The sequence below is a fragment of the Pseudanabaena sp. UWO310 genome, assembly GCF_006861605.1.
Classification (GTDB): Bacteria; Cyanobacteriota; Cyanobacteriia; order Pseudanabaenales; family Pseudanabaenaceae; genus Pseudanabaena.
This window is the reverse complement of sequence record NZ_SELU01000010.1, coordinates 1-57671: the sequence shown is the minus strand read 5'-3', so window position 1 is coordinate 57671 and position 57671 is coordinate 1. Positions and strand designations below refer to the sequence as shown.

Annotated in this window: 52 protein-coding genes, 4 pseudogenes and 1 CRISPR repeat array (1 of these 57 running past the window's edge); of the genes and pseudogenes, 37 read left to right on the top strand and 19 right to left on the bottom strand. The window is 42.3% G+C overall.

Translation table 11 applies throughout. The features are described from left to right. The 7 genes and pseudogenes from PseudUWO310_RS05220 to PseudUWO310_RS05190 all read left to right on the top strand — a co-directional run. Positions 1-115, top strand: the 3' end of a protein-coding gene (locus tag PseudUWO310_RS05220; RefSeq protein ID WP_142599672.1) for a hypothetical protein. 1736 nt of this gene lie to the left of the window's left edge; only the last 115 of its 1851 coding nucleotides appear in the window; its start codon lies beyond the left edge, outside the window; its stop codon occupies positions 113-115. Between the two features lie 23 nt (positions 116-138). Next, a complete protein-coding gene (gene csx2 / locus PseudUWO310_RS05215) occupies positions 139-834 on the top strand; it encodes a TIGR02221 family CRISPR-associated protein (protein ID WP_142599670.1) in 696 nt (231 codons plus the stop codon). A gap of 61 nt (positions 835-895) precedes the next feature. Continuing rightward, positions 896-1075 carry a hypothetical protein gene (locus PseudUWO310_RS05210; protein ID WP_142599668.1) on the top strand — a complete coding sequence of 60 codons (180 nt, stop codon included), beginning with the start codon at positions 896-898 and terminating at the stop codon, positions 1073-1075. Between the two features lie 30 nt (positions 1076-1105). Then, positions 1106-1732 carry a hypothetical protein gene (locus tag PseudUWO310_RS05205; protein WP_142599665.1) on the top strand — a complete coding sequence of 209 codons (627 nt, stop codon included), beginning with the start codon at positions 1106-1108 and terminating at the stop codon, positions 1730-1732. Positions 1733-2003: 271 nt separating this feature from the next. Next, a CRISPR array of direct repeats spans positions 2004-3108; the repeat unit is 35 nt; unit sequence GTTTCACGCCTAACACCCCGCAAGGGGACGGAAAC. Positions 3109-3277: 169 nt separating this feature from the next. After that, entirely contained in the window at positions 3278-3517 is a 240-nt protein-coding gene (locus PseudUWO310_RS05200; RefSeq protein WP_142599663.1) for a hypothetical protein, read from the top strand. Next, a pseudogene (locus tag PseudUWO310_RS05195) lies at positions 3504-3638 on the top strand (DNA-binding protein); the annotation flags it as partial. The gene PseudUWO310_RS05200 and the pseudogene PseudUWO310_RS05195, both read left to right, overlap by 14 nt. 77 nt (positions 3639-3715) lie before the next feature. Further along, positions 3716-4414 carry an IS1 family transposase gene (locus tag PseudUWO310_RS05190; protein ID WP_142599661.1) on the top strand — a complete coding sequence of 233 codons (699 nt, stop codon included), beginning with the start codon at positions 3716-3718 and terminating at the stop codon, positions 4412-4414. Between the two features lie 103 nt (positions 4415-4517). Here the strand turns inward: PseudUWO310_RS05190 and PseudUWO310_RS05185 are convergent, their stop codons facing one another. Continuing rightward, complete coding sequence (locus tag PseudUWO310_RS05185) at positions 4518-6470, bottom strand: SMI1/KNR4 family protein (protein WP_142599659.1); 1953 nt, start codon at positions 6468-6470, stop codon at positions 4518-4520. Positions 6471-6518: 48 nt separating this feature from the next. Between PseudUWO310_RS05185 and PseudUWO310_RS05180 the strand changes: the two genes are divergently transcribed. Continuing rightward, positions 6519-6734, top strand: a complete 216-nt coding sequence (locus tag PseudUWO310_RS05180; protein ID WP_142599657.1) for a hypothetical protein — start codon at positions 6519-6521, stop codon at positions 6732-6734. Here PseudUWO310_RS05180 and PseudUWO310_RS05175 read toward each other — a convergent pair. Next, a complete protein-coding gene (locus PseudUWO310_RS05175; RefSeq protein ID WP_142599655.1) occupies positions 6712-7407 on the bottom strand; it encodes a glutathione S-transferase family protein in 696 nt (231 codons plus the stop codon). The two genes, PseudUWO310_RS05180 and PseudUWO310_RS05175, sit on opposite strands and share 23 nt — an antisense overlap. Positions 7408-7501: 94 nt before the next feature. Between PseudUWO310_RS05175 and PseudUWO310_RS05170 the strand changes: the two genes are divergently transcribed. After that, complete coding sequence (locus PseudUWO310_RS05170) at positions 7502-7879, top strand: winged helix-turn-helix transcriptional regulator (RefSeq protein ID WP_142599652.1); 378 nt, start codon at positions 7502-7504, stop codon at positions 7877-7879. Positions 7880-7918: 39 nt separating this feature from the next. Here the strand turns inward: PseudUWO310_RS05170 and PseudUWO310_RS05165 are convergent, their stop codons facing one another. Then, complete coding sequence (locus PseudUWO310_RS05165) at positions 7919-8884, bottom strand: acetyl-CoA carboxylase carboxyltransferase subunit alpha (protein WP_055077455.1); 966 nt, start codon at positions 8882-8884, stop codon at positions 7919-7921. A gap of 36 nt (positions 8885-8920) precedes the next feature. Continuing rightward, positions 8921-9273: pseudogene (locus PseudUWO310_RS23870) on the bottom strand (type II toxin-antitoxin system YhaV family toxin). Between the two features lie 97 nt (positions 9274-9370). Here PseudUWO310_RS23870 and crtH point away from each other — a divergent pair. The 4 genes from crtH to PseudUWO310_RS05140 all read left to right on the top strand — a co-directional run bounded on the left by crtH (position 9371) and on the right by PseudUWO310_RS05140 (position 12424). After that, entirely contained in the window at positions 9371-10885 is a 1515-nt protein-coding gene (crtH, locus tag PseudUWO310_RS05155; RefSeq protein ID WP_142599650.1) for a carotenoid isomerase, read from the top strand. A gap of 59 nt (positions 10886-10944) precedes the next feature. Continuing rightward, the gene (locus PseudUWO310_RS05150) at positions 10945-11175 is read left to right on the top strand and encodes a DUF433 domain-containing protein (protein WP_142599648.1); all 231 of its coding nucleotides are present in this window, start codon (positions 10945-10947) and stop codon (positions 11173-11175) included. Then, complete coding sequence (locus PseudUWO310_RS05145) at positions 11172-11504, top strand: DUF5615 family PIN-like protein (RefSeq protein WP_142599646.1); 333 nt, start codon at positions 11172-11174, stop codon at positions 11502-11504. Before PseudUWO310_RS05150 ends, PseudUWO310_RS05145 begins: the two co-directional genes overlap by 4 nt. A gap of 128 nt (positions 11505-11632) precedes the next feature. Next, positions 11633-12424, top strand: coding sequence for an ATP-grasp domain-containing protein (locus PseudUWO310_RS05140; RefSeq protein WP_142599644.1), 792 nt, complete (start codon positions 11633-11635; stop codon positions 12422-12424). A 149-nt stretch (positions 12425-12573) separates the two neighbouring features. Here the strand turns inward: PseudUWO310_RS05140 and PseudUWO310_RS23865 are convergent. Beyond that, positions 12574-12723: pseudogene (locus tag PseudUWO310_RS23865) on the bottom strand (type II toxin-antitoxin system PemK/MazF family toxin); the annotation flags it as partial. Next, complete coding sequence (locus tag PseudUWO310_RS05130; protein WP_142599642.1) at positions 12716-12907, bottom strand: hypothetical protein; 192 nt, start codon at positions 12905-12907, stop codon at positions 12716-12718. The gene PseudUWO310_RS05130 and the pseudogene PseudUWO310_RS23865, both read right to left, overlap by 8 nt. Before the next feature lie 226 nt (positions 12908-13133). Here PseudUWO310_RS05130 and PseudUWO310_RS05125 point away from each other — a divergent pair, with 226 nt between their 5' ends. Continuing rightward, complete coding sequence (locus tag PseudUWO310_RS05125; RefSeq protein ID WP_142599640.1) at positions 13134-13709, top strand: Uma2 family endonuclease; 576 nt, start codon at positions 13134-13136, stop codon at positions 13707-13709. A 180-nt stretch (positions 13710-13889) separates the two neighbouring features. Here the strand turns inward: PseudUWO310_RS05125 and PseudUWO310_RS05120 are convergent, their stop codons facing one another. Further along, positions 13890-14630 carry a helix-turn-helix domain-containing protein gene (locus tag PseudUWO310_RS05120; protein ID WP_142599638.1) on the bottom strand — a complete coding sequence of 247 codons (741 nt, stop codon included), beginning with the start codon at positions 14628-14630 and terminating at the stop codon, positions 13890-13892. 99 nt (positions 14631-14729) lie between these two features. Here PseudUWO310_RS05120 and PseudUWO310_RS05115 point away from each other — a divergent pair, with 99 nt between their 5' ends. Next, positions 14730-15404: a DJ-1/PfpI family protein gene (locus tag PseudUWO310_RS05115; RefSeq protein WP_142599636.1), complete on the top strand. Its 675-nt coding sequence runs from the start codon at positions 14730-14732 to the stop codon at positions 15402-15404. Between the two features lie 2 nt (positions 15405-15406). Then, positions 15407-15613, top strand: coding sequence for a hypothetical protein (locus PseudUWO310_RS05110; RefSeq protein ID WP_142599634.1), 207 nt, complete (start codon positions 15407-15409; stop codon positions 15611-15613). Between the two features lie 92 nt (positions 15614-15705). Here the strand turns inward: PseudUWO310_RS05110 and PseudUWO310_RS05105 are convergent, their stop codons facing one another. The 3 genes from PseudUWO310_RS05105 to PseudUWO310_RS05095 form a co-directional block, all read right to left on the bottom strand. Beyond that, a complete protein-coding gene (locus tag PseudUWO310_RS05105; RefSeq protein ID WP_142599632.1) occupies positions 15706-17166 on the bottom strand; it encodes an SMI1/KNR4 family protein in 1461 nt (486 codons plus the stop codon). A 216-nt stretch (positions 17167-17382) separates the two neighbouring features. After that, positions 17383-17694 carry a HigA family addiction module antitoxin gene (locus PseudUWO310_RS05100; RefSeq protein ID WP_055076735.1) on the bottom strand — a complete coding sequence of 104 codons (312 nt, stop codon included), beginning with the start codon at positions 17692-17694 and terminating at the stop codon, positions 17383-17385. Between the two features lie 14 nt (positions 17695-17708). After that, positions 17709-17993, bottom strand: coding sequence for a type II toxin-antitoxin system RelE/ParE family toxin (locus PseudUWO310_RS05095; RefSeq protein WP_142599629.1), 285 nt, complete (start codon positions 17991-17993; stop codon positions 17709-17711). A 501-nt stretch (positions 17994-18494) separates the two neighbouring features. On the opposite strand from PseudUWO310_RS05095, the gene PseudUWO310_RS05090 reads away from it, so the two are divergent. The 9 genes and pseudogenes from PseudUWO310_RS05090 (at position 18495) to PseudUWO310_RS05050 (ending at position 26654) form a co-directional block, all read left to right on the top strand. After that, a complete protein-coding gene (locus PseudUWO310_RS05090; RefSeq protein ID WP_142599627.1) occupies positions 18495-20024 on the top strand; it encodes a reverse transcriptase domain-containing protein in 1530 nt (509 codons plus the stop codon). 200 nt (positions 20025-20224) lie between these two features. Beyond that, a complete protein-coding gene (locus PseudUWO310_RS05085; RefSeq protein ID WP_142599625.1) occupies positions 20225-20800 on the top strand; it encodes a TetR/AcrR family transcriptional regulator in 576 nt (191 codons plus the stop codon). 36 nt (positions 20801-20836) lie between these two features. Then, positions 20837-22018, top strand: coding sequence for an HlyD family efflux transporter periplasmic adaptor subunit (locus PseudUWO310_RS05080; protein ID WP_142599623.1), 1182 nt, complete (start codon positions 20837-20839; stop codon positions 22016-22018). A 31-nt stretch (positions 22019-22049) separates the two neighbouring features. Continuing rightward, entirely contained in the window at positions 22050-22733 is a 684-nt protein-coding gene (locus tag PseudUWO310_RS05075) for a GNAT family N-acetyltransferase (RefSeq protein ID WP_142599620.1), read from the top strand. Between the two features lie 281 nt (positions 22734-23014). Then, on the top strand, positions 23015-23374 hold the full coding sequence (locus PseudUWO310_RS05070) for a hypothetical protein (RefSeq protein ID WP_190315909.1): 360 nt from the start codon (positions 23015-23017) through the stop codon (positions 23372-23374). 214 nt (positions 23375-23588) lie between these two features. Then, positions 23589-24761 (top strand): ABC transporter permease DevC, encoded by a 1173-nt coding sequence (gene devC / locus PseudUWO310_RS05065; RefSeq protein WP_142599616.1) that lies wholly within the window; start codon positions 23589-23591, stop codon positions 24759-24761. A gap of 87 nt (positions 24762-24848) precedes the next feature. Further along, a pseudogene (locus PseudUWO310_RS05060) lies at positions 24849-25034 on the top strand (response regulator transcription factor); the annotation flags it as partial. Positions 25035-25066: 32 nt separating this feature from the next. Next, positions 25067-25801: a DevA family ABC transporter ATP-binding protein gene (locus tag PseudUWO310_RS05055; RefSeq protein ID WP_142599611.1), complete on the top strand. Its 735-nt coding sequence runs from the start codon at positions 25067-25069 to the stop codon at positions 25799-25801. A 151-nt stretch (positions 25802-25952) separates the two neighbouring features. Continuing rightward, entirely contained in the window at positions 25953-26654 is a 702-nt protein-coding gene (locus PseudUWO310_RS05050; RefSeq protein WP_142599608.1) for a leucine-rich repeat domain-containing protein, read from the top strand. Positions 26655-26717: 63 nt separating this feature from the next. Here the strand turns inward: PseudUWO310_RS05050 and PseudUWO310_RS05045 are convergent, their stop codons facing one another. The 3 genes from PseudUWO310_RS05045 to PseudUWO310_RS05035 all read right to left on the bottom strand — a co-directional run bounded on the left by PseudUWO310_RS05045 (position 26718) and on the right by PseudUWO310_RS05035 (position 29126). Continuing rightward, a complete protein-coding gene (locus tag PseudUWO310_RS05045) occupies positions 26718-27290 on the bottom strand; it encodes a DUF4276 family protein (protein WP_142599605.1) in 573 nt (190 codons plus the stop codon). Continuing rightward, the gene (locus PseudUWO310_RS05040; protein ID WP_142599602.1) at positions 27283-28509 is read right to left on the bottom strand and encodes an AAA family ATPase; all 1227 of its coding nucleotides are present in this window, start codon (positions 28507-28509) and stop codon (positions 27283-27285) included. Before PseudUWO310_RS05040 ends, PseudUWO310_RS05045 begins: the two co-directional genes overlap by 8 nt. Positions 28510-28898: 389 nt before the next feature. Continuing rightward, positions 28899-29126 (bottom strand): EF-hand domain-containing protein, encoded by a 228-nt coding sequence (locus PseudUWO310_RS05035; RefSeq protein ID WP_142599600.1) that lies wholly within the window; start codon positions 29124-29126, stop codon positions 28899-28901. 432 nt (positions 29127-29558) lie between these two features. Here PseudUWO310_RS05035 and PseudUWO310_RS05030 point away from each other — a divergent pair, with 432 nt between their 5' ends. From PseudUWO310_RS05030 to PseudUWO310_RS05020, 3 genes are all read left to right on the top strand, one after another. Further along, positions 29559-30347 (top strand): ATP-grasp domain-containing protein, encoded by a 789-nt coding sequence (locus PseudUWO310_RS05030; protein ID WP_142599598.1) that lies wholly within the window; start codon positions 29559-29561, stop codon positions 30345-30347. Positions 30348-31168: 821 nt separating this feature from the next. Next, a complete protein-coding gene (locus PseudUWO310_RS05025; RefSeq protein WP_142599596.1) occupies positions 31169-31720 on the top strand; it encodes a heme NO-binding domain-containing protein in 552 nt (183 codons plus the stop codon). A gap of 7 nt (positions 31721-31727) precedes the next feature. Further along, complete coding sequence (locus PseudUWO310_RS05020; protein WP_142599593.1) at positions 31728-33101, top strand: ATP-binding protein; 1374 nt, start codon at positions 31728-31730, stop codon at positions 33099-33101. 173 nt (positions 33102-33274) lie between these two features. Here the strand turns inward: PseudUWO310_RS05020 and PseudUWO310_RS05015 are convergent, their stop codons facing one another. From PseudUWO310_RS05015 to PseudUWO310_RS05005, 3 genes are read right to left on the bottom strand one after another with little or no spacing between them, the layout of a single operon-like run. Continuing rightward, positions 33275-34567 carry a sensor histidine kinase gene (locus tag PseudUWO310_RS05015; RefSeq protein WP_142599590.1) on the bottom strand — a complete coding sequence of 431 codons (1293 nt, stop codon included), beginning with the start codon at positions 34565-34567 and terminating at the stop codon, positions 33275-33277. Between the two features lie 10 nt (positions 34568-34577). Continuing rightward, positions 34578-37304: a hybrid sensor histidine kinase/response regulator gene (locus PseudUWO310_RS05010; protein WP_190315908.1), complete on the bottom strand. Its 2727-nt coding sequence runs from the start codon at positions 37302-37304 to the stop codon at positions 34578-34580. A gap of 29 nt (positions 37305-37333) precedes the next feature. After that, positions 37334-43549 carry an AAA family ATPase gene (locus tag PseudUWO310_RS05005; protein WP_142599588.1) on the bottom strand — a complete coding sequence of 2072 codons (6216 nt, stop codon included), beginning with the start codon at positions 43547-43549 and terminating at the stop codon, positions 37334-37336. A gap of 557 nt (positions 43550-44106) precedes the next feature. On the opposite strand from PseudUWO310_RS05005, the gene PseudUWO310_RS05000 reads away from it, so the two are divergent. The 7 genes from PseudUWO310_RS05000 to PseudUWO310_RS04980 all read left to right on the top strand — a co-directional run bounded on the left by PseudUWO310_RS05000 (position 44107) and on the right by PseudUWO310_RS04980 (position 51274). Next, the gene (locus tag PseudUWO310_RS05000; RefSeq protein ID WP_142599585.1) at positions 44107-45882 is read left to right on the top strand and encodes an ABC transporter ATP-binding protein; all 1776 of its coding nucleotides are present in this window, start codon (positions 44107-44109) and stop codon (positions 45880-45882) included. A 376-nt stretch (positions 45883-46258) separates the two neighbouring features. Next, positions 46259-46411 carry a hypothetical protein gene (locus PseudUWO310_RS22745; protein ID WP_173400655.1) on the top strand — a complete coding sequence of 51 codons (153 nt, stop codon included), beginning with the start codon at positions 46259-46261 and terminating at the stop codon, positions 46409-46411. 17 nt (positions 46412-46428) lie between these two features. After that, positions 46429-47397 carry an aspartate carbamoyltransferase catalytic subunit gene (locus PseudUWO310_RS04995; RefSeq protein ID WP_142599583.1) on the top strand — a complete coding sequence of 323 codons (969 nt, stop codon included), beginning with the start codon at positions 46429-46431 and terminating at the stop codon, positions 47395-47397. A gap of 170 nt (positions 47398-47567) precedes the next feature. Next, a complete protein-coding gene (locus tag PseudUWO310_RS04990) occupies positions 47568-48575 on the top strand; it encodes a DNA cytosine methyltransferase (protein WP_142599580.1) in 1008 nt (335 codons plus the stop codon). Beyond that, the gene (locus tag PseudUWO310_RS22740) at positions 48568-48723 is read left to right on the top strand and encodes a hypothetical protein (protein ID WP_190315907.1); all 156 of its coding nucleotides are present in this window, start codon (positions 48568-48570) and stop codon (positions 48721-48723) included. Before PseudUWO310_RS04990 ends, PseudUWO310_RS22740 begins: the two co-directional genes overlap by 8 nt. Then, entirely contained in the window at positions 48696-49574 is an 879-nt protein-coding gene (locus PseudUWO310_RS04985) for an RNA methyltransferase (RefSeq protein ID WP_223805542.1), read from the top strand. The genes PseudUWO310_RS22740 and PseudUWO310_RS04985 overlap by 28 nt, the downstream gene beginning before the upstream one ends. 50 nt (positions 49575-49624) lie before the next feature. Next, on the top strand, positions 49625-51274 hold the full coding sequence (locus PseudUWO310_RS04980) for a serine hydrolase (protein WP_142599575.1): 1650 nt from the start codon (positions 49625-49627) through the stop codon (positions 51272-51274). Positions 51275-51425: 151 nt separating this feature from the next. Here PseudUWO310_RS04980 and PseudUWO310_RS04975 read toward each other — a convergent pair whose 3' ends face one another. Continuing rightward, a complete protein-coding gene (locus tag PseudUWO310_RS04975; RefSeq protein ID WP_142599573.1) occupies positions 51426-51995 on the bottom strand; it encodes a thioredoxin domain-containing protein in 570 nt (189 codons plus the stop codon). Between the two features lie 330 nt (positions 51996-52325). Here PseudUWO310_RS04975 and PseudUWO310_RS04970 point away from each other — a divergent pair, with 330 nt between their 5' ends. Further along, positions 52326-53807 (top strand): MFS transporter, encoded by a 1482-nt coding sequence (locus PseudUWO310_RS04970; RefSeq protein ID WP_142599571.1) that lies wholly within the window; start codon positions 52326-52328, stop codon positions 53805-53807. A gap of 219 nt (positions 53808-54026) precedes the next feature. Here PseudUWO310_RS04970 and PseudUWO310_RS04965 read toward each other — a convergent pair whose 3' ends face one another. Next, positions 54027-55646: a B12-binding domain-containing radical SAM protein gene (locus tag PseudUWO310_RS04965; RefSeq protein WP_142599569.1), complete on the bottom strand. Its 1620-nt coding sequence runs from the start codon at positions 55644-55646 to the stop codon at positions 54027-54029. A gap of 241 nt (positions 55647-55887) precedes the next feature. Here PseudUWO310_RS04965 and PseudUWO310_RS04960 point away from each other — a divergent pair, with 241 nt between their 5' ends. Then, positions 55888-57309 carry a WGR domain-containing protein gene (locus PseudUWO310_RS04960; RefSeq protein WP_142599566.1) on the top strand — a complete coding sequence of 474 codons (1422 nt, stop codon included), beginning with the start codon at positions 55888-55890 and terminating at the stop codon, positions 57307-57309. A gap of 139 nt (positions 57310-57448) precedes the next feature. On the opposite strand, the gene PseudUWO310_RS23220 is transcribed toward PseudUWO310_RS04960, so the two are convergent. After that, the coding region (locus PseudUWO310_RS23220) for a hypothetical protein (protein ID WP_223805541.1) at positions 57449-57671 on the bottom strand (223 nt) is incomplete at its 5' end.

Below are 57671 nucleotides of genomic sequence, written 5' to 3'. Positions count from 1 at the left end.
CAAGAAGTACTGTCAGCTAGTGGGTAGTCGTGCTTTGGTGGTTTTAGCTATTCATGAAGGGAAATTTCGCAAAGCTCTGCGTCAAATCGGTTATGCTTTACCGCCAGTGAGGTAATCAAATTAGGGAGTGGCTAATTCATGACGACTATTGTTACTTTTTTGGGCGATCGCGGTTTATTAGAAACAAAATATAGTTTTGGCGATCGCACTCAATTCTATACGGGCGGTGTATTTGCCGAGGCACTTGCGCAGTTTTGTGAATTCGATCGCATGATTGTTTGTGTGACGGAAAAGGCAAAACTAAACACATGGTCAAAATTAGTAAAATTCCACAGCGATCCAAGGATTCAGGCTCTAGATATTCCTACGGGAATTGATACGGGGGAGATGTGGCAAACTTTTGAGATTATTGCAGCGGAGATTCCTGAAGGGGAAAGTGTTATTTTTGACATTACTCATGGATTGAGATCGCTCCCTTTTCTGGTGTTTTTATTTGCGGCTTATTTCAAGGCGGCGAAGAATGTATCGATTAAGTCCATTTACTATGGGGCGTTCGAGCTGAAAGCGAATGAGATAGCGCCTGTGATTGATTTGTCGGAATTTATTTCGATGATTGATTGGATTACTGCGACCACAAGGTTTACGGAGATGGGGAATGGACAGGCTTTGGCGGATCTGTTGAGGAATGAGATGCCGACTATTGAAGAATTGCGCGATCGCCCTGATTGGTCAGATTTGAGTGTGTCTTTAGAAAATACGGCTAGTGCTATTGAAACAATTTCTTTAGCGCTGAGTATTACGAGACCGATTGAGGTGATGGCTACATCGGCTTAGGCATAAGTTTCATCCGAAAGGACGAGAATTTGTATCAAAGGGAAATGGCTATTTTGATGAGTTGGCAGATCTTCCTAATGCTAGGGCGATCGCAACTTTGTGGAAGGAGTTGGCTAATTTGCGGAACGATCTTGCTCATTGCGGAATGAATAAAAAACGGATGTTGGCTACAAATATTCAAGAAATGGCGATGGGGATTGGGCGATCGCTGATTGATGTTGAAAAGTCTTTATTAGATTAAACTAGCAGTAACCCAATTCTTGGTATTTGTATGGCTTTCAGTAATTTCAAAAGTATTGGACAGACGGTTAAAGAATTACAACTAATTTATGCTGAAGCTAATTTTGTTTTAGAGTCAGTGTTTCCTGTGTCTGATTACTTTCGGCAAGATCTGGAGTATGTAATGCGGGAGGGTGTGGTGAATAATTCGGAGTTTGCGATTTGCGAGAATTTGATTTACCCTTTGCTGAAGGAGGTTTGGAAGTCCTATGGTAGTAAGTTTACGTTGTGGAGTCATCAGTTATTAACTTGTGATGAGTCTTTGTCTGGCTTTCCTGAGTATATTTTGGCGAGGCGATCGCCGCTTGGTAAGGTGGTTTTTGATCAGCCTTATTTGTTGATTGTGGAGGCGAAGCAGGATAATTTTGATTGGGGATGGGGGCAATGTCTGGCGGAAATGGCGGCGGCTGATCGTTTGCATGGTGAGTCTGCTGTGACTATTTTTGGGGTTGTTTCTAATGGTATAACTTGGGAGTTTGGTAAGTTGGAGGGACGAAATTTTACGCATCATCCTGCAACTTATAGTATTTTTGAGTTGGATCGGTTGTTTGCTGTGGTTAATTACATTTTTCTGCAATGTGAGATCCAGTTGGCTGGTTATTTAGGCATGGTGGCTTGACTGTTGCTAAGTTTTTACATAATTTAATGTTATCGAGCTAGACAAAAACTTGGTTTGGCAGTTATAGTTTTTGCAGTCACCTCCATAGGTGGCATGTACCTTGAAAACCGCATTATTACGTTGACCTCTGGAGGTCGCGCTCTCCATAAGGGTTTCGGCGTTTATATTTGTCTTCTTGTTGCGAATTTAGCAAGCTTATTGACTATGTAAATGACCTATGGAGATCGACCCTATTAAAAGCTTTACTGTGTAAGCCTCAAAAATGTGAGGGGTTTCACGCCTAACACCCCGCAAGGGGACGGAAACGAATTTTGGAGCCGCCCAAATCAATAATTTCACAGCCGTTTCACGCCTAACACCCCGCAAGGGGACGGAAACGTGAAAACACCAAGAAGGTCTTTTCCCGATTGACGAGGTTTCACGCCTAACACCCCGCAAGGGGACGGAAACTCTTTCTGCCACAGTTTTAGCCGCAGCAGCGATTGTTTCTTGAAGCGTTTCACGCCTAACACCCCGCAAGGGGACGGAAACCCTTTTTTGAGGTAAGACTCATAGTTACATCTTTGATTAGCGAGTTTCACGCCTAACACCCCGCAAGGGGACGGAAACGGAATACCAGTTATATCAATTGATTCAACAGTTTCAACTTTGTTTCACGCCTAACACCCCGCAAGGGGACGGAAACTTTCTGTAAGACTACTAGCCTAAACTTTCTTCTTACTTCAAGGGGTTTCACGCCTAACACCCCGCAAGGGGACGGAAACTAACACGATTAGTGCTTGGTGTTCATCTCGGTTCTTCCATCCAGACAAGTTTCACGCCTAACACCCCGCAAGGGGACGGAAACTTAGCTTGAGCTTGCGCTAACATATCTGCAAATGCATTAGTTTCACGCCTAACACCCCGCAAGGGGACGGAAACCAAGATTTCTTGCAAAATCTGCCCTCTTGACTTGATGCCAAGGTTTCACGCCTAACACCCCGCAAGGGGACGGAAACCCAAAAAGCTCCATAGCTTCTTTATAAGAGAAACATTCACTTGCGTTTCACGCCTAACACCCCGCAAGGGGAAGGAAACTTACCACCTCTGTCCAAAACCATAAATTCTCTCAAAGAGTCAAGTTTCACGCCTAACACCCCGCAAGGGGACGGAAACCCACAATAGCCCAAGAATCAAACCACTAAGAATCAAAGTTTCACGCCTAACACCCCGCAAGGGGACGGAAACGGCTGGAGAGACGATAGCAAATACGCCGAGAATTGACAAAGTTTCACGCCTAACACCCCGCAAGGGGACGGAAACTCTTTTCCATCCCAGAAAAAAATGCCTTTCAGTTCGGAGGTTTCACGCCTAACACCCCGCAAGGGGAAGGAAACGTAAGGGTAAGATCGAAGACTGAAGATTGAAGAGGGAAGGGTAAAGAAAAGATGAGGAGTAAAAAAATATAGAAATGCTAAAATTGTCGCGATCGCAAAAAAATTATTCTTCGATCTTCCGCCTTCCGTCTTTAAATTCCCCCTCTTCGATCTTCCGTCTTTAAAATGTATGAACCTAAACACCATTCAGCAAGAAATTGCAACTTTACCACCTGAAGCACAACAAGTGATCTTCGATCTAGTAAGCGTTCTCAAAAATCGCTATCATACGAACCAACCAACCTCCGTAAAAAATAAAAGCCAAAATTGGTCGGACTTTATCGGTTGCATGGAAGCCGAACCAGACCTATCAACAAATTACAAAACCTACTTAAGCAAAGAACTCGATCTAAAATATGGTAATCGTTGATACAGGCTTCTGGCTTGCCCTTGCTAACAGCAAAGATGCCTCTCACCAAGCAGCAACAAAATTATTTCAGAGCTTAGAGAACGAAGAATTTATTACAACATGGTGCGTAGTTACTGAAACTGGCGTTGCACATATTCATAATGATAAATAATAATAGTATGTTAGAAAATAAGAGTTGGAGTTGTTCAATGACAAAAAATGCAATGCCCAAATTGTAAAGGAGAAAAAGTAGTAAAAAATGGACATCGATACGGCAAACAATGCTATCGATGTAAGCAGTGCAATCGTCAGTTTGTCGAATTCTACAGTGAAAGAGGATATTCTGAAGATGCCAGACAAATTTGCTTAAGAATGTACTGTAATGGCATGGGATTTAGAGCAATTGAGCGATGTACAGGAATTAGTCACAATACGGTAATCGACTGGGTGAGAGAATCAGGAGAAAAATTGCCTGAGACAGAGGAAATTGAGGATGTACCAGAGGTAGGTGAACTAGATGAACTTCAGACCTTTGTGGGTAGCAAAGAAAACAAGGTTTGGGTATGGACAGCTGTGAATCACTTTGCTGAAGGAATTTTAGCTTGGACAATAGGAGACAGGAGCAATGAGACTTTTACCGTTTTGTGGGCAATGATTAGAAGTTGGGCTTGCTATTTCTGGGTTAGTGATGGCTACTGTGTTTACCCCAAGTTTATTAATCCTGAAGACCATATTGTTAGTAAGACCTATATGACTAGGGTGGAAGGGGAGAACACCAGATTGAGACATTACTTGGCGAGATTACATCGCAAGACTTTATGCTACTCAAAGTCTATGGAAATGTTGCAAATTTCGATTCGTTTATTGCTTTTTTACCTCAAGCGTAAAAATCAAAAATCATTTCCTGTTTTTCCCTGATCATTATGAATATATGCAACGCCTAATTTTTAAGCGATCGCTTCTAACGATTATTTCTATTTTGTTAATTTTGACTTGTGAATGAAGATGATTAACAATATTTTTAACCCCCTTCCCCATAAATCCTTTTTGCTGTTCCTATATTATATTTGAGTCGAATTTGTCCAGATTTTTCCATGTCTTCCCAACTCACACTGTTATATTCTGGCTCATAAATATAAACTCCAGATTCATAGCTTTCTGCGATCGCCATCATCATAGTGGTTAAGCTATTAAAAATAAGTTTTTCTCCACCTCCATCTGCTCCAATATGACAAACAAAAGATGTCTCCACCTCATTCGCAATTCCCTGAATAGCAAAGTATTCACCATCAAAGTCAAAAAGTGGGAAAAGATAGGGAGAGCAATTATCTTCTATTCTCATACCAATTGATTCAGGATAATTAATATATTCGTTATATTCTAGAGCTTGTTCAATTGGGCAATGATATAGGTAGAGAAAAATCCCTGATTCACGAGAACTACCATTGCGCCACTGATAAAGATGATAAAATTCTCGCGGCAACTTGAATGGCAAATCTTTTACCTTTTCCTCAATTTCTTCGTAGGTTAATCCCTGCTGAAAATCGTCTTCATAATCAGGGACATTTTGATTTTGCCAAGCTAGAATACGCTCCAAAGAATCGATTAAAAGCATTTGTAGAAGCTCTCTGAAAGTTCCTCTAGATATCTTCCATTTTTCAATGACCTTCTGAATTTTTGGCTCCAACTGATTTTTTAATATGGCATAAGCTACCCAAAAGCTTGAGGCAGAATTATCTTGCAGTGATTGAGATAGAATATTTAAATCATCATTGATTTTTATATCGTTTAAAATCCTTTCATGTCCAATTTTATTTGTCAAAAGTTGCCTAAGATTTGTATTCTCTTCTGCCAATAGCCACTCAACCTGTAACTGGTCTGAAGGTAAAACTTCAATTAGAGCCTCTCTCAATCGGCTTTCTTTTTCCTCTATGTACCACTGCGGCTGCCATTGGGAGATCGGGACAGAAATATATTTCTCTGTAAATAAAGTTCCGTGACAGACAAAGATTTTAAATCCATCACGATACTCAATTGCTGGTTCCCCTAACGCATGGGCGAGTCCATTTTCATCAAACAAGATTTTGGAAGGGCGATCGCAAACGTAACAGATATTTTCAAAAGGATATACATATCCACAATTTTGCATGATATCTACTGAAGATTGCCACCATTCTAGATCGCAATCGCAACCAAGAACAGAGATGCTGAAATCAAACCAGTTATAATTATCTGCACAAGAAATATTAGAGATAGCGTTATAAACTAATCTTGGAGCTAAATTTTCACTATAGGGTCGAATAGCCTTATCAATCAGATTGTATAGTATACGTGGTTTGAACGTACTTCTATTACCAAGCAATTCTGAAATATAGCTTCTCTGTTCATGGGTTATCTGCCTAAGAATTTCACTCTGAACTTTATTATGATAATCTAATGCTGTATTCAATCCCTCTCCAAATTCCTCAGGAAGTTCAAACTCTGGGAAACTTTCCTTTAATTCTTGTTGAAACTGTTGCGAGGCTTCTTTTCTTTCTTTTTGCCACTGTTCTACATTCGATTCTAATTCATCAAGGTTAAATACTTCTGGAAAACTTTCTTGTAAGACCTCATCGACTGACATTTGCATCTTTGGATTTAATTCGGAGGATTCTTTAGCAAGATCGGTTGCCTGTTTATGAAAATCTCCCAACTCTTGAAATATTTTGCCAAAATGTAGATTAAGTCTATCTGCAATACGTGAAAAATCTAGTGGCTGAGAATTATTGGCAAAGACAGAGATTTTTTGAAGGTAGTCAAAGGGGCTACCACAAAAGATGATGGGAGGTGCTTTTTTGTCGAGTAGGAAATATGCCCTACTAATTATCTCTGTAACTTTTTCTCGATCAATTGGCTCAGTAGAATAGGCAATATCACGCCATTTTTTAGCATAACTAGGGATTTGCTGTTCTTGTTCGGGAGTTAATTGCGACATAAGACTTTAAATTTTCATATATGCAAGTATAGCGCAATCAATTCTTGCTTGGAAGCAAAAATTAAATTGCACTACGGGCTAAATACTGCCTCACAGTATAGCCTTAAGAGATCTGGCGATTGCCTCAGTCATCTATCTACTAAAGGCGATCGCTATTATTGTGAGTCTTTGATTTTTAGGCGATCGCCGACAACTGATTCGGAACTAGACAATGATGTTAATCAAGATGCCAATCAACAAGTTATCGTTGTGATAGAGCATTGATGCGTTGATGACGACGATGCTGCCAAATCTTAGGAATCACTCGCATACGACGCTTGAAGTTGCTCCATTCCTCTGGACTCAATTCAATCTCTCGCCAAGTAGGTCGAGCCAATAACCGCTCCGACCAATCATTCAGGTTTGGATAATTAGTCAAAGTAATTCCTAAGTCGGGCATCCTGTGAATAAGCGTTCCAGCTACAATTTCAGCCATTGTCAGTTGTTCTCCAGCAAAGTAGCATAAATTTCCTAACAATCCCTCAAGGAAATTGAGGGTGTTAATTGCCCGTAGCTGAGCATATTCAAACTCTAGGGATTTTTGGTTTGAGTTTTCCTGACCAACAAGTAACCCGAAGATTGCAGGCAGTAACTCAGTAAACGTAACCATCTGCACCATCCGAACCCTTGCTAAAGCCTGTGCTTCGGTGGGTAATAAGGATGGAGAAGGATATTTCGCTTCCAAGTAATCTAAAATCGCCAAGGATTCAATCACCCTAAAGTCATCATCAAACAAAACTGGAACATGACTAAAAGGATTTAAGGATAAGAACTCAGGCTCAAACTGTTCACCACCCAAATTAACCGAAATCAGCTCAAAAGGAAGCTGTTTTTCCAATAGTGTCAACCACACGGGACGGGCATAGGCGGAGGGACGAGAGTAGTAAAGTTTAATCATATAGTCCCAATCCTTAGCTTTTAACTTGCAATTTACAATGTACTGTAGCAAGGATAGGTTGTAAAATGCAAGTGATAAGCCTCTATATCTTGCTATGACTCAATCCAAACGCTCACCCTGTCCTATCTCCTGCACATTAGATCTGATTGGCGATCGCTGGACATTACTTGTCATTCGAGACATGATGTTCTTTGGTAAGCAACGTTTTGAAGAGTTTTTAGAATCCCCTGAAGGAATCTCGACTAATATCTTGGCAAACCGCCTCAAGCTGCTTGAAGAATTAGGTTTAGCAGAAAAGCAGCCCTACAGTAATCATTCCCGTCGCATGAACTATCAACTCACCGAGAAGGGACAAAGCTTGCGTTCCGTTTTGAAGGTAATCACTGTTTGGGGATTGAAACATATTGATGACACACAGATCCCTCAGAGTAATACCAATTCACGAAAGTGTGACAACACTTTTGTGAATTGAAAGCTAAACCTATATATACCTACTAAATTTACGAACCCACTACGATTCCAGAAATACGCCCATCTTGCGGAATTTTTGATAGCGTAGCTCTTGCAACTCTTCGGCTGGCAACTTACTTAAGCGATCAAGATTTTCCACCAGCGCCGCCTTCAGATTTTCCGCAGACTTCAGAGGCGATCGATGCGCCCCACCCAAGGGTTCGCTAATCACATAGTCAACGATCCCCAAGCGCAACAGATCGGGGGCGGTAATTTTTAAAGCTTCGGCTGCCTTACCCGCCTTTGCCGAATCGCGCCAAAGGATCGCCGCACAAGCCTCAGGTGTCGCAACCGTATAGACGGAATTCTCAAACATCATAATGTGATCGCCAATGCCGATCCCCAAGGCTCCACCCGAGCCGCCTTCACCGATCACCGTGCAAATAATTGGCACGCTTAGCCCAAACATCTGGCGCAAATTTGCAGCGATCGCTTCACCCTGTCCCTGCTCCTCCGCCGAAACTCCAGGATATGCTCCAGGAGTATCGATCAGGGTGATAATCGGCAAGTTAAACCGATGGGCATGATCCATCAGACGCGCCGCCTTACGGTAACCTCCAGGAGATGCCATCCCAAAATTGCGGGTCATGTTGTCTTTGGTATCGCGCCCCTTTTGATGCCCCAAAATTACCACTGGGCGATCGCTAATGCGGGCTAGTCCACCAACTAAAGCGGGATCGTCATTACCTCGGCGATCACCATGCAACTCCATCCACTCATCGGTAATAGCTTGCACGTAGTCAAGGGTGCTAGGACGACGGGGATGCCTCGCGATCTGCATCCGTTGCATTGCGCCTAAGCCTGAAAATATTTCACGGCGCAAAAGCTCCGCACGTTGCTCTAAAAGGCTAATCTGCTCGACCATATCGACATCGTTTTCATTCGCGAGCTCGCGGATTTGGGCGATACGGTTTTCTAGTTCAACGATGGGCTTTTCAAAGTCAAGCAGGATTTGGCGGTCGGCCATGATGCAATTTTTGTATATTAGATACCATTTCTCAGATTAGCAGACAAAGGGGAGAGGATGACCACTTTCGATCATTTTCTTGAAGACTAGATAGGCATCTGTATTGCTTTCATAGGCTCGCTTAGAACTATCATCATTTACCCAAGCCAAGATAATGATTTTGCTTTCTTGGTGATATCGAAAAAATAATCGGTACTGCTGAAAAAACTTTGCTCTAAACCAATGTTTATACTCATTGCCAAGGGTTGTACCTTGTCGATATTCGCTACGAGTGGGATCTTGAGGGATGACATCAAATGCTATTTGGCGATCGCCGCTAGACGCTTTGTGGCATTTTTCTGTTTGTAGTCATGGGGATATTTCTGCTGTAACCCTTCAACAAATAGCAAGAAGAGAAGTCATTACCACACTTTCAAAATTCTCTCTAAGCTTTATGGCAGTGCAAAGCGCTGTATAGTTGAACATAGGTTTTGATTAAGAAATGTGATGGCGCTAACACTCGATGCGGATGTAATTGTAATTGGCTCAGGGATTGGCGGTTTAGTCACCGCGACGCAATTGGCGGCGAAGGGGGCAAGCGTAATTGTCCTTGAGCGCTATTTAATTGCGGGGGGCAGTGGGGGCTATTTTGAGCGCAATGGCTATCGCTTTGATGTGGGCGCGTCGATGATTTTTGGTTTTGGCGATCGCGGTACGACTAATCTCCTCACCCGTGCGTTGGCAGCGGTGAATATGAAAATGGAGACGATTCCCGACCCTGTGCAGATCCATTACCATTTGCCGAATCATCTGGAAATTGAGGTACATCGCGACTATGAGAAATTTTTACAAGAATTAGGCGATCGCTTTCCCCATGAGCGTGAGGGGATTCGTAAGTTCTACGATGAATGTTGGAAGATTTTTAATTGCTTAAATGCGATCGAGTTGCTTTCTCTAGAAGAATGGCGCTACTTGATGCGCGTATTTTTCCAGAATCCCCTTGCATGTCTAGGTTTAGCTGCCTATCTGCCCCAAAATGCGGGTGATATTGCCAAGAAATATATTCGCGATCCTGAACTATTGCAATTCATCGATATGGAATGCTACTGCTGGTCAGTGGTTCCCGCCGATCGCACTCCTGCAATTAATGCAGGTATGGTCTTTAGCGATCGCCATTATGGTGGCATTAACTATCCCGTCGGTGGTGTAGGGAAGATTGCCGAAAAGTTAGCAGAAGGTTTAGAAAAAGCGGGTAGCGAAATCCGTTATGGGGCAAGGGTTACCCAGATTATTCCCAAAGCCAAATCTGGTAAAGGTGCGATCGGGGTCAAACTGGCGAATGGGGAAGTTCTCTATGCTAAAAAAGTCGTTTCCAATGCCACTCGCTGGGATACCTTTGGGAACTTACTCAAGGATGAGCCTTTACCCAATGGCGAAAAGGGATGGCAATCGCGCTATCAAAAATCCCCTAGTTTCCTGAGCTTACATCTCGGTGTCGAGGCTACCGCAATTCCCAATGATTCTGCCTGTCACCATATTTTGCTCGAAGATTGGCAGGATATGCAGAAAGAACAAGGCACAATTTTTGTCTCGATTCCAACGCTACTCGATCGCTCCCTTGCGCCTGAAGGCTATCATATTGTGCATACCTTCACGCCTAGCTGGATGAGTGAATGGGAAGATTTATCTGCGTCAGAATATGAAGCAAAGAAAAATGAGGCGGCGAGAAAATTATGCGATCGCCTCTTAGCAATTTTCCCGAAACTAGAAGATTGTCTCGACTATCAAGAAGTCGGCACACCCCGCAGCCATCGTCGCTTCCTCGGTCGTGCTGATGGAACCTATGGACCAATTCCTACAGGCAAGCCTTTAGGACTTTTGGGAATGCCTTTTAATCGGACTTCTATTCCTGATTTGTATTGTGTTGGTGATAGTACTTTTCCAGGACAAGGTTTAAATGCTGTTGCCTTTTCAGGCTTTGCCTGTGGACATTTAGTCGCATCATCTTTAGGGCTTGTCTAGAAGTTTGTATTGTGTGAGATGCAAATACCTCAGTATTTTTATGTAAAATTAAGAATATTATGAACTACCGAAATTACATCACGATTGAATCAAATAAACGCAGTGGTAAACCATGTGTGCGCGGCTTGCGGATTACGGTTTATGAGGTGCTTGAGTATCTAGCTTCTGACATGACGGAAGCAGAGATACTCGAAGATTTCCCCGATCTCACGCGAGAAGATTTTAAAGCCTGTATTGCATACGCTGCTGACAGAGAGCGGCGGTTTATGACAGTGCCAATATCCGCATGAAATTACTTTTTGATGAGAACCTATCTCCAAGGTTACCATTTCGTTTGGCTGACCTTTTCCCAAACTCGCTACATGTTCGAGATGTTGACATGAAATCAACTATAGATCCCATAGTTTGGGATTATGCCAAGTCTAATAATTTGATGATTGTCTCGAAAGACTCCGATATGCACGACCTCAGCTTAGTATTTGGGAATCCACCCAAGGTTATTTGGATTCGGCTTGGCAACTGTTCGACTTCACAGGTTGAAAGCCTTTTGAGAAGGGATTTTGAGGCGATCGCCTCTTTTTACCAAGATGAGTATTTATCTCTGCTTGCCTTAGGATAATATTCTGACTTTTGGATAGGTTCGCCTACAGTAAAAACATCAGCAGAAAAATAATTGAGGCGATCGCACTTGACTTTGAGTAGGATTTTAAGCACAGTATTTTGATGGATAATTATAGATGAGGTCTTATGAGATTTCTTTTTCCTAGTGACTATTTCAATGCCAAGAAAGTAGATGAAACATATTCGGAGCAAGTTGATTGTTTTCGAGACATAGGATTTGAGACATCAGTTATCTCTTTGGAAGCTTTGGCTTCAGGCTCTGCCAAGATTTTCCCCCAGCCAGATTCAGGTTCAAAGTTGATTTATCGTGGTTGGATGCTCACTCCTGATGATTATTCGCTATTAGTTAATGTTGTAGTGAATTCTAGTGCTGAAGTTTTAATTTCTCGTGATGAATATTTAGCGACACATTACTTACCTAATTGGTATCCATTAATTCGTGATTTAACTCCAGAGACGCACTTCTTTTCCATTGATGATAATTTAGAGAATGAGTTAAGTAAGATAGGATGGAGCAGTTTCTTTATCAAGGATTACGTTAAGTCTCTTAAAACATCAATTGGCTCAATTATTGAAGAACCTTCTGCGATTAGAACAGTTGTAGCGGAAATGAAAAAATTTAGAGGTTGTATTGAGGGAGGTATTTGTGTTCGCAAGGTTGAAAACTTTATTCCTGATACAGAGAGACGTTATTTCGTATTGGATGGTAAACCATTTGCTCCATTAGAAAATGAGGAAATCCCAGAAATTGTTGAGGATTGTGCTAAACGAATTAATAGTAAGTTCTTTTCAGTAGATGTGGTGGAGCGTAGAGATGGTTGTAAACGAGTTGTAGAAATTGGAGATGGACAGGTGTCAGACCTAGTTGGATGGACATCTGAACGTTTTGCTACATTATGGGCTGATTTCCGCCAATAATTCACTTCTACATATTAATAATGATCTCCAAGAAATCACGACTCGCAGTAATAGCGATCGCCTTTCTCAAAGTTTTCTATTGTTAGTCTTCATCTTCTTCGGACTCAAATCCCAACCATACGAGTAAGACATCTCCTAAGTCTTCCACTGGAATCGCGTAAACTTGTTGTATGTGGAACTAGGGTTACTAATGCTCGATCCCTATCTAGTGCTGGGATACTAACAACTAAACATGGTCTGACTTTGGCGACATAGCCAAGATCGACTAGCCAAACTTCTCCACGATAGGGGCTATTCATAAGCTAATTCTTCTTCCTCTAGTGTTAGGAAGATATCCTCAGCATTCAGTGTTAATTCTTCGTCAGATAATGGTTCAAAGTCTAAATAAACTGTACGCCTCAGAATTTCTGACAATAAATCTAATCTTTCTGAGTACGTTAGGTTGTCAAAGGTGTTTAGAAGCTCTTGTACTACAGCAGTCATAGCTTTATTCCTTAAGTTATATCTTAATAGATTAACACGATCGCCACTTTACAAGAATCAAACAGCGATCGCCATACCGCAAATCCTTTAGGAGATACATTGTTAATGCGATCGCCTAGAAATCATGGCTCGCAGTAATAGCGATCGCCTTTAGAAGATAGATTGCTGGTGCGATCGCTAATCTTGTAGAGTTAATTAAATCAAACCCATTATCCATTACAAAAAAATGATTGCCATTAAAGAAAATTTTCCTCAAATAACCCCAGAAGAATACTTTGCTTGGGAAGAAAAGCAGCTAGAAAAACACGAACTTATCAACGGTCAAGTTTACGCCATGAGCGGCGGTAGCGTTAATCATAGCCGCATCGCAATACGATTTACGACTATGGTGGATACCCACTTAGACGCTAGTAGTTGCATAACAGGTAACTCAGACCTGAGAATTAATATTGTTGGCACAAATAACTACATCTACCCCGATGTCAGCGTTACTTGTGACGATCGTGATAAAACCACAGCTCAATATATTACCTACCCATCCCTCATCGTTGAGGTTCTTTCCCCTAGTACCGAATCCTATGACAGAAGTGGCAAATTTAGACTGTATCGCAAAAACCCAAACTTACAAGATTACTTATTAGTCAGTTCCACCAGCATTGAAATGGATTTATACCATAAAAATGACGCTGGCGAATGGCTAATCATTAACTACCAAGAAGGCGACAACGTAGAACTAAAAAGCATTAACTTAAGCTTTCCCATCGAGCAAGTCTATCGCGGTTTAGAATTAAAACCTGAATAATTACTCAAATCAGCAAATAAATAGAGAGTACTAGCGATCGCCTTTAGAAGATAGATTGTTGATGCGATCGCACTTTAATTATCTATCTGCGGTAATTTACCTTTGATAAAGGAATCAAACCACAATTTCGTTAATCCCTAGTTATGTAGTTAGGTGATCGGTAAAAGCGGAAACGAAAAGTTACTTGCGAGAGTTTGACAACAAGCCAGATGAAGATGGCTGATTACTTGAAAAAGAGAGTTGCGTGGTAGAGATCTGTGCAACCATTTCCGCACGCGATGAGACCTTTAGCTTACGGAACATTCTCTTCAAAGCCTGCTTGACAGAATTCTCGGTAATCCAAAGTTCATTGCCGATCTGTGCATTGGTTCGCCCTAAAGCTACCAAGTTGGCAATCTGTAACTCACGCGGTGTTAATTGATTGCTGCTAAACGATTGAGGTTGAAGTTGCAAGGTTGTGCTTCGTGCGATTCGCACACTTGCAGTCCAAGCAGATAAGTGCAAACAAATGGCACTCATGCCAGCTAAATCTTGAGTATCAAAGGCAGGCATTGATCTTTCACGAGTACATCCCACTGAGCCGACTACTTGACCACGATCAATAATCGGTCCTGCCATCACATGCCAGTGATCTGGACGCGGACATATTAATTTCCAAGCCTTGGGTATTGTCACCAACCCTTCATGAACAGGGGTATGACGTTCCGCAATATAACGCGCCACAGGATTATGTTCAAGAGATAGGACAATGTTTAGAACGGTTTGAAGCTTTGGATCGGCTAAAAGCTGGTCGAAGAAAAATATCCCAGAGCGCTTAGCAGCAAAGTACTCCCCAATTTGCGGAGCAAGGTGCGATCGCAAGCCGTCTTCATCCTTTGCTTGATGAATTCCTTCAAATAGAAGTTTCAAGGAAATGGTCATGATGGTGAAAAGAGTACTCGATCGAGGACTATCCCAGATTAGTTGCTGCTTCTAGTATAGGAGGAGATTCAAGCGTAATCACTCAAAGGAGATAAATTCATGGCTGGCGCACAAAAGTACATTATTGGTTTGGTATTTTATCCTGGCATGACATCGTTGGATATTCTCGCTCCACAACAGGTTTTTAGCGGGTTTCCTGATGTCCAAATTCATCGGCTCTGGAAAACACTCGATCCAGTCAAAACCGATGACGGGATGATGGTTTTGTCCGATACTACTTTTGGGAATTGTCCGCGCTTAGATGTTATTTGTATCGGTGGCGGTCTGGGAATGGCGGCAGTAGAAGACGATCCAGAAATACTGGGCTTTTTACGAACACAAGGCAGTACCGCTAAATTTATCACCTCTGTCTGCGGCGGATCGATACTTCTAGCAAAGGCAGGGTTGCTCGAAGGCTATCGGGCTGCAACTCACTGGGCATTGCGAGAACAACTCGCCCAGTTAGGCGTTGAGGTAAGCACTAAGCGGGTTGAGGTTGATCGCAATCGCATCACGGGTGGAGGCGTGACAGCTGGGATCGATTTTGGCTTAACGATCGCCAACATCCTTTATGGTGAGGAAATCGCCAAGATTATCCAACTGTTGCTAGAGTACAATCCCGCTCCGCCATTTGATACTGGTTCGCCCGAAAAAGCAGGGTCTGAGTTGGTCAACAAGGCACTATTCTTTATGCAGGAACTGTCAAGTTTAGAACTCGCAAAATCAGCAGGCTAACTATGACTACAACTGCGGCAACAGATCGCGCTATTGCTGCCGCAAACTGGTTGAAACTTGGCTTTTACACAACTTCCATCATCTTTAACATTTGCTTGATTGCTCAGGTATTAACGGTTGGTGTTGCCTACTTCACCAATTCTAAATGGTGGAATATTCCTGTATCGCGTGAATTGTTTAACAGGTCAGATGCTATGACTGGATCTTAAGTTGCAGAGTTAGCACATCAGATTCCAAGGGTTTTAATCAATGGTCTGGGGTTGCCGAAAGTTCTTATCACCAAGATTACAATAAAATTTTTTTATTCTTTACTAAAACTTCTTTCATAAACAGCCTGCATCATTTCCCAAAAAGATTGGTAGCGATAGGCTCCTGGATGCTTATTGCCAAAGTCCCAAGCCTCCCATTCGCCTCTTGAATCAATAATCTTGGGATTTAGTAGATAAATATCGCCTTCGCAATCTTCATCACTACTGATTTGTAAAGCAGTTCTCAAGTATACCGTTCTCATTACCACACAATCCTGATATTTGCCATACTGAAAATACTCTTCATCGCTAGTCTCATCTTCGGTTTCGCCTCGATGCCAAGCTTCAATCCAATCTAAATTTCTTTCTTTGAACCAAGCTATCTGTGAAGTATTAAGTAACTCGCCATGACAATAAGAACCGTTTAAAATATTCCAGCCGTTACTATACAAAAGAAAGTTTCGATAGCTAGGGGGAAGCGCTGTACCTAGTCTTTTCTCCAGTTCTAAAATTTCCTGCTCGGTCGCTGGCGGGCGGCTACAATTTTTTTGTTCCACTTCCATGGGGAATCTTTCTGCCCACGATTCGCGTTGCCCTTCAAATGACTCTTGGTAATCTTCGGCAAAAATTCTAGCGTTCCAGTTTTCCATAAACTTTTCCCAATCTTTTACCGTAGGAATTTTGAGTTGTGGAGTATGTGAGTGATGGGTCAGAGCATCAAAGAAAAATGCGATCGCTTCTTGGCTAATATTTACTTTTTCCCTAAAGATTCCTAACAAAATCAGATTTCTGGTGGCAGTAAAGGAGAGAAATTGATTAAGATTAAAAGAATCGCGATTACTTTGATCCCACCAATTGAGTAAAAGCTGCTTCGCTTCCTCTTCCCTGCCCAATTCCAGATAGGTAAGTACAGCTATTACCAAAACTTCTGAAGAGATCCAACCTCTTCTATATGATTCTGATTTTTGAGACACTAATTCATAAATCTTAAGCAATTTAGCCGCTTCATCAATTCGATAGCTTCTTAAATGAGACTGGATAGCTCGATAGACATCTTGCAAAAAACAACTTAACTCAGATAATTCTGACTGCTCTTCATTAATCAATCTTGAAACATATTCCTCACTCCAACTAGTAGCTCTGGGTGGAGGCAGAAAGCGATCCATAAACAAAATAGCTGTGCTTCTTCGTTCATTCTCTTCAATCATTGCTTCCAACTTTGAAATACTTAGTTCTTCCTGTTGTGGAGTTTTTGGATAGGGAACTCTCAGATAATGGCATAGAGATGGGAAAACACCCTCAAGATAGGCGAATAAGGTGCGATTGGATTTGTTGACCGCAAATTCACCATTGAGGAGATGAGAAAAGGCACGATAGGCAGAATGTCCTTCACCCGCCAGCAACATTAAATAACCCGCTTCATACAGGATCTCACTGACGCGACTCGGCATCGCAGCTTGAACCTCTGTAGTTAATTCAGCGAAGACTTGAGCGCAATCTGGCAGGATTTGCATAGTAATTTTTTGATTTACAATCTAATACGAAAAATTATACTAAATCAGAAAGTCCGATCTAAAAATCGGTAAGGATTAAGCTTTGTCTCATAATCAATCAACTCATTTAAGAAATAACATAGCGATCGCCTAGAAATAACGACTCATAGTAATAGCGATCGCCACTTCAAAAAAATCAAACAGTGATCGTATTCCCAATACCCCAAATTTATCTATTTAAACTTGAGCTAGCTGCTGATTGTTTGATGAACGAGGTTGAATCGTTTTTTGGATTTCTTCTCCCGCCAACTCCTCCGCTAGGCGCAACTCATAAGCTTTTTGCAAATTAAGCCATAGTTCTGCACCAGTACCAAACCATCGTCCTAGACGTAATGCGGTATCAGCCGTGATACCTCTTTGCCCTTTGAGAATTTGCGTAATCCGATTTGTCGGAATATGGAGCGATCGCGCAAGTTCTGATGCACTAATTCCCAGTTCTTCTAGTTCATCAGCTAAGATCTCGCCAGCGTGAATTGCGGGTCTTGCCATAGTTGTTTTCTCCTTTAGTGATAATCGACAATTTCGATATTAAATGGATGATTTTCCATTTCTGTCCACTCAAAGCAAATAAGCCATTTGTCATTTATGCGGATGCTGTACTGCCCTTTTCTATCTCCACCTAATGCCTCAAAACGGTTGCTTGGCAAAGCCATTAAGGATTCTTTATTAGGTGCAGCTTCTAGAATTTCTAGACGTTTGTATGCTTGTCTTTCAAAAGCCTGAAATTCTTTGACACGATCGCCAGCAGCAAATTTGGCTGTGCGTTTGTCCTTATATTTTTGAGGCATAGGCAAATTTTACGTGTTACGTCAAGCATAACATTTATATCGCAATTTCCTAAGAAATCAAATAGCGATCGCATAGAAATCAAAACTCACAGTAATTGCGATCGCCTTTAGAAGATAGATTGTTGATACGATCGCCTAGATTACGACTCACAGTAATTGCGATCACCATTTACAATCAATAAATATTCCAAAAATTGGGAAAGAAATGGTATATAGTGTAGGAGGAAACGAAAACTAAGCTTTGACTTTGTTTATTATCTCAAAAAGATAATCCCAAGTGGGTATAGGTTCCAACCATGCTAAAATGCGTGCTGAGTAAATTAGTTCACTATTTTCTCTATAGTTGACAGGGCAAAACGATCTAGAGAAAGACAGTATCGAGGAGTTTAAGTTATCTGTCACACCACAAGCTACTGTGTATTTATCCCTGTTGTTAAGCATTAGTTTTGTGGTTACTCCCTCTAAAAATTCTTCAAATTTAAAATATTTTTATTAACCACAATGCTCTGTGATAAAGATGTTATTGAATTTTTCACAAAAGAGAATCTAAAAGAGATATTTGAAAAGTACAAAAAAGATAAAACAGATTTTTTTAATCAGGATATTATTAAAGTTCCAATGGGAGCGGACGGAATTTCTCTTGAAACTTTTAATAAAGAAATAGATATTCGTTGTCAAATAATCTCAAATCGTATTAAAAAAGGAACTTATCAATTTTATCCTTTACGGGAAGTCGAAATTGAAAAAACAAGCGGCGGGACTCGTATTCTATCAATTGCTGCTATTCGAGATATTGTTGTCCAAAAAGCATTGTATGATGCAATTTATAAAGAAATTGAAAAAGACTTTAGAAAAACAGATAATTTATCTTTTGCCTATAGAAAAAACAAATCCGCTCCTCAAGCTGCTCTAAAAATATATCGTTTTATTCAAGAGGGTTATACATGGGTACTTGATGCAGATATTGTAAAATTTTTTGATACAATTCCCCATCCTTATCTTATTCAATTAATTGAAGAAAAATTTGGGAAAAACACTTTAATAAGTAATCTTCTTCGGCGATATATAAAAACATCAAGAATTCACAGAATTGACTATAATAACCCTAAAGAATTTCATTGTAAAAAAGGAAAGAAAATTCAACAAAATAATAATCAAGGAATTCCTCAAGGTGGTGTATTATCGGGAATTCTTGCTAATTTATACTTACATGGTTTTGATATTTGGATATTAGAAACCCTTTCTAAAAAATATGATTTAAAGTATATTCGTTATGCAGATGATTTTGTAGTTCTTAGTAGAAATCAGGAAAATTCAGAAAATATATATAAAGAAATTAAAGAGAAATTAACTGAAATAAAACTTCAACTTCACGAAATCCAACCTGATAATCAAGCTAAAACAAAAATTTTTAATCTTCAAGAAACAAGCTTACAATTTGTTGGCTTTGAAATTGCTCTCACTAAAATTAGAGTTAAGTCTAGCAATATCCAAAAATTTAAAAATAGAATTTACGAAAAAATAAATGGAACTCCTGATAATCAATCAAAATCAAAAAACAATATTGTTAAATCAGAAAAAGACTATAAATCAGGATTTGATCCTAGAAAAAGGTTTAATTTCTTAATTAACAAGATAATTAAGCAGAAAATTAGGGGGCGTACCGATATTTGTCCATTATGTGATGGAGTTAGAAAAAATGATAATAAAGAGCAATCAATAGAAAGAAACTGGCTGGGATTTTTCTGCATTATTACTGATATTGAACAATTGAGAGATATAGATAAATGGATTCGTTGTGAAATTAGCAAATACTTTTATAAAACATACAATCTTCGGTTAAAAAGAAAGCATTTTAAACAAGCAGGTTTAATTAGCGTGGAAAAAGAATACTATAGAATGCGTAAACAAAAAGAATGCGACTGTATCACTAATCAACCTGACGTTTTATTGTGGAAACTTATCATTTTGATTTTTATTGTTTGTGCGGTAACATTGATATACTTTACTGGCTTTAGTGTGATCGCCTAGAAATTACGACTCATAGTAATAGCGATCGCCTTTAGGAGATTGATTGTTGATGCGATCGCTTAGAAATCACGACTCACAGTAATAGCGATCGCCATAATCAAAAAATTTAATCTACCAGTTGACACTAAACCGTCTGGACGGTATAGTTATTTTCAAGACAAGTTGATTGTCTTAATTTTTTAGTATTCGGGCAAAAGGTTATGGCAGAGGCTTTAGAGGTAGGCAAGCGATCGCGATCGGCGACGCGAGAATCACTGCTTAATGCGGCAGGTGAAGTTGTTTTGCGCTTTGGGGCTGACGCTTTGACCCTTGAGGCAGTGGCAAAGGAAGCTGGCGTAAGCAAAGGCGGATTGCTCTATCATTTCCCTAATAAAGAAGCCCTACTGACGAGCATGGTCGCAAACCTGATCGCCGAGTTCGAGCAATTATTAGAGATAGAACTCACTCGCGAAGGCGATCTCACCGCCAAGGGTGCTTGGTTGCGGGCTTACATCAGGGCTGGAGATATATTCGATTGTCAGAGTGCTGCTATTCAATCTGGATTGCTAGCGGCTGTAGCGAAGGATAGTAAACTCCTGCAACCATACCAAGAAGCTTCAATAAGGTGGCATCAGCAAGTTAGTAATTGTGGTATTGCTCCACTCAAGGCAAGGGTAATTCTCTTAGCTTCGGATGGACTTTCTTGGAATCAGTTACTAGGACTGAACTGCATTTCTGATGAGGAGCGATCGCAGGTAATTGCCGAACTAATTCGCATGACCTATAGCGATGACTGAAGCTTGCTAAATTTCTTTGAAATAGATTAGTAAAACATGACATCTCAATCTTTCTTTAACTCCCGCCATCTTTGGCTTGGGGGAATTTTCCTTGCGACTGTGGCTACAGGAATTTCTATTTATAGCGTCGTCTCTTCGAGCAAGCCTAATATTCCGAATAATACTTCAGCGATCGCCAATGCGACCTTGCCCGTAACGGCACTGGGGCGATTGGAACCAGAGGGAGAAGTCATGCGTTTAGCGGCTCCTGTCGCCCTAGATGGCGATCGCCTAAAGGAATTGCGCGTCCAAGTCGGCGATCGGGTGAAAGCAGGTCAGATTATCGCCGTACTCGATGCTAGCGATCGCTTTGCCGATGAAGTTGTCCAAGCCAAGGCACAGGTGGAGATCGCCCAAGCAGAACTCGCAAGGGTTAGGGCTGGCGCAAAACAATCGGAAATTCAAGCGCAGGAAGCAACCATCGTGCGCTTGCAAGCGGATTTACGCGGTAGCGATGCAGCCCAGTCCGCGACGATTGCTCGATGGCAATCGGAAGTTCGTACTGCGGAGACAGAGTTGGCGCGTTTTCAACAACTCTATGCCCAAGGCGCAGTCTCTTCTTCAGTTTTAGATACCAAACGCCTCACAGCGGAAACTACCCGCGCTCAGTTACAGGAAGCACTGAGCAATCGCGATCGCCTTGCTAATACCCTCCAAGCCCAAGTTCTTGAAGCAACTAGTACTCGCGATCGCATTGCCGAAGTAAGACCCGTCGATATTGCTACCAAAGCTAGAGAAGTAGACAGTGCGATCGCCGCTCTCAATCGTGCGGAAACGAACCTTGCCCAAGCCTATATTCGCGCTCCTAGAGATGGACAAATTCTCAAAATTCGCACGCGATTAGGGGAAAAGGTAGGCAACGACGGCATCGTCGAATTAGGCGCAACTGATCGCATGGTAGCTGTGCTGGAAGTCTATCAAACGGAGATCGATCGCGTCAAAGTTGGACAATCCGCAATAATTACAGGACAAGCATTTCAAGGCGAAGTGAAGGGTATGGTTTCGCAAGTTGGCTTGCAAGTGGAACGTCAACGCCAAGCGACCAATCAAGCAGGAGAAAATCTCGATCGCCGCGTGATTGAGGTCAAGGTGCGTTTAAGCCCAGAGGATAGCCGCCGCGTGGCTGCTTTTACCAACTTACAAGTTCAAGGCAAGATCCAGCTTTCATCCCCAAATTAATATCATCTTAATATCATCAGGAGGTCTATTTATGAATATTCTCAATGACAAAATGAATGTTGAGAATGAAGAGCCGCAAATCCTTGCTCTTCAGCAATCTCAAATTTCTATTGCTGCAAAAATGATGGCGACAACTTTCTTTCCCGATCCTCTATCTTGCTATCTTATTCCCAATGAAAGCGATCGCTTAGGAAGCCTCGAAAAATCTTGGAGCAAGACGATCAAGCAGGATTTTCCTTTAGGGCATGTCTATTGCAGCTATCAGGATCATAGCGATACTTCCGCTTCGCTCAGCAATCCTCAACTGTTAGGGATTGCTAGCTGGTTACCTCCTAACGCCAATTCACCGTCATTATTACAATCACTTCCCCTAATTTTTGAAATATTCCTACAGAATGGTTTTCTTTCCACAAGGCGAATACTTAACACCTTGACTAAAACGGAAGCCTATCGCCTGCGTGACTGCCCGACACCGCACTGGTATCTAGAGGGATTGGCAGTATCACCAAATGCACAAGGCAAAGGGATTGGAGGTTTGCTCTTGCAGCCCGTTCTCCAGCAAGCCGATCGCCAAGGTGAGATTTGCTATCTCTTTACTTCCACCGATCGCGCCGTAAAATTCTATCAACGGCATGGATTTGTGGTGCGCGAAGAATTACGAGTTCTCAACGATGCACCTCCCCTATGGATGATGATGCGATCGCCTCAAGCTTAATATTAAGAGATACTGATATGCGTTCTAAAATCTGTCAATTTATCCGAGAAATTCCACTCTTCTATAAACTCGCATATTTAAGCAATATCCTGCTACTAATCTGGTGCTTTAGAGATCTATTTTCTTACTTCTTTCCAAGCGCATCACTTTTGGCGAGTTTACTAGTTCTTCCATTCCTAATTTTTTATACTACAACTCTGATTTGGTCGGCTTTACACACTATTCTCCGTTTCAAGCAAATTGGAATTAAATCTTTTTTGCCGTTCTTAATTCATGCCTTAATGCTAGGACTATTATTCAATGTGAATTTCACGCAAGTTTGGCTCAGTCTAAACTTTGACATATTCCTTCACAGCCGAGAAGATGTAGTGGCATTAGTTAGGTCAGGGCAGTTAATATCAGGTCCCTATGGACGAACGGAATTACCTCGACAATATCTCTGGACTTCCTGTGATGGCACAATTGATGTTGATAAATCCACAGAAACAATGGAAATTCTCTTTTGCACGTTCTCTGGATTTGATAGTGTAGCTGGTTATGTTTATAGTGATCAAGTGCCTAACTTAAATCACTTCTCTAGAGGTAAAATTTTAGAGTTTCAAAAGCTTCAAGAACATTGGTTCTGGTTATCTACAACATAATTGACCTCAAAGTCATCAATTGTGCGATCGCCATTGCGATATTCAAATCAACAGAAATAGTTTTTACTTGCGGAATCGAATATCTATCCGCCTTTTTTAATGGCGATCGCCAACTTATTAAGAAAGCTAGCTAAAAGCTAATCGCCAAAAGCCAAAAGCTAATCGCCAAAAGCTAATCGCCAAAAGCCCATACCATCCCCATTACTGAGAACCTATGTTCCGTAAACTCCTACGAAAAACACCTCTTGCTTGGCTCCAACTCACCCGCAATAAAGTGCGCTTTATCGTGGCGCTATCGGGTATCGCCTTTGCCGATATCTTGATGTTTGTGCAGTTGGGATTTGAAGGAGCGCTCTATGATTCGGCGATGAACCCCTATCGCGAATTGATTCAGGCGGATCTAGCGATCGCCAGCACTCAGTTCCAGACCCTCATCTCCACACCTAGTTTTCAACGCGATCGCCTTTACCAAACCCTCGCCCATCCTCAAGTTAAATCCGTTGCTCCGCTTTATATATCCGTTGCGGGTCAATGGCGCAATCCTGAAACTCGTCAAAATCGAGCAATTCTCATTTGGGGAGTTGATGCGGGTAATCCTAGCGTCAACTTACCCGATCCCGCTCAGCAAATCCCACAGATTCAACAACTCGATCGCGTTCTTTTTGATCGCGCTGGTCGTCCTGAATATGGCGATGTTGCCACTATGTTTATGCAAAAGGGAGAATTGGAAGCGCAATTAAACAATAAATTGGTGCAGGTAAGCGGGCTATTTGAAGTTGGTTCTTCCTTTGCCGCCGATGGCAATATTATTACCAGTGATGCGACTTTTTTACGTTTATTTCCAGAACGTCGTAGCGATCGCATTGAGATGGGATTAATTCATCTCAATGAAGGAGCCGACGTTCAGCAAGTCAAAAGGGAACTCGCCAATTTACTATCTAGTGATATACGTGTGTTGACTACCGAAGAATGGGCAGGTGTCGAAAAAAGCTATTGGGAAACGGGAACCAGCATCGGCTTCATCTTTGGCTTAGGCGTGGCGATGGGCTTTATCGTCGGCATCGTGATTGTCTATCAAATTCTCTATTCTGATGTCTCCGATCACCTTGCGGAATATGCCACTCTCAAGGCAATGGGCTATAGCGATCGCTTTCTCTTAAGCATCCTTTTTCAAGAAGCAATCCTATTAGCCTGTTTAGGATTTCTGCCTAGTTTCCTGCTTTCTGTCGGACTGTATCAAGTGACCTATGCCGTCACGATGTTACCCATAAAAATGACGTTAGAACGTGCCACTTCTGTCTTTGCGATGACCGTTATTATGTGCGTAGCTTCAGGAGCGATCGCCATGCGAAAACTCCAAACCGCCGATCCTGCTGACATCTTCTAAACATAATTGCTATACTACGTTCCCCCATAAAGAATTATGCCATCAACGAGAATTGATCCTCCAAAAACCTTATCCTATCATTCCCATTTAACATCCCGTGAGCTTGAAGTTCTATCACTGATTGTCGAAGGAAAAAGTAATCCTCAAATTGCCAAGGAACTTTATGTCAGCCCTAATACTATCAAAAGTCATGTGAATGGCATTTTAAATAAACTTAGCGTGAACGATCGGGTTCAAGCCGCAGTTTTTGCCGTTCGGAATCAGTTGATCTAGCCCACAAAAAAGCAAAAACATCCCATAAAAATATGGAAACACTGACTTCTAGTGCAAATTCTAGCTCGATCTCACAAGAGCCAGTCATCTCTGCCCAAAACCTCAATCATTATTTTGGCGAAGGCGACTTACGCAAGCAAGCGCTTTTTGATATTAATCTCGATATCCATGCTGGCGAAATCATTATCATGACGGGGCCCTCTGGCTCTGGCAAAACTACGCTCCTGACGCTTATGGGTGGATTGCGATCGGCTCAGGAGGGTAGTCTTAAAATCTTAAATCAAGAAATTCGTGGCGCTGATAAAAACTCTCTCATGCAAATCCGCCGCAATATTGGCTATATCTTTCAAGCCCATAATTTGATGACCTTCCTCACGGCTAGACAAAATGTGCGCATGTCTCTAGAACTTCACGATGAGGATGGCACTACCGATCTTGATGGTAAGGCATCTGCCATGCTCGAAGCGGTCGGACTAGGACATCGCCTCGATTATTATCCCGATAGTCTCTCTGGTGGTCAAAAACAACGGGTAGCGATCGCACGTGCGCTAGTTTCTCAACCCAAAATCGTCCTAGCCGATGAACCCACAGCAGCTCTTGATAAGAAATCGGGTCGCGAAGTGGTGGAACTCATGCAAACCCTCGCTAAACAAAAAGGCTGCACAATTCTCCTCATCACCCACGACAATCGCATACTCGACATTGCTGATCGCATTGTCTATATGGAAGATGGTAAACTCGTTCCTAATATTGAAACTGGTCATTAGAGCGATGGCGATCGCAAAGGTAAATAATAATTAAGCTATCAGCGTACAACACATCATTGAAGCGGATAAAAGCGTAATATTTTGGTTGAGAGCAATAGTTTTCTTGCGGCTCAATTAAGCCGTTAGGCTTTAACGAATCCACTGAAAATAAATGGCTAATTATCACGGTTGTAAATGCTTTGAAGCTGAATATTCAGGGAAATGGGTATCTAGAGTTAAACTACATTTAGAACAACAGGACATGAAATGTGATGGCTGGAAGCGACTACTAGAGCTTGTGGAGGTTGCAGCCCAAGATGGAAGGGAAGAGTTTGTTCCTGAACAGGAGATGAAACAGAATGAATGGCAGCAGATTATTACACTTCCTTCAAGCATAGCAAAGCTAAAATCTGTCAAGCATTTGAATTTGTATGGGAGCAATTTGGTTCGTATTCCTCCAGAAATTGGAGAAATGACGAATTTAGAAAAATTTACTCCTTACACATCCTATCGGTTACATTGGTTTCCTTATGAAATCACCCGTTGCAAAAAGTTAAAAGATAGTACTGTTAGTATACGGGCGCTTTACGGAAACTATAAGTTTCGCTTTTCTTTCCCTCAGCTTCCTGTAGGAGTGGGAGTAGAAGCAGGTTCCCCCACAAAATGTAGTGTATGTAATGCTCCTATTAGCGATTCAAACTTATATCAAGTATGGATTTCACTCCCAGTAGCTACAGATGTTTTACCTCTGCTTGTGAATGCTTGTTCACAAACTTGTATTAATCAATTGCCTCCTCCATCTGAAAACTATGTGCAGAAGCCACACAGAGGAGGGGCAAACATTCAGCAACCGTCGAGGGATTATCCCTTTTAGAAGATAGATTGTTAGTGTGATCGCCCAGAAATCATGGCTCATGGTAATAGCGATCAATATTTTTTAGAGCGATCGCAAGAATTTGACTAGCTCTCTAAATGAAGAACACCGCTTAGAACATTCTTCTATGTCCAGTATTGAAGCTAATTTAGCGTTCATGTTGGTACTGTAACGAGGCTTCCTGTTATCCTCAGCCGATAATTTTATCAATTTTTCTTTGGGCTTTTCAATTTGTTGCGGATTTGCGTGTGCTTTTCCCTTTCCTTGCCCTACAAACTTTACAACTTTTAGGTCAGACCAAAACCAAGCTTCTAACTCCTCTATTGGAATACAGATATGTCTGTTAATTCCTTTCAATCCAATAATTGATTTTTCTAATGATGCTCGAAGTGTTGACTCATCATTGAGACAGCCATTCTGACGATCTAAATCATGAACAATAACATAAGCGTTACAATCTTCTTTGGATATAGCTTTAATTGTTTTTGAGAGATCTTTCCTTAAATTGCCACAACCTTTGGCTGCCCAATGGATAATTCTAATGCTAGAATCATTGAGTACACGACGTATAATTTCTCGAACTGCATCGCAGTCAGTAACATCCTCAGCAATCAATCCAATCTTCAGATTACTCATCGAGAATACCACTGTAAACCCATTCGCCTAAGTTTCCTTCCTCAGACAGATATTCGATGACATTATGAATCTGGGCTTCACCTAACTTACGAACAAATGTCCTTCCGTCCTTGCGATGAACTAGATTAATTTTTTCTGGACTACTCCACGAAACTACCTGTGGTGAATGAGTTGAAATAATTAAATTTTGCCCGTAAGTATAAGTCTCAATCTCATTGAGTAACCTTGCTAACATCGCAGGATGAATTTGTGCTTCAGGCTCCTCAATTATTATTGTTGAACTAGGCTTTAAAGTAATTATTTCTATTAGAATCGATAAGACTTTAAGTGTTCCATCGGATAGTAATCCGATATTAACGCTATCTAACTGCACAGACAAGATATATTCTTTTTCGTTAAGAGGTTCACTTAAGATGAATTTCTGAAGAGTTATCTCCCCAATTCCGATTCGTTGGCAGATGCTATTAAGTTCGTCAACTTCTCTACTCTCCATGCGACGTATTCTTAAGGCTAGGCTATCAGCTAATTCTAAAAGACCATTAATACCACTAATACCATTAATGGAAATAACTTCACGTTGTGATACTTTTAGTAAAGATTCTCTACGACCAGACGTTTGACGAACAAAAGTCTTATTAATTAGACGAATGCCTGTAAGAACGGTGTTGATCCAATAAATCTCATTAGGAAATGATAAGTTGTTAACATAATATGCCTGTCTAGCAGAATACATATTGCCCAAAAAAGTGTCAGTCGAGCCGTCTGCTTTTTTATACCTTGTTAATCCATGTGTAGTTGTCCACAAAATTTCATTGTCTCCATCAGTATATTGACAATGTTCATTCCACAACAAATCTTCTCCTTCTAAGTTATCACTCGTAAAGGTATCTACATTCAAATTCTTACCAAGTTTAGTTGTCTGTACAAGTTCAAACTTGTATGCTATCAGACGGTGAGTCGGTGTCAAAACTTGAATTTCTAATATTTTGGGAATACTGTCGCCATTATTGTATGGAACTTGCTTAGATTTGACAATTGCACATAATGAAATTGCTTCAAGCCCTTCAATAATTGCTGATTTCCCAGATCCATTGCGACCAACTAGTACTGCAACACCATCGTGTAAAGACACAGTAACCCGACCACCCAAAACCGACCACCCATCAAGGGTAAATGATAAAAGGCGAGGCTGATTTGTGTTGGAATCTGTGTTTGACAAAATAGAATTTCCTTTCCAATACTAATCGTCTTGATAAATTCTAGCCGAATATGTCTGCGTCTGTCAGAAACAAAACAACAGCACCAGCGATCGCCCCAATTTTACAACTGAGAGCATCAAAGAGATCACCTAAAAATCATCACTCACAGTAATAGCGATCACCTTGAGAAGATAGATTGTTGATGCGATCGCATAGAAATCATGGCTCACAGTAATGGCGATCGCTTTTAGGAGATAGATTGTTGAGGCGATCGCCTAGAAACTAAAACTGACGATAATTGCGATCGCCTTTAGGAAATAGATTATTAGTGCGATCGCCGATCACTTGAATAGGGTCGGTACTATAATATGAGTTTATACCAGTCGTCTTCCCAATCAATTAGCCTCGCTTAGATGAGAGTCATAAATTCCTCAATCTGGATCTTGCCATCTTTATTTTTGTCTGCCTGATTTAGCAGAGCTTGAATATTAGCATCTGTTAGCTTGAGATCGATATTCTCGTACAGTCTCTTCAACGCATCCTTAAGCTCATCTCGCGATAAATAGCCTGATCCGTCCTTATCCAATTCCTTGAACTCAGCCATGATGGCTCCTTTATCTGCGCTTTCTAATGCCATATCCTTACCTTTTTTAATTTAAATTTAATTTTTGTTGTGACATCATGACCTAGAAATGGTCAGACATCTATCACACTACTCACTATCTTACTGTAAGCCCTTTTCCGCAGTCAACTCTCGAAAGCCCATCAAAGTTATCTGGTTCTTGCCAAGATCTTGCCTTCAAAAATGATTTGCCTCGTTGATGAGTTCCGAAAGATTATTAGCGATCGCAAAATTAAAAAATCGTTAGTCCCAATTCTGTAACTGAGATCTTGCGACTAACATGCCATATTAAGGTAGTTAGGCAGAATTTTCTGTATAATACGCCGTATAGGGCATATAGCTAGAATCTTGACTTTCAACCTATACGCCTTATAGTTGTGTTAGAAAGAATTTTTCTATCTAATTACATAGTTAGGATTTGTATTTCAAGATTGCTTGTGAGACAGCGTGATTTCTAAAGCCTTTATTCAGGAACAAGGTAACAGACGACTCCAGAAAGAAGAACAACGAGTCGTTGAGGAACTGAGGCATCGTGGAATTCCGATCACGTTCTACACAGAAAAGCGCATTCGTCGCAGGCAGCTTATGCTGGATAGCGAGTCTTTGGTCGTTGGAGATATGTCTTGCATTGTTGGAGCATTGCAGCAGCTTTCCATTCCCGAACCCGAGCCCAATGATTATCCGATTTCGCTGCATGAGTTTTTACATCGTCGTGTTTGGCGATCGACGCTTGCAGAACTAGAGCCAGTATTACGAGATGGTCGTTATCTAGCTATGTTTGTGAAACCAGCAACTCGGCGCAAGCGATTCACAGGTTGTGTATTCGAGTCTGAGTACGACATGTCTCAAGTGTATGCAGTGTCACGGCAAGAAAAAGTGTGGTGTTCTGAAGTGGTTACTTGGCTCAGTGAGTATCGAATATACGTTGTCCATTCCGAAATCAGGAGCGTGGATCACTATGCTGGTAATACAGATATTCCTATTGATGTTGCAGAAGTACATCGAGCCATTCAAGCACTAGATCAAGCAGGGGAGTCTTATGCAGGATATGCCATCGACTTTGGTGTATTAGATTCGGGACAAACTGCTTTAGTAGAAATGAATGATGGTTTTGCGATCGGGGCATACAGCATTGATAGCAAGAACTATACTGATATGATTTGGGCAAGATGGGAAGAGCTTCTAGCGCAGCGCGAGGCTAATCCTTCAGTGCAGCGGATTGATGAGCAAACCTAGTGCTGAGTTCGAGGTTATCTGCAACCGTTGACCGAAACCGTTATATCAAAACCGACAAGCCCGTCAAAGTTATCTGCTTCTTTCCAAAATCTTGCCTTCAAAAATGATTCGCCTCGTTGATGAGTTCCGAAAGATTAAGTAGTTCGGCATAATTAAAAACCAAAACCAGAGAGCATACCGCCCGCTGCGTGGGCGGGGTATGCTCTTCTAGGTTTTAAGTTTACTTATGCCTAGCTACTTATTGGCGATCGCAAAATCAAAAAATCGTTAGTCTCAATTCTGTAACTTTTCCAAGCAGTTTGAGAATAAATTTGAGAATAAATTTGAGAGTAAATAAGCGATTGGAAAAGCGATTCGTAATTGATGGGGATTGGCTCAAATCAAAGCATAGCTAAATCCGATATGAGATTCCTCTAAAATAGCGATCGCATGGTAAAAAAGTTCATTAACGCTTAAAATTAAGCTCGTTACAATTGTAATTATTGGTTATATCAACATAAGGTTTACTTAGAATATAAATAAGTGGCTATACTTCTTACGGCTAATTGCTTTTAGGATTTTGATTTATCCTAGCCATCTCTTATGCTGCTATATTTCATAGGAAAAGTATTATTCTTACTGTTATTTTTTCGTATTTCTTCTTTTACATTTCTTGCATATTTTGGTAATAGAAAAAGTTTTTCATTTACATCAAAATTGGTGAAATTACGTAGGAAGTGAGTAACCTATGAAAAGCACATTTTTCTGATAGACTTTCAAGTACCCTAGGTTTTTTAGACGAACTACACCAGCAATTCTGAAACGGTACTGTAGGAGATTTTATGTACGGCTTAGTTAACAAAGCAATTCATGACATGGTATGTAGTCGGTTCGGTGAAGAAACTTGGAAAGAGATTCAGCATAAAGCTGAAATTGGAGTTGATACTTTCATCAGCATGGAATCTTATCCAGATGATGTAACCCATAACCTTGTAAAGTCAGCAAGTCTTGTTTTGGGGCTATCTACTTCAGAAATCATGAAAGCCTTTGGAGAATTCTGGGTGCAATACACATCTCAAGAAGGGTATGGGGAACTGATGGCAATGAGCGGTGATACGCTTCCCGAATTTTTGCAGAACCTAGATGATCTTCATACCCGTGTCGGCATCAGTTTTCCCAAACTTCAGCCGCCATCCTTTGACTGTGAGGAATTTGAAGAACAAACGATACACCTTCACTATCATTCACACCGAGAGGGATTAGCACCAATGGTAGTGGGATTGGTGAAAGGCTTAGGTACGCACTTAAATACGGATGTTGAAGTTACCCAGACTCAAAGCAAGTCTGACGGTGCAGACCATGATGAATTTACCATCCAGTATAAATCCAACTGAAATTTTCATGCAGCCCCAATTCACTCTACCACCCCACTTACTTGCGAAAGCATTTCCTTTTCATTTTGTGTTTAAGGGCGATCTCACAATCATCCAAGCTGGAGAAGTTTTGCAGCGGCTTATTCCAGACATCATCGAGTCACCGTTTACCAAGTGCTTCCAAATTAACCGCCCTATTATTCAAACTACTGATTTTGCCACTATTAGCAAGAAATCTCACAGTATATTTATTTTGAAATCGCTCCATAGCGAAATGATTCTAAAAGGTCAGATGCTACCTGTTGATGATTCCGAGATCATTTTTTTTCTGGGTTCGCCCATCGTCACAGAGCTTAAACAGCTTAGTCAAATTGGCATCAAATTAAAAGACTTTGCAGTTCATGATTCAGTTGCTGACTTTCTCTTACTTTTGCAAACGAAGAGTCGGCTCATGGATGAGTTAGTAGAACGGGAGACGAAACTAAAAGATACCTTGAGAGACAAGGAAGAGATTTCCATCCTTGCAGAGGCAAGAGCTAGAGACTTAGAATTGGCTCTCGAAAACTTACAGAGAGCTAGGGACTTAGAACTAGCTTTCAAAAACTTACAGAGAACTAGCACGCAGTTGATTCAGTCTGAAAAAATGGCTGGATTAGGGCAAATGGTGGCTGGAATTGCTCATGAACTTAACAATCCAATTAACTTTGTCAATGGTAATCTCACTTACATCGATCAGTATATTCAGGATCTAATAACCCTAATTAAACTTTATCAACAGCACTTTCCCAAAGCCTCTTCTGAAATTATTGATTACATGGAGGAGATCGACCTGAATTTTTTATTGATTGACTTACCACGGATAATTGCATCAATACGAACAGGAACAGATCGGGTTATAGATCTTGTTGTGTCATTACGCAACTTTTCTAGATTGGATGAAGCAGACCAAAAAGATGTGGACTTACATGAAGGAATTGATAGCACGTTACTGATTCTTAGCCACAAGCTGAAGCAAGGCATTGAGGTGCTTAGGGAGTATGGAGATTTGCCAAAAGTGTTCTGTTATCCATCTCAGTTAAATCAAGTATTTATGAATATTATTTCTAATGCTGCTGACGCATTATTTGAGACTAATATAAAATCGAAGCAAATTATAATCAAAACCAGTTTAGATGACTCTAAACATGTTTGTGTTAGCATTAAAGATAATGGAAATGGGATTCCCACTGAAATTAAAGAGAGGATTTTTAATCCATTCTTTACGACAAAGCCTGTCGGTCAAGGTACAGGATTGGGATTATCCATCAGCTATCAAATTATCGAAAAACATCGGGGTATAATTGATGTCATCTCTGAGTTGGGAAAGGGAACTGAATTTATCATCAAAATTCCAATTCCCTAATTGCCGTAGTTTTTTCTAAGTAGCTAAGAGTAAGTAAACACCAAACCAAGAGAGAGCATACCGCCCGCTGCGCGGGCGGTATGCTCTCTCTTGGTTTGGTGTCTAATTCACAAAAGTGTTGTCACACTTTCGTGAATTGATATTAAATAATTTTTTCTTGAATTTTCACAGTTTTATGAAGCTGAGATTGCCTCCTTAACTGGCAGCTCGATCGTAAATTCCGTGCCTTCGCCAAAGATAGAATCAACATGAATCGTTCCACCATGCTTTTCCACGACAATCTGACGTGCGATCGCTAGTCCCAACCCCGTACCTTTGCCCACCGCTTTGGTAGTGAATAGATGATCAAAAATATTTTGCTTGACCATCTCCGTCATGCCCATGCCATTATCTTTGAAACAAAGTATGACTCGCTGCCCATCTTCGGATAGTTTGGTTGCGATCGCAATTTGATTGGGATTGGCTTGAATCTCCGCATAGCTTCGTCCGATATTGGATTCTTCTAAAGCATCGATCGCATTGGCTAAGAGATTCATAAATACTTGGTTCAATTGTCCTGCATAGCATTCCACTAGAGGCAATTCCCCATACTCACGCAGAACTTCAATATCGGGGTGAGCATCAGAAGCTTTGAGACGATGCTTGAGGATCATAATTGTACTGTCGATACCATCATGAATATTGCAAGCAATGGGGCGCATACTATCGACACGGGCAAATATCCGCAAGCTATTGCTAATATCTTTAATCCGTTTTACCCCTTCTCGCATCGACCCCACTAACTTAGGCAGATCCTCGCGGATATATTCGAGATCGATCGCTTCAATTTCCTTTTCGATCGCCGTACTGAAATTAGCGGACTCCTTCTGCACCAGATCTAACAATCCAAATAAGTCTTTGATGTAGTCCAAGGCGGGTTGGATATTACCACCGAGAAATCCCACGGGATTGGCAATTTCATGGGCAACGCCAGCCACCAAGTTACCCAGAGCCGACAGTTTTTCCCGCTGAATAATTTGGAGTTGAGCTGCTTGCAAAGCTGCGGTTTTTTGGGCAACCTGCTGTTCTAAATTTTGCGTCAAAAAATGTAACTGCAAATGGGTTTTGACCCGCGTTAAAACCTCCTCTTCTTGGAAGGGCTTAGTAATGTAGTCTACTGCACCGAGTTTGAGCCCTTTCACCTTATTGTCCACATCCGCCACAGCCGTCATAAACATAATTGGGATGGCGCTAGTCTTAGCATTGGCTTTAAGCCGCTTGCAGGTCTCAAAGCCATCAATACCAGGCATCATCACATCCAGTAAAATCAGATCGGGCAATCTTCGTTCGATCTGTTGCAGAGCACGTTCGCCACTGGTCGCGATCGCTACTTTATACCCTGCATTAATCAATGCTTCCGAAATCACATCCAGATTAGTGGGATTATCGTCAACGATTAAAATTAAGCCAGTTACAGTTGTACTCATAGAGTTGTACTCATAGGTTAGTAAGATATTTCTGAATTAGCGCTTCGATTTTTTCTGTTTGGAATTGTTTCGCCAATTGCATGATTTCTTTGACAAAAGGCTGATATTGCTCATCTTTCTCGCCAATCTCCTTAGCCTTGTCCGTCAATGTTCTCAATAGTCCATCCTCAGCCAATTCTAGTAAAATCTGTAAATCTGACCTTGGTGGGACAAGCATTTCGACCGTCGATTGCTCCTGATCGCTGATATTTAACTCACTCGCCTCGTAGAGCCACTTGATGGGTAAGTGCTTCGCCAATAAGTCAAATAATTCTTCAGCGTGAACTGGCTTAGCGAGAAAATCATCCCCTCCCGCTTCTATACTGATCTGACGATCTATTTCCGATACCGATGCAGAGGATACAATTACTCGCAACTCTTTGAGGGCTTCATCGTTGCGCAGTTTCTTCAACATCTCAAATCCATCCATGACGGGCATGGCTAAATCCGTGACGATCAGATCGGGGCTTTGTTCTTTTGCCTTCTCCAGCCCCTTTTTCCCATTCTCTGCCTCCATAAAGGTAAAGCCTAGGGGTTCTAATAGGTTCATTAATACGGCTCGATTTTCCCATCGGTCATCCACTACTAATAGATGCTGACGCTCTCCTTCGTAGCCGATGATCGTATGCCCCCTCTTGATGGCACTTTGTTGCGCCCAGTCACTAGCAAGGGGGATCGCTAGTTCAAAGCTAAAGGTGCTGCCTACACCAATAGTGCTGCTTACCTCGATCTCTCCTCCCATCAATTGCACGATTCTTTGACTAATGGCTAGCCCTAGCCCCGTCCCTTCGGTTTGGCGACTCTTTTCTCCTACTTGCTCGAAGGCTTTAAACAGATTTTTGGTCTGTTCGGTGGCGATCCCGACTCCCGTATCTTCGATCGTAAATTTAATCTCGGCGATCGCTTGATTCGTATCTTCTCTTTGCAGATCTACTTTAAGGGTGACGCTCCCTTTGTCTGTAAATTTGATCGCATTCCCTAGCAGGTTCAGCAGCACTTGCCTCAGTCGCTTTTCATCTACCTTGATTCCTTCTGGCAGGTTAATCGCAGGTTGGTAAATGAAGTAGATCCCCTTTTGATCGGCTCTCACCCGACAGATTTCTACTACTCCTTGCAGAAAGGATGGTAGGTGAATCACGTTGTTGCTTAGTTCCAGTTTCCTTGCTTCGATCTTCGATAGATCGAGGACATCATTAATCAATGTCAGTAGGTGCGACCCACACTGATAAATGACGTTTACTCCGTGACGATCTTTCTCGGCTAGCGCTTTTGACCGATTTAAAATTTGGGCATATCCCAGAATTCCATTCAAGGGCGTTCGCAGTTCGTGACTCATGTTTGCCAGAAATTCGCTCTTGGCTTGGTTCGCATTGTCGGCGACTTCTTTAGCTTGCCGAAGTTCGATCGTCCGTTCGGCAACACGCTCCTCAAGAGCCGTAAAAGAGCTTTGGAGTTGGACTGACATTTGGTTGAACGATCGCGCTAAACCTTCTAGTTCGTAAATGTTGCTGATTTCCACAGTACGATCAAGCTCCCCCGTAGCGATCGCCTCACTAACTTGCTGCAACCTGCCAATCGGTCGCGTAATCCACAATGAAGTATAGATCCCCAAGATCGTTGCCACAGCCAAAGCCGCCAAACTGAGCAGAATAGTTGTATGGGTATTCGCATCAATTTGCGCCATAAAGTCAGCTTCAGGCACTACCACCACACTCAACCAATCAATGCCGCGTCCATCGCGAATAGCGGAAACTTGGACGAAGTGGCGTTGATTCGCGATCGTGAAATCTAGCTGTTGACTGGCATCAATTTTACTAAAATCTCCGAATCTATCCAAAATAGCTTGAGAAGTAGCAATAATCAGGGGGTCATCAGCCTTAGTTGCTTCAATCTGCTGTAAGGTGTTCTTTTTCAGATCGAAGATATAGGGATTTTTGATTTTTGAACTGGCAATGAGAGCCCCCGAGCGATCGATAATAAAGGTCTGTCCCGTCTTACCGATCTTGATCGTATTCAAGAAATTATGAATTTTAGCAATCCGAAAGATGTTATTTTGGACTCCCAAAAAAGTACCGTTGCTATCGTATATCGGTTGGGTCAAAGCGATCGAAGGCAATTTAACCGTAATCCCTAAATATGGTTTCGTCCAAACAGGTTTTGTGGCTTTCTGTCCATTCTGATACCAAGGTCGCAGTCGCGGATCGAAATCGGGTTGAGTTTGTACCAACTTTAATCTTTGCCCACGATCCCCCAGTTGATAGATTTTGCGCTGCGGTAGCTCCTCTTTTGCCCCCACAAAAGATAAAATCCCATCATTCGGTGTATCCTCAACTTGGATACTCGATCCGTCAGCCAGCGCAATTTGCATGAATTCAATCGTATTTTGGCTGACTAGTTGCCAAAAGGTTGTCTCCAGTTTAGTAACATCTGTGAGATCAAGCTTTCCCTTTTGAGCAGCCGCAACAAACATTTGTCCAGAAATATATGGTTTGTCCAAATAATTCAAGACTTGCTGATTAATCCGATCGCTCATTTCCTGTCGCAATTGACTAGAAACATCATTAACAGCTTTCTGTCCATTTTTTAGGGACAAATAACCAGTTATTCCCACCGTAGCGAAGATTTGCAACACAAAAGGAACGATTAACACAAACCTTAAAGGTACGGATTTCTTAGGATTTGAATTGATGTTAACCATTAATTGAGATCCGCCTAACTTAATCATAACTATATCGCTGGAATAGCGATTGAGAATATAGTACCCTCACTAGGGATAGAACTAACCTTAATATTTCCTTGATGTTTTTCTTCTATTATTTGCCTAGCGATCGCCAAACCTAATCCTGTTCCCCTTCCCACAGCTTTGGTCGTAAATAAGCGATCAAAAACTTTCTGTTTCGTCTCCTCATCCATTCCTTTGCCATTATCAGCAATAATAATTTTCACAAACTGCTCTTCCAGTAACGTTGTCACGGTGATGCAGTTTGGTTGGGCTTTAATTTCTTCAAAACTACGCCCCTGATTAGATTCTTCTAAAGCATCGATCGCATTGGCGAGAATATTCATAAACACTTGATTTAACTGCCCAGGAAAGCATTTAATTTGCGGCAAATCTCCGTAATTAGTGACGACTTCAATTTCGGGATGCAATTCGCTTGCCTTAAGGCGATGCTTGAGGATGAGAATGGTACTGTCAATCCCCTGATGGATATTAAACGGTACTTTATAGTCTTGATCGGCACGGGAGAAAGTTCTGAGGCTAGTACTAATATTTCTGAGGCGATCGCAGGCCATCATCATCGAATCAATCATCTTCGGTAAGTCTTCAAGCCCATATTCCAAATCGATTTCGTTTTCATGTTCAAGGATCTCTTCATTTTTGCGCGGTAAACTGGCTTGATAGATCCTCAGATGCTCAACTATATCCGCGAGGGTAGGTTTGGCTTGCTTGAGGCTGCCCGCAATGAATCCGAGGGGATTATTCATCTCATGGGCTACCCCTGCGACTAAATTCCCCAAGGCTGACATCTTTTCACTTTGGATCATCTGTAGTTGCGTTGACTCTAGTTCCTGTAAAGCTTGGGCGAGATCCTCTGATTTGCGTTGCCGCTCGGCTTCAATACGTTTTAGATCGCGAATGTCGCGCATAATTGTCGAGAGAAATTCTATTTCCCCTTGGGCGTTTTTATGGGTCATCAGAACTTGAGACACGGAGATTTCTTCTCCACTCCGACTCCGCAGACACATCTCTCCCGACCAAATCCCCTCGCGTAGCGCTACGGGCAGAATGTTGGTTTGAAAAGTTTCTAGCATGGCAGGAGCAATGACTTCAGAAATATGAAATTGATTTGTCTCCGCCGCAGGGATCCCCAATATCTCTTGCCCTGACTGATTGAGATAGACATTATTACCCTTAACATCGGCAATCCCCACAATATCGGAAGTGGCTTCCAGAATAGAGATGAGTCTCAATCTCTCCTGTTCTAATTGTTTGCGATCGGTAATATCTTGCAAAGTAACTAAAATACCAATTATCTTGCCATGCGCATCTCGCAAAGGAATTTTATTCACCTCCGCCCATTCTTGCTTGCCCTCATCCCGTATTACAGACTCAACGATCCCCAATTCGGCAACACCCGATTCTAGAATTCGGTACTCACTTTCTCGAAACAAATCGGAGTTTTCTTTTTGCCAAGGCATGTCGTAATCAGTTTTGCCAATAACATCTTGGGAGGATTTAAAGCCAATAGTTTCAGCAAAAAGGCGATTGCAACCCAGATAATTTAATTGTAGATCTTTCCAAAACACCAACTGGGGAATATTATCGATGATCAATTGCAAGAAATCCTTCGCTTCTTGTAGCTGTACTTCAGCCTGCTTGAGATCTGCCAAATTGATTTGTGACTGTTGGTAAAGTCGCGCATTTTCTAGAGAGATCGCCGCTTGGGTGCAGAGAATTTCAATCACTCTCAAGCGATCGCTGGTAAAGGCTCCTGTCGCGATCTGGTTCTCCAAATACAAAATGGCAATTAATTTACCCTGTTGCAAAATGGGTGTGCAAAGCAAGCTCTTGGGTTGTTTTTGTAAGATATAGGCATCCGCCGCTAGGGAAGGATGCAGGACAGCGTTATCAATGACAACTGTTTGCAGACTACGTTTGACATTGTTAATCAAACTATGGGGAACTTCTTGGCTTCTAGGTAGCTCGATAGTTTCCACCTGTGCAGGGGAATCGATGGTAGCCAATGCTTCCACATACCATTGGTGTTCACGGGGCATTAACAATGCACCTTTATCAGCCCCCGCATTTTCTAGGACTGTATGCAGTAAGGTAGCCAAAAGCCGATCGAGTTGAATTTCGCTCGAAAGGATTTGCGAAGCTTTCAAAACACTTTCTAGGTCGAGGGTAGAAGAAATACTAGTGCTGGAGGACTGACTACCGCGAGTTTGGGACGCAGTTAGCGATGATGGCGCAAACACAGTTTCCGTCGGAGATAGCGATATTTGTTGTTGTAAAATTGGCGCGAGTAGTCGAGGGTATCGACTTTCTAAATCCTGAACCTTAGCGATCGCTCCCCAGCGAACATACCCATAGTAGGCATTAATCAGATATTCTTTGGCAATTTTTTCTTTATCCCAATCGAGATAGAACTGCGCCGCCAGTTCATTCGCCAAGCTTTCTTCGTTGAGAAATTGGTTTTCTTCGGCAAGGGAGATTGCGCGATCGTAGTGTTCAATCGCCTCCGCCTTATTCCCCAAGACTCGCTGGCGTTCAGCTTCTACTAAATACCATTGATGCAAATGATTGACAGGACTGTTTTGCGAGCATCGATATAGGCGGTCTTGGTAATTCTGCAACGATAATAGCAAGTCCTCCCTGTCTGGTGCTTGGTGGCAGAGAGCGAGGCAGGTTAAGGCGGCATAGAAATGAAAGATGGCGGCTATCAATGTGCCTGAGGCGGCTAATAAATATAGTTCGGCATTATTTTTAAACTCTAAAGCCGATGTATAATTGCCAAATTGGTAAGCGAGTAACTGCTTATAGAAGTAAAGAGTGAAAAGTACGGTGCTATCGTTATCCTGTAGATGTTTGGGAAGCATCGCAGTTTCACTATAAATATCCCCATCTAAGCAGTCCGAAAAGCCCCTGTCCTCCCTCAAATTCTGAATCGTCTGCCGCAAAATATCAAGATAACCCTTAGCAGAATATTGCTTGGCTTCAGTGATCACCGAACTATAGTTGGTCAACTCTACTTCTAAATCCCCCAATTCCACACCACTAAAGAAACTGGAATAACCATAGTTGAAGATATTGTAGCCCATATTATTAAAGTCACCAGTTTCTCTACCTAATATGTAGCCTTGTTTTAGGATTGGGATGCTTTCCCTAATTGGTTCCTTGTAATGTTGAATAAAAGTGGCAAAGAGACAAAAAATCATGGAATTAAACTCTTTGGCGTTAAAGCGATCTAGGATCACGAGGGATAGTTTGCCAAAGCTATAGCCCACCTCTACTTCTCCCAATAAAGCACAGGACACAAAACCATACAGAGTATACCCTACCGCCGATGCCGCTGTATTGCCGTACTGAAGCGACAAATTCACCATTGTGGAACTAAGGAAAGGGAGTAAATTCTGAGCCCCCACAAAGATTGGAGCAAATAGTGATCTTAAGATGCGCATCGCCGCCTGAATGGAAGTATCGGTCATCTCAGGGAGGTTAACTAATTCTTCAATCCTTCTATGCTGAAGTTGTTCGGCAAGATTTTGGAGAATCTGTTTGTTTAATTCATCACTAGGCTCACTGGGAATCAAGATCCCCAATGGATGAAGGGCATCTCGTCCCACGGCGATCGCTTCTAACATCCGTTGTGTTGCGGTCAGGGCAGCAATTTGAATCTCATAAATTTTGATCTTGTCTAGATTTGTCTGCGCGTTCTCCAACACTATTTTGGCAATCCGTTCCATCCCCTCTAGGTCGCCATGAAGATAACTAGCTTCCGCATAGGCCGTATAAAGTTTTAAGGTCAAATCGTATTGACCTTGCCAGCCTGTATCTAGCAGATCAATACCCGATTGCAGATACATTTTTGCAGCCATGTAGGCAGTAGAGTTCTTGGCTTTGATGGCGGCTTTGAGATTTAGCCGAGCCAAAAACTCCCGTTCCCTTGGCTCGATTAGGGACTTCCCACAATTCAGTTGTCCGACAACATCAAATAGTTTTTCCTCAAGTTCTATATCTGATAGATTTTTCTGAAGTAACTGACCGATCTTGAAGTGGGTTTGCGCCTTTTGCGCGTCAGGAATTAAGGAATACGCAGCTTGTTGTACGCGATCGTGGAGGAAGCGATAGGTCACATTCACCGAGGCTTGAGTCTGGTCTAACGTATCGCCACTTTGAGCAAAAAATTTATAGACATCGGAGACAGGAAGAATTAATCCTTCTCCTAAAGCCATCCATAGGGCGGTGGAGACTTCTTCTAAGGATTTTTCTGCAATCACTATCAAGGTAGCCAAATCAAACTGTGCGCCAATACAAGCCGCTAGTTTGAGAATGTTTTGAGTTGGTAGTAGCAGCTTTTGCAATCTCTTCGCCATAAACTCCACTACATCATCGGTGATGGCTAATGCTTTAATCTCAGCAATATTGGCATTCCAGCATCCTGTTGCCCTCGCAAATTTAATCTGACCATCCTCATACAATGTCCTCAGAAATTGGTTGGCAAAAAAGGGATTCCCCTTTGTCTTTTGGTAAACTAAATCTGTCAGGGGAGTGGCTAAGGACAGTTCGCAATGGAGTATATCCGCAACTAATTGGTTCATATCAACTAGACTCAATGGTTGCAAGTTAATGGTTTTCACCATCGCACGAGATTTCACGATTTCATTAATTGTCATCATCAAGGGATGAGTTGATGAGACTTCATTATCTCGGTATGCGCCGACGATCAATAAATGCTTGGTATCTTCCATCAGCAATGACAGTAGCTTCAGAGATGCCGTATCAGCCCATTGCAAGTCGTCCAAGAATATAACTAAAGGATGTTCGGCGGTGGCAAATACCCGTATAAATTGCTGCATGAGCAGATTGAAGCGATTCTGAGCGGCGGTTCCTGAAAGGGCGATCGCTGAGGGTTGATTGCCAATAATTTGCGTTAGTTCGGGAATCACATCGACCAAAATCTGGGCATTATCGCTCAATGCTGCCAGAATCTCCATTTCCCATACATTTAATTGGGCATCTGATTCGGACAACAATTGCTTCATTAGGTCTCGGAATGCTTGCACGAATGCCGAGAAGGGAATATCACGCTGGAATTGATCGTATTTCCCTTTGATAAAATACCCCCGTTCTCTAGTGATCGGCTTATGGACTTCATTCACTAACGCAGTCTTGCCAATTCCAGAAAATCCCGCCACTAGAATCATTTCGGTACTGCCTTGCGCAACCCTTTCAAAGGATTGCAGGAGAACATTTACTTCAGTTTCCCGACCGTATAACTTCTCTGGGATAATAAAGCGATCGCTCAAATCCCTTGTTCCCAATTCAAACACATCAACATGGTTCGCAGATTGCCACTGAGCCAAGCAGATCTCCAGATCATGTTTAATGCCTAAGGCACTTTGATAGCGATCCTCAGCATTCTTTGCCATCAACTTACTAATAATGCCCGATAAGGCCAAGGGAACATGGTCAGCAATCTGATGAACGGGGATCGGTAATCTCGCTAAGTGGCAATGGACTAATTCCATCGGATCGTTAGACTTAAAAGGTAAGCTGCCCGATAGCAATTCATAGAAAGTGATCCCTAAGGAGTAAAAGTCGCTCCGATAATCAACCCCCCGATTCATTCTGCCCGTCTGCTCTGGCGAGAGATAGGCAAGAGTGCCTTCTAGGGAGTTGGCATTTTGCAGCTCTTTCATTTCCCTTGGCAACATAGACGCAATGCTAAAGTCAATTAGCTTAATTTGTTTGGTGGCGGGGTTGATTAATATATTGCTTGGCTTGATATCTTTATGGATGATGCGCTCCTGATACAGGATATCTAAGGTATTGCATAGCGCGATCGCGATCTCTAAAAATTCTGGCAAGGAAAGAGCATTTTTTTGCTGTAACGTCCATTTCTGAAGTGAGATCCCCCCAAAGTCTTCCATCACCAAGGCATAGCTATTTTGGTATGGTTCGAGACTGTAGGTTTTAATAATATTTGGGGAATTGAATTTTTTGGCAATGATAAATTGGTTACGAAACTGTACCAGTTCGCTGAAGGTGGGATATTCACTTTTGAGCAGCTTGATGACTACGGGTAAGCGGTCATAGGTACGAATAGCGAGACAAACCAAAGTGCGACTTCCAGAATAAACAGTTTCAACTATTTGATAGTCAAGGATCCGAGGTGGTGTCGCAAGATTCCTATTTTTGTCAAAATTACCAGTATTCATTCAATACCCATTTAATAATCGTTCTAAATTAAGAATTAACAGGGATTTTCAGGATCGATTCTTGATATTACCGAAATCTAAATCCCTTGCCCCCGAACTTAGCTAAGCATTATCAAGTTGAAATAACTTAAGTATAAACTAATTTTATTTTAAGCGATCTGCTTTATAGATTGAAGCAGATTAATCATTACTAAGCAAGAGAATTATCAATCTTGTAAGTAGCCCAATGCACTTAAATATAAGCCTCAAAACCTATGATACATATGCAGATTGCGCCACAGGTTTTATATTTATTTTTTAATTATATAGCAATCCTAAATGGTTTGTGGAAGTGCCCCCCAAAAGAGGGGCACTTCCACAAACCCCAAAATCTACCAATGATTTAGGACTGCTATATTCAGCTACTTAATAACCAATCACATCACCTAGTTATCTTTCAAGATAAGCAATTAATACCTTTCTAAGCCTTATGTCTTACCTCACAAAATGACCTTAAAGTATCCCCAAATCGCATATTGTAGAAAAGTCCCCAAAAGACTCCATTGCAATGTATTAATATGTCTAACGTCCATCCCTTTATCCGACTGACTCGATATGCCCGAAATTATCGCAAACAAATATGGATTGCGACAACTTGCTCGATTCTAAATAAATTCTTCGATCTGGCTCCACCCGTTTTAATTGGTGCAGCGATCGATTTGGTATTACAAAAAGAGAACTTTTGGGCAAATCCCTTGGGGGTGCAAGGATTAGCCTCGCAATTGTTTGTGCTTTCCGCAATTAGCGGCGCAATTTGGGCGCTAGAATCCATATTTGAGTATGCCTATGCGCTCCAATGGCGAAACCTCGCCCAAACCATCCAGCACGATCTCCGCCTCGATGCCTACGATCGCTTGCAAGAATTAGAGCTAGCTTTTTTTGAGGAGCGCAGTTCGGGCGGATTGATGTCGATTTTGAGTGATGATGTCAATCAATTAGAGCGGTTCCTCGATGGTGGAGCCAATGAGGTAATTCAAGTTTCGGCTACAATTCTATTAATTGGGGGAGCATTCTTTGTAATTACGCCCAATGTGGCTTGGCTGGCGATGTTACCGATGCCATTTATTCTATGGGGTTCAATCTGGTTTCAGAAATTTCTTGCGCCTCGCTATGCGCGAGTGCGCGAAAATGTGGGTTTGCTCAACGGGCAACTGTCCAATAACATCGGTGGAATTACAACGATTAAAGCCTTTGTGACTGAGGATTACGAGCATAAGCGGATTGAAAAAGAAAGCAATCGCTATCGTCAAAGCAATCGTCAAGCGATCGCCTATAGTGCGGCTTTCGTTCCCTTAATTCGGATTTTGATCTTTGTCGGCTTCATTGCGATTTTGTACTATGGTGGCTTAGAAGTGCAGGCGCAAAGGCTTTCAGTGGGAAATTACTCAGTGATGGTTTATCTGATTCAGCGTCTATTATGGCCGCTCACCCGTTTGGGAGAAACCCTCGATCAGTACCAAAGAGCGATGGCTTCAACCAATCGGATTCTCGATTTACTAGATACGCCGATCGCCATTCATTCAGGTTCGCAGGTTGTCGATCCACAAGCCCAAAGCCAGAGTAGCATTCAGCTAAAGGATGTCACCTTTGGTTATGCCGCTAACTTTCCAATTATTGAGAACTTATCCTTAGAAATTGCCGCAAATAAAACTACGGCTATTGTCGGGGCTACGGGTTCGGGCAAAAGTACTTTAGTCAAGCTGCTCTTACGCCTATACGAGATTCAATCTGGGAATATTTTTCTCGATCGCCTTGATATTCGTGACTTAGAATTGCGATCGCTGCGTTCTTGCATCGGTTGGGTGAGCCAAGATGTATTTCTATTTCATGGTTCTGTTTTAGAAAATATTGCCTATGGTTCCTTTGAGGCAACTGCGGAGCAGATCGTTGAGGCGGCGCAGATTGCTGAAGCTCACGAATTTATCCTCACCTTACCTAAGGGTTACGATACGATCGTCGGTGAACGCGGTCAAAAGCTATCTGGTGGTCAAAGACAAAGAATTGCGATCGCCAGAGCCGTACTTCGCAATCCCCCCATCCTGATTCTCGATGAAGCAACTTCGGCAGTGGATAATGAAACTGAAGCCGCTATTCAAAAATCCTTGGATCGCATCACCAAAAATCGCACGACGATCGCGATCGCGCACCGTTTATCAACCATTCGTAATGCGGATCGGATCTATGTGATGGATCGCGGTAAAGTGGTAGAGATGGGGACACATGACGAGTTAGTGGCGGTTAATGGAATTTATACGAGTTTGTGGAATTTACAAACGGGGCAAACTCACGACTAAATAAAAACCCAAAATATTGTTGCCGCGCTCCGCGCGGCAACAATATTTTGGGTTTTTATAGCAATTATCGATCAAACGAACCACAAGGAAATTTTTGAAAGCGTTGCGATGCAACGCTTTCAAAAATTTCCTTGGTTTGGTTTTGAGCGCAAAGCGCTGTATGTCCCGATGCGGATAAGCCAGAGAGCAGCATAACGTGGATTCGGGATAGAAACGGGCTTTGAGAAAGGGTTTGCTACGCAAACTCTTTCTCAAAGCCCAAAAGTAAAAGCCTTGCTACGCAAGGCTTTTACTTTTGGACTTTTAAAATTTGCCAGCTTAACCCGAACTGACGTTAAATCGTAGATAATGTAATCGTTATCTACGATTTAAAACCGTGCCCTTCTTTCGTCAATACATTGCACCGTTAATCATCTTCGCAATTTTCCTATTCACCCTAGTGTTGGTTAGCTCCCGTGCTTTCTTACCCGATGACATGGTTGCACCAGCCCCCGTTGGCGCGATCCTATCCCATCGCTCTATTTCATAGCCTCAAAGCTAATGACTATGACTGAACTTACTTGGCAGCGCCGACATGTAATCTCGCTTGCCGATTTTACGCCGAATGATTACGAAACGGTCTTGCAGACAGCCGTTAGCTTTTTAGAAGTGCTATCCCGTCGTAATAAAAAAGTGCCAACCTTGCAGAGCAAAGTTGTCGCTAATTTGTTTTTTGAATCCTCAACTCGGACGCGCAATAGTTTCGAGCTTGCCGCCAAACGCCTCTCCGCCGATACCCTCAATTTTGCCCCTGGAACATCTTCCCTCTCTAAGGGAGAGACGATTTTGGATACCGCCCGCACCTTTCTAGCAATGGGCACGGACATTATGGTGATTCGGCATCAATCGGCAGGCGTGCCTTTAGCGATCGCCCGCGATATGGATGCCCTCAGTGGCAAAGTGGCGATCCTCAATGCTGGTGATGGTAAGCACGAACACCCATCCCAAGCCTTACTAGATCTGCTGACCCTTTGCATGTATCTCAATCCCAAGACTCCCACCGCAAAAGATCTGAAGGGAAAAAAAGTAGCGATCGTCGGTGATATTTTGCATTCACGGGTAGCGCGATCAAATCTTTGGAGTTTGCTGACCAATGGAGCCGATGTGCATTTGGCAGCTCCGCCCACATTATTGCCACCCGAATTTGCCGAGTATGGCGCAAAAATTCATTATTCTCTCGAACCTGCCCTTGAGGATGCGGACTTTGTGATGACGTTGCGCTTACAGATGGAGCGCATGGGGCAATTCTTAATTCCTAGCTTGCGGGAATATCATGCAAGGTATGGGATTACGCGCGATCGCTTAGCTAAATGTGCGCCCAATGTCCAAGTTTTGCACCCTGGCCCCGTTAATCGTGGTGTAGAGATTAGCTCTGACTTAATGGATGATCCCCGCTTAAGCCTGATCGATAAACAGGTAACTAATGGCGTAGCCATTAGGATGAGCCTATTGTATTTACTGGGCACGGCTATTTAAAAAACTCTGCAATAAAATATTTGTTTTTTTGTTAAGTAGCTGGGCATAATTAAAATCCAGAGCCAAAACTTATAGCGCACGCTGGGCGTGCGCTATAAGTTTAAGGATTTTATATTTAATTGTTTCCAGTTACTTAGCTATTAATCAATATCAAAAATAAAGACATAAAGATGAGTTTTCTTTTTGCAGATTTATTTGCTGGGATTGGTGGGTTTAGAATTGCTCTAGAGAGTCTGAATGGCAAATGCATATTTTCTTCTGAGTGGGATAAATATGCCCAGTTAACATACGCAGCTAATTTTGATGATATCCCCCATGGAGATATTACTCAGATTCATCCATCTAAAATCCCAGACATTGACATATTAACTGCTGGATTTCCATGCCAACCATTCAGCTCGATTGGTAAACGTGAAGGCTTTGAACACCCAACACAGGGAACCCTATTTTATAATGTAGTTAAAATTTTAAAGGAGAAAAAGCCGAAAGCTTTTATTCTAGAAAATGTTGAGGGTTTAGTCACCCATGATGGTGGAAAAACTTTAAGTATTATATTAGAAACCTTATCTATATCTGTAAATGGACAGTACCTTTTTCTATGTCAGCCTGAGATTAGATACCATGTTTTTTGGAGTATTTTAGATGCCAAAGACTATGGTGTACCGCAGGTTAGAAAAAGAATATTCATAGTAGGAATATCTGAAGATATTTCCACTGATATCCCTGATTTTAGATTTCCTATCCCCCATCTAAGTAAAGAATTTATTGGTTCTTATGTAGAAGAAAATGTGAGTGGGTATTCAATATCTAAGCATTTACAGAGTTCATATCTATTTAAAATAGATGATGGGAGACCAGAACTAATTGATCGAGAATCTCGAATTCAAGTTAAGACTCTATGTTCTACTTATCACAAAATCCAGAGACTAACTGGAACTTTTGTTAAAGGTGGAGAGACTGGAATTAGGTTACTTAGTGAAAATGAATGCAAAGCAATTATGGGATATCCTCAAAGTTTTATTATCCCTGTTTCAAGAACGCAAATGTATAGACAGTTTGGCAATTCAGTTGCAGTTCCTGTTGTGCATGAAGTTGCCAGAAATTTAATTAATTGTTTAGCAAAATATAAAGTAGTTAAAGAAAATCCCATTAAGAAAAGCGACTTAATTAATGTCTGAAATTAATCATAAATCCACAGAAAAAAGTAATATTCAACTCGATATAATTAAGGAATATTTTGAAATGCACCCTGATGTTGAAATATCAACTAAAGATGCTGTTGATTGGGTGATTTCAACATGCGGACATATCGAATGGGAAAGGTAGCATCCTCGGAAAAATTGGTTTACGATCGCTATATGTCAGACATCAAATCAAATACCAGATCAAATAACAGATCAAATAACACGTCAAATATTAGGATTGTCCTAGTCGAGACGGCAGGAGCGAGGAACCTTGGCTCGGTCGCAAGGGTAATGAAAAATTTTGGACTGACGGAGCTGTGGCTCGTTAATCCCAAATGTGATCGCCTTGGGGATGAAGCCCTACAGATGGCAGTCCATGCCCCAGAAATTTTAGAAAATGCCAAGGTTGTTGATAGTTTACCTGCCGCCTTAGTCGATTGTTATCGGGCGATCGCCACCGCAGGTCGCATTGACAAGGGGGAAATGCCCCTTACAAATCCCTCCCGAGGACTGAGTTGGTTAATGCAAGCGGAAACTAGCGCGATCGTCTTTGGGGCTGAGGATCGGGGCTTGAGTAATAGCGAACTCCAACATTGTCAGCAAGTGATCCGAATTCCCGTCAATCCCGACTATCCATCCCTCAACTTGGCTCAGTCCGTAGGCATTTGCTGCTATCAACTGCAATTGCTGAGGGACGACCTTAGGGAAAAAGGGGAAAATTCCCCATGTCAAGAAAATTTGACTAGCCAAATCGCCCAAGATTTGATAAAGTCAGCACCCATAGACCTTGCTACCCGCGCAGACCTTGAAGCTTGCTACCAGCAACTTGAGGCAGTATTGCTGAAGATCGGCTATGTTTATCCCCATACCGCCGTTCATCGGTTGCGGAAATTTCGGCATATCTTTGATCGGGCAAATCTGAGTCCCTCAGAAGTTGCCATGCTGCGGGGGATTTTGCGCCAATTCAATTGGGCTACGGCTCATCTGGACTAAATTGCTAGTCAATATATAGAGACATTTTTGTATCGGAGTTATAAATAGCAGTGGAACCAAGAAACTTTTCATCGCCTGACGCTACCGAAAAAAGTCGAGAAGCGCGTTTAAATAAGTTGCGCGAGCGTCGTGCCAAGGCCGTGACAAGCAATAGTGATGCTGTTCTCCAACCCATTAATTCTGACTCCAAACCTCGCATGATCCGATCGCCCGAAGCAATGCGATCGCCTGAACCCAGCATCGATAGGTTTAGCAATCGGACTGACAGTCGAGGCGAAGGCAGAGATAGCAAAATCAAATCCTTGCCCAATCGTAACGGACGCGAAGCTCGTCCCGAACAACGTCCTGAAAGCCGTTCTGAGAATCGTCCTGAAAATCGTCCCGAAAATAGAACTGACCATAACACTGAGTTAAGAAACACTGAGTTAAGAAACACTGAGTTAAGAACGCGCCGCAAGCCCAATAATCCCCCCCGACCTACCCCCATCAAGTCCCCCGTTAAGTCCTTTGGATGGCAATTACTGCGCTTAGCGATCGCGGGGATCGGTCTGAGCGTAATTACAGGGACAGCACTATCCTTTTGGCAAAATCAGCAGACAATCCGAGCCAAAAGTATGGCTCCTGAAATAGTTACCAAAGAAGAAACTAGTAAGACAAACCAAGATATCGTTCCTCTCGATCTCAAAACGGAGGCGACAGCCCTACTCGCCAAGATCAAGGAATTAGCAGCAAAGGAAAAAGACCTCAGTATGCAGATGATGATGGTCGATCTAGATTCTGGAACCTATGTCCAGATCGGAGCAAATCAGCCGATCGCCGCCGCAAGTACGATCAAGACCCCGATTTTGGTTGCTTTTTTTCAAGATGTGGATGCTGGCAAAATCAAGCTTGACGAACCCTTGGAAATGACCGCCGATGTAAAGGTGGGGCAAGCAGGTGACCTGCAATATTTACCGACGGGTACGAAGATTTCGGCTTTAGAAACCGCCACCAAAATGATCGTTATTAGCGATAACACGGCGACAAATATGATCATCAAGCGTTTGGGGGGAGCTGTTGCCCTCAATCAGCGCTTTAAATCTTGGGGACTAAATTCGATCGTGATCAACAATCAACTCCCCGATCTCGAAGGGACAAACACGATCAGTACGCAGGATTTGGCAACATTGCTATCTATGCTCGATCGCGGCAAATTGATCGAGCCTCGCAGTCGCGATCGCTTTATGGACATCATGCGTCGTCCCGTAACTAATACACTTTTGCCGCAGGGGCTGGGCGAGGATGCCCGAATTATCCACAAGACTGGGGATATTGCATCATCGGTGGGGGATGCGGGGATCGTTGATATGCCGAATGGTAAGCGCTATGCGATCGCCGTTATGGTCAAGCGTCCTGACAATGACCAACGCGCCAATGAGTTGATTCGCCAAATTTCACGGGCTACCTACGAATATTTTCTTAATGGCGGCAAGTTGCCCAACAATCAGAATTCCGCCCCTACGGGTGCAGATGCCCCCAATGCGTCAAATTCTAATAACTCGACGAATAGTTCCACAAATAATTCAAGCAATTCCGCCTCTAACCCCTCAAATTCCCCCTCAAATTCCAACAATGGGGCTACGAGTACTATTGAAACTATTACGCTGCCGCTACCCAATGCAAACCCTAGCGCATCGCCATCCCCCAATAATTCCAGATAAACAAGTCGCGCAATGCGCGACTTGTTTAAAGCTGCTTAACACCAATTCCCAAAAGTGTGGCTACACTTTTGGGAATTGAAAACCAAACCCAGTAAAGGTTTTAAAATCACAAAATGGCTACGCCATTTTGTGATTTGGTATAAGGCTGCTTTTAGAACTTTTTGCCGTGGTCTCTCGGTTGGGAAATATCGGCAGCTTGGGTTTCCGTAACGGGGGAAATCCGATCGCTACTCGTACTGTTGTAGGGCAAAGGGCGATCGGCGATCGCCGCTTCAATATTTGCCGCCATAATTTCGCGGGGGATCGCACCCGTCGAGTCGCCGATCGCTTTATTAGCAGGATCTAAAAAAATAAACCGAGGAATGCCATCGACGCGATATTTTGTCATCTCTGGCAACCATTTGGTATTGTCTACGTTCAGCATCACAAAATTCATGCGATCGCTATATTCCTTTTCCAGCGACAAATTATCCGCCGCCATCGACTGGCAACTCGTACACCAATCTGCATAAAACTCGATCGTGGTCGGTTTGTTATTGGCTAAAGCGACATCTATCGGCAAAGCTACCGCGGCAACCGCATCCAGCGAAGTCCCACTTTGCTGCGCCTGAAAGCCCAAAAATAGCGCTGCCGTTAACACGATCGCGGCGATCGCCACTAACAAATTGCGTAGTTGATAGGGAGTTGCCGATTCTGGACTGGTTGGATTTTCTAGATTCATAAAAAATAACTTACAAAAATTACTATTCCCATTATGGCGAGCAAGGATTGCTCTATGCTAAAGCCATTCTAAAGAAGTAATGGCTAGCTCGATCCTTAGCAACATTTAATACCAAATTTCAAAATGGCTACGCCATTTTGAAATTTGAAAACCCTTACTGGGTTTGGATTTTAATTCACAAAAGTGTTGTCACACTTTCGTGAATTGGTATAAGTATCTCAGCATAATTACAATCCAGAGCTAAAACCTGCGGCGCACGCGCAGCGTGCGCCGCAGGTTTTAGGGTTTTATATTTGATTAAGTAAAAATATTGAAATTACGCAATTAATTATGAGTAATTCCGAAGATTCCTTAGATTTATCCCAATACGATCTTACGCAAGCCAAACTGACTTTTGGTGAAAAAATGGCGTATGGCGCAGGCGATCTCGGTACTGCCATCACCACAAATCTGCTCTCATTTTTTCTATTATTCTTTTTTACCAATGTTGCAGGACTCGATCCCGCTCTTGCAGGGCTAGTTTTATTAATTGGCAAAATCTTTGATGCAATCAACGATCCCATTATCGGGGTACTCAGCGATCGCACTAAATCAAAAATGGGAAGGAGGCTGCCTTGGATGCTGTATGCAGCGATCCCCTTTGGCTTGTCATTTTTTGCCCAGTGGCTAGTACCTAGTACCGATAAAACAGTTCTCTTTTGGTATTACGCAATTGTCGGCATCGTTTTTAATACCTTCTTCACCGCCGTTAACCTTCCCTATACAGCGCTCACCCCTGAAATTACGCAAGATTATAACGAACGAACAAGCCTCAACACTTTCCGCTTTACCTTCTCAATTGGCGGCAGTATTCTCTCTCTGTTTATTGCTCAGTTAATCTTTGCCTTTTTTAAAGATCCTGCAAGACAGACGGGTAGTTGTAATGCAGGTGGCACGCAATATATCGTGCTGGGTGCTGTCTGCGCTCTTATTTCTTGCATCTCGATTTATTGGTGTGTATGGGGAATTAAGAAAAGAGCGATCGCAGGCGATCGGCATCGCCTCCATAATGCATCCCTCGACGCAACTCCTGAAGAGATGAGCTTTGGAGAACAGCTCAAGGTCGTCTTCAGCAATCGTCCCTTTCTCTTTGTGATCGGTATCTATTTTTGCTCATGGCTAGCCTTGCAAATTACTGCCTCGATCATTCCCTATTTCGTTGTGAATTGGATGAAGATGCAAGAGAATGACTTCATTCTCGTCACGATCGCCGTCCAAGGTACAGCCCTAGTCATGCTATCGGTATGGAGTGCTGTCAGTAAGCGATTTGGCAAAAAAGCCGCTTACTTCATGGGTTCAGGCATTTGGATTGCGGCTCAAGCAGGATTATTTTTCTTACAACCAGGACAGGTTACCCTGCTCTATATACTGGCAATTATGGCAGGTGCGGGAGTTTCTACGGCTTATCTAATTCCTTGGTCGATGATTCCTGATGTCACCGATCTCGATGAATTAGAGACTGGTCAACGCCGCGAAGGAATTTTTTACGCCTTCATGGTGTTATTGCAAAAGTTTGGTCTCGCAGGTGGGCTATTTTTGCTGGGGCTCGGTCTGTCATGGGCAAAATTTAAAGAAAGCGTTCCCTGTCAGCCCCTCCCCGTGCAACCTGATTCCGCTCTATCGGCGATCAGAATAGCGATCGGTCCTTTACCGACGATCGCTTTAATTATTGGCTTAGCCTTGGCATATTTCTATCCCATCACGCGCGAAGTGCATACGGAAATATTAATGCGTCTATCCGAAAGAAGAAGACAGCAAAACGAGCAATCCTAGTAATAGAGGCGGCACTTATGCCGCCTCTATTACTAAGTAGCTAGCTTAAAACCTAGAAGAGCATCCCGCTCACTGTGCGGGCGAGATGCTCTCTGGTTTTGGTTTTTAATTATGCCTACTCCCTTCCCACCAAAGAAATAGACATACAAAACCAAGAATTAGACGTTGCGGCGCTTCGCGCCGCAACGTCTAATTTTTCACTGGGAAGGGAGTAACTACTTAATAGGCGAAAGAAGTTTCGCGATGTTTAATTAATGTCTCTACGGGCAACGCACTACGGAGATGTTGCCAAGGCAGAATTTGCTGGACATCCCAATCTTCATGAACATACCAAGCTAAAGGTGGCAACTGTCCCCGCAGTTCCTTAAAGGCGCGTTTATAGGAACCATCGCTGGGGACATCCCCATCGCTGTAACTACAAGCCAAAATCAGTAGTTTAGTCAAACGGCGATCGCCTCTAGATATCATTGCTTGCACCAGCGAATCCTTATAACTTTCAGGACGAAAATCAATCCCTTTAGGAAGTAGCTTTTTACGAAAATGCTGCATTTTCTTTTCGGCAGTCGTGCTGACCCCCTGCCATTGCCAAGGCGTATGGGATTTCGGAACGAAAGTACTACAGCCGAAAGTGATCTTTAATTTTGGTGCAATTTTGCGAAGAGAAATTAGCATTTCGATGGTTTGTTCGATATCGTCATCATTTTCCATGGGCACGCCTGCCATGCCATAGAGTTTTAATGATTTCAAGCCACCAGATTGAGCATTGATTGCCGCTTGCTTGATTTCATCATTATGCAATTTCTTATTGATGATTTCGCGCAAACGTTCGGAACCACTCTCGATCGCAATGGTGACAGAGCGACTATCACGGGTAGAGAGGATTCGCGCTAATTTTTCCGTTAGGGTATTGGTGCGGACTGAGGCTAGGCTGAGGCGGACATCATCAAACTGAGGCTGGGCGAGATAATCCAGCAAGGTATCAAATTCAGGATGTTGGGTAATCGATGCCCCCAGTAACCCTAAGCGTTTAGTTACTTGTAGTCCTTTAGCGATCGCAGGCATTAAACTCGATTCCAGACTAGCCGCTCTAAAGGGAAGCGTTAAATAACTCGCCAAGCAGAAGCGGCACATCTCTGGGCAACTCCGCACTACTTCCACCATAAAAATGCTTTCCCAAGCCGCTTTTTCGGTCACAACTGTGGAAGCGGAAAGAGTATTCCCCTTATAGGTTTGCTTATGGATGATTGCGGGAATATCGGCATCTATAGGCTGAATGGAAGCGATCGCCCCATCATCGGATTCGTAGGTTACTTCATACAATAATGGAACATAAATTCCATCTAATTTAGCTAAATGACGCAATTTTATTTCGCGACTAGCATGGCGTACTTCTTGATAAGCATTGAGGAAATTCCCAATTAATTCTTCGCCATCACCGAGCAGAATAATATCAAACCACGCAGCAAAGGGTTCAGGATTGGCAGTGAGAACTGGTCCTCCACCAAAAACTAACGGATGCTCGTCAGTGCGATCGCAGGTATCGATGGGAATCTCAAATTTTTTTAAAGCGGCAAGAATATTGACGTAATCTAGTTCCCATGAAAACGAAAAGCCTAATATTTCAATCTTCCTAGGTAAGTCCTCATGGGCATCGGTGAACCATCGACTGACGTTAACCTGCGATCGCGTAGCCAAATTTGCCCATACGCCTTGATAGCCTAAGCTCGTAATTCCCACGGTGTAGGTATTGGGAAAAGCAAAGACAATATTTACTGCATTGCAATCTGGTGTGGTTGGGTCAAAGAGTAAATGTTCAGACTGAAAGTAGGATTGGTTCAACGTTTCGGCAATATATCGCAATATCGCTATTATGCCATATCTACAAGGGTGCAAAACAAGAGCGGCGCGGCACTTCGTGTCGCACCTCTCTTATTTTCCGTAGCTACAGTCACTTGACTTAGGACAAATCAAACCCGAAGAATTGATTGGCGGCGCGAAGCGCCGCCAATCAATTCTTCGGGTTTATGTCCTAGTACAATTAGCGACAGCTATAGTTTATAAAACTGCCAAGGGATTTCTTATGTCAGAACAAACAACATATTTAGAGCTATCGGAAGGAGATAGTGGTTCTCACAAGTTTTATGAAGTAATTGTGAATGGTACAAATGTATCGATTCGTTATGGTCGTATTGGCGATCGCGGACAAACCAAAGTCTCTACCTTTGATACACCTGAGAAAGCTCTGGCTGATGCAACCAAAAAAATCAACGAAAAGAAGCGCAAGGGTTATGAGCTAGCTGTATTGGGCGAACGCAAAAAACGGGCGATTACTCGTCGAGAAATTTCTAGCAGTAAGTCAACGGCGCAACAGTCGCCAGTAATGTGGAAGTTTGCCACTGGAGCCCCCGCCTTTGGAGTATCGATCGATGAAATAGGTTGCTGGGTTGGCAATCAAGATGGGCGAATCTATACGCTCACCCATGATGGTCAAGTAATCAATCAGTTCAAATTACCTGATGGTGTGAAGTGTATTGTTAGCGATCGCGATTGGCTGTATGCAGGATGTGATGATGGTAAGGTCTATGACTTGGGTGGAAAAGTGCCGCGTGTTGCCTATGAGATTGCGCGGGATGTGGATATTTTTTGGCTAGATATTAGCGATGGCATTTTAGGGGTCTCAGATAAGGATGGTTGCGTTACCACAATCAATCATGAGGATGAGTCTAAATGGACAAAAAATAGTGCGGGTAATCATGGCTGGATGGTGCGTTGCGATGAGATTGGCATCTACCACGGACATAGTCAAGGCGTGACGATGTATGACTGGGAGGATGGACAGATGATCTGGAATCAGCCCACCAATGGCTCCGTTCTGTTTGGTTGGCAAGAGGAGTCAATGATTTATGTTGGCACTTCTAATCGTCTAGTTCAGAGTTTTACCAAAAAAGGCGAAATCAGCAAGGTTTATAAATGTGATGCGGCTATCTATTCCTGTGCTACCGCAGGCGATGGTGAGTATGTATTTGCTGGTGACAACTGTTCTTCGATCTATTGTTTTAATCATAATGGCGATCGCCTTTGGAAATTGGGGACGGGTTGTGGCTCTGCTTTTTCGATGCAGTTTTTTAATGGAAGATTGTATATTGTGACAACGGATGGCTCTTTTGCTTGCATTGATGCTAGTGAAACTGCCATTCAAGCGGCTCAAGCAGGAACATTTACGCAGGCTATTAATATCAAGGCTCCGAAATTAGAGGATGTGCTGCCGTCTACGACCTTGGAAACCACTTCAGATCGGAGCCGTGGTGTATTGTTAGAATGTTTCCAAGAAGGAAGCAAGTTGAGAATTCGGGTTATCTCTGATGGCTATGACCAGACTTGGAAAGTGCAATTCCCCAAAGACATTCGTGAAGCAGGCGCACGTTATCTCGTTGACGAAATTCGCGAATCTTCCAATGGTAGTTTTTATCGTACCATTGGCGATATTAAAAGACTAGTTTAGCGTCAAACCTTGGCGATTAGTTTTTTCAATATATGAGCATCTCTATTAATTAACTTTTGAGTGAAAGATAAAGTCTGAAAGCACTGATTTCTCGTTGCTAGTTTGCCTTGAATTTGAATTTTTAGAGATGCCCATATGACTACCTAACTTGTTTAGAGTTAGGAGCGCAAACATAATCACCATTTTGAAATATCGGTGTTGCCTCTACTCCAAAACCCGATGTACATAAAATTGATAATAGACTTGTCGGGAAACAAAAGCAATGTATAGAAGCAGTTTCACATTTATTTCTGTGGTTCAATCCATATGTAAATACAAAAGCTATAAGTTCAATAAATTGAACCATAACCGAAGTTTGATAT

What these genes read in the sequence shown, in the direction of transcription:
- csx2 (WP_142599670.1), top strand. Translation starts at nt 139, where the DNA reads ATGACGACTATTGTTACTTTTTTGGGCGATCGCGGTTTATTAGAAACA.
- PseudUWO310_RS05205 (WP_142599665.1), top strand. Translation starts at nt 1,106, where the DNA reads ATGGCTTTCAGTAATTTCAAAAGTATTGGACAGACGGTTAAAGAATTA.
- PseudUWO310_RS05200 (WP_142599663.1), top strand. Translation starts at nt 3,278, where the DNA reads ATGAACCTAAACACCATTCAGCAAGAAATTGCAACTTTACCACCTGAA.
- PseudUWO310_RS05190 (WP_142599661.1), top strand. Translation starts at nt 3,716, where the DNA reads ATGCAATGCCCAAATTGTAAAGGAGAAAAAGTAGTAAAAAATGGACAT.
- PseudUWO310_RS05185 (WP_142599659.1), bottom strand. Translation starts at nt 6,470, where the DNA reads ATGTCGCAATTAACTCCCGAACAAGAACAGCAAATCCCTAGTTATGCT.
- PseudUWO310_RS05175 (WP_142599655.1), bottom strand. Translation starts at nt 7,407, where the DNA reads ATGATTAAACTTTACTACTCTCGTCCCTCCGCCTATGCCCGTCCCGTG.
- PseudUWO310_RS05170 (WP_142599652.1), top strand. Translation starts at nt 7,502, where the DNA reads ATGACTCAATCCAAACGCTCACCCTGTCCTATCTCCTGCACATTAGAT.
- PseudUWO310_RS05165 (WP_055077455.1), bottom strand. Translation starts at nt 8,884, where the DNA reads ATGGCCGACCGCCAAATCCTGCTTGACTTTGAAAAGCCCATCGTTGAA.
- crtH (WP_142599650.1), top strand. Translation starts at nt 9,371, where the DNA reads ATGGCGCTAACACTCGATGCGGATGTAATTGTAATTGGCTCAGGGATT.
- PseudUWO310_RS05150 (WP_142599648.1), top strand. Translation starts at nt 10,945, where the DNA reads ATGAACTACCGAAATTACATCACGATTGAATCAAATAAACGCAGTGGT.
- PseudUWO310_RS05145 (WP_142599646.1), top strand. Translation starts at nt 11,172, where the DNA reads ATGAAATTACTTTTTGATGAGAACCTATCTCCAAGGTTACCATTTCGT.
- PseudUWO310_RS05140 (WP_142599644.1), top strand. Translation starts at nt 11,633, where the DNA reads ATGAGATTTCTTTTTCCTAGTGACTATTTCAATGCCAAGAAAGTAGAT.
- PseudUWO310_RS05130 (WP_142599642.1), bottom strand. Translation starts at nt 12,907, where the DNA reads ATGACTGCTGTAGTACAAGAGCTTCTAAACACCTTTGACAACCTAACG.
- PseudUWO310_RS05125 (WP_142599640.1), top strand. Translation starts at nt 13,134, where the DNA reads ATGATTGCCATTAAAGAAAATTTTCCTCAAATAACCCCAGAAGAATAC.
- PseudUWO310_RS05120 (WP_142599638.1), bottom strand. Translation starts at nt 14,630, where the DNA reads ATGACCATTTCCTTGAAACTTCTATTTGAAGGAATTCATCAAGCAAAG.
- PseudUWO310_RS05115 (WP_142599636.1), top strand. Translation starts at nt 14,730, where the DNA reads ATGGCTGGCGCACAAAAGTACATTATTGGTTTGGTATTTTATCCTGGC.
- PseudUWO310_RS05110 (WP_142599634.1), top strand. Translation starts at nt 15,407, where the DNA reads ATGACTACAACTGCGGCAACAGATCGCGCTATTGCTGCCGCAAACTGG.
- PseudUWO310_RS05105 (WP_142599632.1), bottom strand. Translation starts at nt 17,166, where the DNA reads ATGCAAATCCTGCCAGATTGCGCTCAAGTCTTCGCTGAATTAACTACA.
- PseudUWO310_RS05100 (WP_055076735.1), bottom strand. Translation starts at nt 17,694, where the DNA reads ATGGCAAGACCCGCAATTCACGCTGGCGAGATCTTAGCTGATGAACTA.
- PseudUWO310_RS05095 (WP_142599629.1), bottom strand. Translation starts at nt 17,993, where the DNA reads ATGCCTCAAAAATATAAGGACAAACGCACAGCCAAATTTGCTGCTGGC.
- PseudUWO310_RS05090 (WP_142599627.1), top strand. Translation starts at nt 18,495, where the DNA reads ATGCTCTGTGATAAAGATGTTATTGAATTTTTCACAAAAGAGAATCTA.
- PseudUWO310_RS05085 (WP_142599625.1), top strand. Translation starts at nt 20,225, where the DNA reads ATGGCAGAGGCTTTAGAGGTAGGCAAGCGATCGCGATCGGCGACGCGA.
- PseudUWO310_RS05080 (WP_142599623.1), top strand. Translation starts at nt 20,837, where the DNA reads ATGACATCTCAATCTTTCTTTAACTCCCGCCATCTTTGGCTTGGGGGA.
- PseudUWO310_RS05075 (WP_142599620.1), top strand. Translation starts at nt 22,050, where the DNA reads ATGAATATTCTCAATGACAAAATGAATGTTGAGAATGAAGAGCCGCAA.
- PseudUWO310_RS05070 (WP_190315909.1), top strand. Translation starts at nt 23,015, where the DNA reads ATGCTAGGACTATTATTCAATGTGAATTTCACGCAAGTTTGGCTCAGT.
- devC (WP_142599616.1), top strand. Translation starts at nt 23,589, where the DNA reads ATGTTCCGTAAACTCCTACGAAAAACACCTCTTGCTTGGCTCCAACTC.
- PseudUWO310_RS05055 (WP_142599611.1), top strand. Translation starts at nt 25,067, where the DNA reads ATGGAAACACTGACTTCTAGTGCAAATTCTAGCTCGATCTCACAAGAG.
- PseudUWO310_RS05050 (WP_142599608.1), top strand. Translation starts at nt 25,953, where the DNA reads ATGGCTAATTATCACGGTTGTAAATGCTTTGAAGCTGAATATTCAGGG.
- PseudUWO310_RS05045 (WP_142599605.1), bottom strand. Translation starts at nt 27,290, where the DNA reads ATGAGTAATCTGAAGATTGGATTGATTGCTGAGGATGTTACTGACTGC.
- PseudUWO310_RS05035 (WP_142599600.1), bottom strand. Translation starts at nt 29,126, where the DNA reads ATGGCATTAGAAAGCGCAGATAAAGGAGCCATCATGGCTGAGTTCAAG.
- PseudUWO310_RS05025 (WP_142599596.1), top strand. Translation starts at nt 31,169, where the DNA reads ATGTACGGCTTAGTTAACAAAGCAATTCATGACATGGTATGTAGTCGG.
- PseudUWO310_RS05020 (WP_142599593.1), top strand. Translation starts at nt 31,728, where the DNA reads ATGCAGCCCCAATTCACTCTACCACCCCACTTACTTGCGAAAGCATTT.
- PseudUWO310_RS05015 (WP_142599590.1), bottom strand. Translation starts at nt 34,567, where the DNA reads ATGAGTACAACTGTAACTGGCTTAATTTTAATCGTTGACGATAATCCC.
- PseudUWO310_RS05010 (WP_190315908.1), bottom strand. Translation starts at nt 37,304, where the DNA reads ATGGTTAACATCAATTCAAATCCTAAGAAATCCGTACCTTTAAGGTTT.
- PseudUWO310_RS05005 (WP_142599588.1), bottom strand. Translation starts at nt 43,549, where the DNA reads ATGAATACTGGTAATTTTGACAAAAATAGGAATCTTGCGACACCACCT.
- PseudUWO310_RS05000 (WP_142599585.1), top strand. Translation starts at nt 44,107, where the DNA reads ATGTCTAACGTCCATCCCTTTATCCGACTGACTCGATATGCCCGAAAT.
- PseudUWO310_RS04995 (WP_142599583.1), top strand. Translation starts at nt 46,429, where the DNA reads ATGACTGAACTTACTTGGCAGCGCCGACATGTAATCTCGCTTGCCGAT.
- PseudUWO310_RS04990 (WP_142599580.1), top strand. Translation starts at nt 47,568, where the DNA reads ATGAGTTTTCTTTTTGCAGATTTATTTGCTGGGATTGGTGGGTTTAGA.
- PseudUWO310_RS22740 (WP_190315907.1), top strand. Translation starts at nt 48,568, where the DNA reads ATGTCTGAAATTAATCATAAATCCACAGAAAAAAGTAATATTCAACTC.
- PseudUWO310_RS04985 (WP_223805542.1), top strand. Translation starts at nt 48,696, where the DNA reads ATGCGGACATATCGAATGGGAAAGGTAGCATCCTCGGAAAAATTGGTT.
- PseudUWO310_RS04975 (WP_142599573.1), bottom strand. Translation starts at nt 51,995, where the DNA reads ATGAATCTAGAAAATCCAACCAGTCCAGAATCGGCAACTCCCTATCAA.
- PseudUWO310_RS04970 (WP_142599571.1), top strand. Translation starts at nt 52,326, where the DNA reads ATGAGTAATTCCGAAGATTCCTTAGATTTATCCCAATACGATCTTACG.
- PseudUWO310_RS04960 (WP_142599566.1), top strand. Translation starts at nt 55,888, where the DNA reads ATGTCAGAACAAACAACATATTTAGAGCTATCGGAAGGAGATAGTGGT.